The following is a 55,278-nucleotide window of genomic DNA, read 5'->3' on the forward strand; positions in this document are numbered from 1 at the left end:
TGGGTCCGACGACGTGGACCGGCAGTCCGGCCGCGCGCGCGTCGGCGGCGGTTCCGGGGCCGATGCAGGCCACGAGGGTGCGGGGGTCGAGCGGGGTCATCCGGCGGGCGATCTCGCGGGCGACGCTGCCGCTCGTCACGAGCACCGCGTCGGGCACCGCGTCGAGGGTGATCGGCTCGTCGCCGGTCCCCACGGTACGGTACGCGACCACGTCGTCCACGTCGATGCCGCGGGCCCGCAGTCCGTCGACGAGGGTCGGCGCGGCGATCTCGGACCGCGGGAAGAGCACGGCGCCGTCGGTGTCCGGCAGGGCCCCGACGAGGGCAGCGGCCGAGGCCTGCTCCGGCACGAGGTCGACGACCCAGCCCGCAGCACGCGCGGCACGGGCGGTCGGCTCGCCGACCACCGCAACGCGGACACCGGACGGGAGGCCCGCCACGCGTTCTGCGAGCACCGTCACGGCGGTCGCACTGGTCACCACCACCCACGCGTACCCGGCCAAGCGGGCGACGGCACGGTCGAGGGGGCCGTCGTCGAGCGGCGGCTCGGTCGCGATGAGCGGGACGATCCGCGGGTCGAGGCCGCGCTGCCGAGCCGCCGCCGCGACGCGCTCGCCCCACGCGCCACCCCGGGGGATGACGACGACGGGAGCGGGCGTGTCCGTGACGGGCTCTACTTCACCGAGTCGGCGAGGTCCGCCAGGTCGCCGGCACCGTTCTCGAGCAGCTCGGCGGCCACGCGGCCGCCGACCTCGAGTGCTTCGGCAAGGCGGTCCTGCGCGGATCCCTCGAGCACGGCCGCGTGCGACGCCGTGCGGTACTCGGCGCCGTCCGGGCTGTAGACGGTGGCGGAGACGAGCAGGAGCTCGGCGTCCACGACCGCGGTCGCGCCGATCGGGGCGGAGCAGCCGGCCTCGAGCTTCGCCAGGACCTCGCGCTCGGCCGACACCGTCAGGCGGGTCGGGGCGTGCTCGATCTTGCGCAGGGCGGCGAGCAGGTTCGTGTCGGTTTCACCGGCACGGGTCTCGATCGCCAGCGCGCCCTGTCCCGGAGCGCTCGGCCAGAAGCCGAGGTCGAGCAGTTCGGTGGCGGCCGACAGCCGGTCGATGCGGGTGAGCCCGGCGGCGGCGAGCACGACGGCGTCGAGGTCGTCGTCCACCCGGCCCAGGCGGGTGTCGATGTTGCCGCGGATGTCGATGACGTCCAGGTCGGGGCGCTTCGCCTTGAGCTGCGCGACGCGACGCGGTGAACCGGTGCCGACCTTCGCACCCTCGGGCAGGCTCTCGACGGTCGCGCCGTTCCGCGCGACGAGGACGTCGCGGGCATCGGCACGCTTCGGCACGGCAGCGATCGTCAGGCCCGGGTACGGCGCGGTAGGCAGGTCCTTGAGCGAGTGCACCAGGACGTCGACCTCGCCGGCGACCAGGGCCTCGCGCAGGGCGCTGGCGAACACACCGGTGCCGCCCAGCGACGCGAGCGATGCGCGGTTCGTGTCGCCCTCGCTCGTGACCGTGACGAGCTCGACCGGACGACCGGCCGCCGCTGCCAGGCGGTCGGCGACGTCCTGCGACTGCGCGACCGCGAGCCGGCTGGCGCGGGTGCCCAGCCGGATCGGGGTCGGAGCGTCGGTCACGGGGCGACGCCGGCGGCCGCGGGCTTGAAGCCGGCGCGGACGTTCTCGCAGCAGCCCGGGCGGCAGACGTCGTACCAGGGACCGATGTCGGTCAGGTGCGGACGCTCACTGGTCGGGGTGCCGTTGACGCGCTCGAGCACCAGGTCGACGAGTCCGGAGACGTAGGCCGGGTCGACACCGGGGGTCTGCGTGCGGACCGACCAGAAGCCGAGCTCCTGCGCGGTCTCGGTGGCTTCCTCGTCGAGGTCCCACATGACCTCCATGTGGTCGCTCACGAAGCCGAGCGGGACGATGAGCACGGCGCGGGTCGAGCCGCCCTTGAGCTCCTCGTTCATGTAGTCGTTGATGTCGGGCTCGAGCCACGGCTGCGTCGGGGGGCCGGAGCGCGACTGGTACACGAGCTTCCACGCGGGCTTGGACGTGCCCTGCAGGTGTGCGTGCTCGGGCTGCTCGAGCAGCTCCGCCCACGCCTGGTCGAGGACGACCTGCGCGACGGCGAGGTGCTGGGCCTCGTAGGCGCCGTGCTCGTCGAAGCCGCGGTAGTCCGGGCCGGACTTCGCGGCGTCGGTCGACGGGATCGAGTGGGTCGAGAACAGCACGTGCAGCTCGGTCGCGACGTCGAGCTGAGCATTCTCGGCGATGGCCTTCGCCATGCCGTCACGGACGCCGTCGACGAACGGGCGGACGAAGCCGGGGTGGTCGAAGAACTGCCGGATCTTGTCGATCTCGATGGTGCCGAGCAGACCGGTCTCGTCGAGCACGCGCGCGTAGTCCTCGCGGTACTGGCGGCAGCTCGAGAACGACGAGTAGGCGCTCGTGGCGATCGCGATGAGCTTGTTGTAGCCCTTGTCGGCGGCCTCGGTGAAGGCCTGCTCGAGGTAGGGCTCCCAGTTGCGGTTGCCCCAGAGCACCGGCATGTCGATGCCGCGCGATGCCAGCTCGGCCTCGAGTGCCGCCTTCAGTGCGCGGTTCTGCGCGTTGATCGGGCTCACGCCGCCGAAGTGGCGGTAGTGGTGCGCCACCTCCTCGAGACGCTCGTCCGGGATCCCGCGGCCGCGGGTGACGTTGCGCAGGAAGGGGATGACGTCGTCCTGGCCCTCGGGGCCACCGAAGCCGGCGAGCAGGATCGCGTCGTACGCGGTCGGGACCTCGACGTGCTCCGGACCGGAAGCGGCCGCCGGGGTGGCGGCGAGGACGGGCTGACCGTTCGTGATCAGGCTGGTGTCGGTCATGACAGCACCTCCGGGAGTTCGGCGGTCGTCACGCGACGACCCGTGAAGAAGGGGACCTCTTCGCGCACGTGCAGACGGGCCTCGGTGGCACGCAGGTCGCGCATGAGGTCGACGAGGTCGACGAGCTCGGGGCTCTCGAGCGGCAGGATCCACTCGTAGTCGCTCAGGGCGAAGGTGGCGATGGTGTTCGTGAGGACACGGCGGTACTTGGCGCCGGCGATCCCGTGGTCGCGCAGCATCTTCGAGCGCTCGTCCTCGGGCAACAGGTACCACTCGAAGGAGCGGACGAAGGGGTACACCGTGATCCACGCCTCGGGGTCCTTGCCGCGCAGGAAGGCGGGGGTGTGCCGTTTGTTGAACTCGGCTTCGCGGTGCATCGCCATGACGTGCCACACCGGCTCGGTGTCCTGGAACAGCCCGGTGCGGCGGATCTCGCGCAGCACGGCCTGGATGACCTGCGCGTCGTCGCCGTGCAGCCAGATCATGACGTCGGCGTCGGCACGGAAGCCGGAGACGTCGTAGAAGCCACGGACGGTCACCCCGCGCTCGGCAGCGGACGCGATGACGGCGTCGAGCTCGGCCACGGCGTCGTCACCGACGCGGTGGACCGGGCCGAGCGGCCTGCGGAACACGGCCCAGAGGGCGTACGCCGTCATGAGGTTGGGATCGATCCCCGTCGCGGGGTCGGTCTCGTGCGGAGAGGTGTGCGCAGTAGCAGGAGCGGGCGCGTCGGAACTCATGGATCCTTTGTCCTATCGGTTGCCAGGGTTGTGGCCGCCCCGCACCCGGTGGACCGCGCTCGGGCGGTCTACCGCCGTCGGAGCACCATCACGACGATACCCCCGACCACCGCTACTCCGGCTGCGAGCCCGGCCAGGTACGGGACCGGCTTCTCGTCGATGCCGCGCTTGACCTTCGACGCCGCGATGCCGATCTGCTTCGGCACGTTGAGCTTGTCCTCGATCGCGTCGAGGGTGTCGAACAGCTGGGCGCGGGTCGCGGCGACGCGGTCTGCGAGATCGTCGTGCGGATCGGTCACGGTTCCTCCGTCGGTGGTGCGGCTGTCGGGGCTCAGAACCGGCCGCCGACGTCCGGCTTGCGGCTGCCGTACTGGTTCGGCGGGGTGGGCTTCTTGCCCATCCCCTTCACCGCGTTGATGTCGTTCTTGACGCTGTCGATCGTGCGCTTCGGCGTGATCGGGAGGCCCTTCTGCAGGCGCTTCCAGCCGATCCACCCGAGGATGGCGGCGACGATCAGCATCACCACGGCGATCACGAGCGCTGCGAGCCAGGCCGGCATCACGGTCGCAAGGCCCATCACGGCGGCGGTCAAGAGCACGCCGATCGCGTAGAGCACGATGACGAGTGCGCCGACCAGCAGCCCCGCGGCGAGCCCGAAGATCTTGGCCTTCGTGAGCATCTCGGCCTTGAGCAGGTCGATCTCACCCTTGACCAGGCCCTTGACGAGCTTCGGGACGTCGCCCACCAGACCGAACAGCGAACGCGACTTGCGGTCGCGGGTGTCGGTCATGAGGTGGTGGTGTCCTTCTTCTGGCCGACCTTGCGGACGGCCTTCTTGGTCGTCTCACCGATGAACTCGGCGACGTCCGGGGTCTTGTCGGCGATGAAGTCCTCAGCGACGTGCACGCCCTTCTGGACGCCGTTGCTGTTCCAGACCTTGCCGCTGACGGTCTTGATCTGCTCGTACCGCGCCCGTCCGGCTCGCGATCCCAGGACGTACCCGAGTGCGGCGCCGGCGACGAACAGGAGCTTTCCGCGCATGTGCGATTCCTCCGTTGGTTCAGTGTGCGGTGGTCATGCGTCGAACGGAATACGTCCGACGGTCTCACCAACAGTAGCCCCAGGGCGCTCCGGGGTCCGCTCAGGAATCCAGGATCTGTCCAGCGGCGGTGCGGGCGGCCGCGATGATCCCGGCCAGGCCCCGACCGGTCGCGACCTCGCCGACACCGATGACGCCCGCTCCGAGGCCGGCAGCGGTCAGGTCCGGACCGTGCCAACGGACGCGCGCAGCGCCCACGACGTGCGTCGCCGTCAGGGGGACGCCGAGCAGCGTGGCCGCGTCGTGCAGCGCCCGGGTGCCGACGGGTCCGTCCGGGTCGACCGGGAGGCTCGTGGCCGCGTCGGCCGGACCGCTCGCGCCGTGCGCATCGGTCGCGACACCGGGCGTCGCGTAGCTCAGGCGCAGCACGTGGCGGCCCGCAGCCGCCTCGGCGAGCCACGGCCACTTCACCGTCGCGTGCGTCAGGGCCTTCGCCGACACGGCCTGCGCATCCGGGTGCACGAGCATCCCGGTCCCGCGGGGGGCAGCGTCGAGTTCGGGCTGGTCGACGACGAGCGTGACGAGCTCGATGCCGGTCCGGTCCGGCGCCTCGGTGCGCTCGGGATCGGGCACCGACGACAGGGTGTGCTGGGCGGGCAGGCGTTCGACCGTGCCGTCGGCGGAGACGACCTCGACCGCGTGCGCCTCGATCCGGGTCGCCCGGGTGTGCAACCGGACGTCGACGCGGTAGGTCTCCATGTCGGCGACGAGTTCGTCCACGAGCCGGACGATCCCGCCGCGGATCCCCTGCACCGGGGTACCGGCGGCAGCACGGGCCCGGAGTGCCAGGACCGCGCGGGCCAGCGAGCCCTCGCGGAGCAGTGCCGCGCGGAGGCCGGGAGCCACCCGCTCCGGGTCGAGCTGGTCCGGGTGGGTGGAGTGCACCCCGCCGGCGATCGGGACGACCAGGTCGTCGAGGACCCGTTCGCCCATGCGCCGCCGGACGAGTTCGCCCAGGGACTCCGCTTTGGCGCCGACGGGTCCGGGCAGCAGCGAGTCCATCTGTGCGCGGAGCCCGCCCTTCTGCCCGACGACGGCGAGCACGTCGGCGGCCATCGGGGTGCTCGGGATGCCGAGGAGCCCGGTCGCGGGGATCGGCGACGTCCGACCGTCACGGGTCATCAACCAGGCGCCGCGCGGGTCCGGGGCGACGACGTCGTTGCCGAGCCCGAGTTCGATCGCCAGGCGGCCGACGGCGTCGGTGCGGGTGGCGAACGAGTCCGCCGCCATGTCGAGGTCGAGGCCGCCGACCGTGTGCCGCCGGATCATGCCGCCCAGCACTCCGGACGACTCGACGAGCACGACGTCCGCGCCGCCCTTCGCCAGGTCACGAGCCGTGACGAGTCCGGCGATCCCGCCGCCGACCACGACGACGTCGGTCACGCGGCAGACCCGTCGGTCCCGTCACCGAGCGAGTGGACCAGCTCGACGACACGCGTCAGCACCGTCGGGTCGGTCTCCGGCGGCACACCGTGGCCGAGGTTCACGACGTGGGCGCGGGCGGCGCCACCGCGGCGGACGACCTCGCGCACGTGCGCTTCGAGGACCTCCCACGGGGCCGCGAGCATCGCCGGGTCGATGTTGCCCTGCACGCTGACGCCGGTGCCGACGCGGCGGACGGCCTCGTCGAGCGGGAGCCGCCAGTCGACCCCGACCGCGTCGACGCCGACCGTGTCGGTGCCGAGCGTGGTCATGTCGGCGAGGACCTCGCCGCTGCCGACGCCGAAGTGGATGCGCGGCACGCCCAGGTCGGTCACGTGGGACAGCGCCTGCGCCGAGTGCGGTGCGACGTACCGGACGTAGTCGGCGCGCGACAGGGACCCGACCCACGAGTCGAAGAGCTGTGCGGCCGAGGCCCCGGCGAGCACCTGGGCCCGGAGGAACGCCCCCGACACCCCGGCCGCCCAGGCCAGCAACCGCGACCAGGTCTCCGGCTCCGCGTGCATGAGGGTGCGTGCACGGATGTGGTCCTTCGACGGGCCGCCCTCGACCAGGTACGCGGCGAGCGTGAAGGGTGCGCCTGCGAATCCGATCAGCGGGGTGTCGCCGAGCTGCTCGACCGTGCGGGCCACCGCCTGCCGGATCGGTTCGAGGGCCGCCGGGTCCAGCGGCTCGAGGGCGTCGACGTCCGCCGCGGTGCGGATCGGTGAGCCGAGCACGGGGCCGCGACCGGGGACGATCTCGACGTCCACGCCCGCGAGCTTGATCGGCACGACGATGTCGCTGAAGAAGATGCCGGCGTCCACCCCGTGCCGGCGGACGGGCTGCAGCGTGATCTCCGACGCCATCTCGGGGTCGAGGCACGCGTCGAGCATGGCCGTGCCCACCCGGAGCTCGCGGTACTCGGGCAACGACCGACCGGCCTGCCGCATGAACCACACCGGCAGCGTCTCCGGACGGTCACCCCGCAGGGCCCGGACGAGGCGGGACCCACTCGTCCGCCCTGATGCCAGGGGGTGGGAGTCGGGGAGGGATGTGGTCGTCGCGTCGGTCACCGGATGATTGTCCCATCGAGCGCGTTACCATTGGCTACGTGCTCATCTGTCTCACGGCGTCGCATCGCAACGCCAGCTTCGACCTCTTGGAGCGACTGAGCATCGCTGCCCCGGCCGCAGCAGGCCACCTCGTCACGGATTCCGACGTCCTGGACGGCGCCGTCGTCCTCGCCACCTGCAACCGTTTCGAGGCCTACCTCGACATCGCCGGCGACGACCGCGACTCCGCCGTCGCCGCCACCGTGCAGGCCGTGGCCGCCGCGAGCGATCTGGACGCCACCGAACTGCGTGATTCGGTCAACGTGCTCGGCGGCAAGGACGTCGTGCAGCACCTGTTCGCCGTGTCGAGCGGACTCGAGTCCGTCGTCGTCGGCGAGACCGAGATCTCCGGGCAGGTCCGCCGGTCGCTGGAGGACGCCCGGAGCAACGGCACCACCACCTCGGACCTCGAGCGGCTGTTCCAAGAGGCGGCCCACACCTCGCGCGGCGTCAAGACCCGCACCCGGATCGGGGCCGCCGGTCGTTCGCTGGTGCGCCTCGGCCTGCAGCTCGCGTCGTCACGCGTCACCGACTGGGCGCACACCCGCGTGCTGCTGATCGGCACCGGGAGCTACGCGGCCACCACCATCGCGGCCCTGCGCGACCGCGGCGCCGTGCACATCCAGGTGTTCTCCCCCTCGGGCCGTGCCGCCTGGTTCGCCGCGAAGCACGACCTCGTCGCCGCACGTGACCTGCGCCACGCGATCGGCACCAGCGACGTCGTGATCACCTGCACGTCGAGCGAGGTCCCGGTCGTCGCACCGGACGACCTCGACGACGGCATCCGTCGCATCGTCATCGACCTCGGACTCCCCCGCAACGTCGACCCGGCCGCTGCCGGTGTGGACGGTGTCGAGCTGCTCGACCTCGAGACCATCAGCCTGCACGCCCCTATCTCCGAGCTGAACGCCGAGTCCGAGGCCCGCGCGATGGTCGACGACGCCGTGTCCCGCTTCCGGGCGCAGGCACTCGAGCAGTCGACCACCCCAGCCCTGGTCGCCTTCCGCAAGCACGTGTTCGACATCCTCGACGACGAGATCGACCGCGCGAAGCGCCGCGGTGACGCCGACGGCGAGTCCGCCGAGCACACCGAGCGGGCGCTCCGGCACCTGGTCGGCGTCCTGCTGCACCGCCCCTCGGTCCGGGCACGTGAGCTCGGCCGCGCCGGTCGTGGCGAGGAGTTCGTCGGGGCCATCGACGCCCTGTTCGGCGTGCGGCCCGAGCCCGAGGCGGAGCTGCCGGCGCCCGTCGTCCCGCTCGCCGATCGCACCGCCCTGGACCCGACCGTCTCGGAACGCGACGACCAGGCGGACGCGAGCTGAGCCTCCAGACAGGCTCGCAACCACCCACGCTGCGTGTCAGTGCGCTCCTGCTGATCCGTGATCGACGGGTGCTGATGGTGCGCGCGCGAGCGCGCGACGTGCTCTACCTGCCCGGCGGCAAGGCCGAGCCGCACGAGACCGACGTCGACGCCGTCATCCGTGAAGCCCACGAGGAGACCGGGTTGCGGGTCGCCGCCGAGGACGTCGACCCGTTCGGCGTCGTCCTCGAACCCGCCCACGGGCAGGCGCCCGGCACCATGGTCGCGATGACCCTGTTCCTGGTCCGACCGGGAGGCCCGTTGGACTCCGCCACGCCCGTCGCCTCGGCCGAGGTGGACGAGGTCGAGTGGGTCACCTCGGCGGACGCAGATCGCTGCCCGCCAGCGGGCGTGGAGACGCTCCGCCGCCTGGTGGCGGCGGAGCGCATCGACTAGTCGTCAGGCCTTGTCGGTGTCGGTGTACTCGCCGACCTCGCCGTTCTGGGCCGGCTCGGCCTCACCCGGGATGTCCGAGTCGACGTACTCGCCGTCGGGTCCGGTTCCGGTCGGACTTGTCTCCCCGGGGATGTCGCTCGAGACGAACTCCCCGATCGGCTCCGTCGACTCGACGTGCCCCTCGCCCGGGATCTCGCTGTCCGTGAAGGCACCTGCGCGGGTCTCGACCCCGTCCGCGCGGCCCTCGTCGCCACGTGCCTGTTCGTGCTTGCCCGTCATGTCCGACCTCCGCTGCTCGGGTTCCCTGCTCCGGAGTGTGCTCGCGGTCCCTGGACGCCGACCGAACCGCGATCTCCCGGTGGTGGTTGCCTGAGCACCATGCAACGCAGCAGCCGATCGAAGTTCCTGCTCGCCGTCACCGGGCTCGTCGCAGTCGGGGCGTTGGCGGGTTGCGCCTCGGGCGGGGAACCCTCCGCCACCGAGACGGTGACCGCACCCGCGCCGTCGCCGTCCGCGTCGTCGTCCTCGTCGGCGTCGTCGTCGTCCGCGACCCCGTCGTCCGGCGCTTCGGCATCGGCCGGTGCCGGTGCTGGGTCCTCCGGATCCGGGTCGTCGGGATCCGGGTCGGCCGCTGGCAGTCGCTGTACCGCGTCCTCGCTCGCCGCCAGCATCGAGCCGGGCAGCGGCGGTGCGGCCGGCAGCGTCATCGTGCACCTCGCCCTGCGGAACACCGGTTCGGCGACCTGCACGCTGCAGGGGTGGCCGGGCGTCTCGTTCGTCGGCGGTGGCAACGGCAGTCAGATCGGTGCCGCGGCGACGCAGGAGAAGAGCTCACCGCACCCGACCGTGACCCTGACCGCCGGGCAGACCGCCGTGGCCCCGCTCAAGATCGTCCAGGCCGGGAACTACTCGAAGGCCGACTGCTCGCCGAGGACCCCGGACGGCTTCCGCGTGTACCCGCCCGGATCCGAGCAGTCGCTGTTCGTGAAGGACACCGACTACCAGGCGTGCTCGTCCGCCGATGCGTCCGTGCTGTCCGTGCAGGCGCTCGTGCCGGAGGGTCAGGCGACGTCGTAGCGGACGGTCAGCGGGTGGTGACCACGAGTTTCCCGGAGCGAGCCCCGTCCTCCATGTCGCAGTGGGCCTGCACGATGTCCTCGAGCGGGTAGACCTTCGCGATCGGTACCGTCGTGGTCCCTGCTGCCACGGCGTCGAGGAAACCCTGCAACACCGGTGCCGGCAGGTCGCTGGCTGCACCGGAGTACGCGGTGAGTCGGACCCCGTTGGGGATCACGTCCATCGGGTAGAAGTCGGGGATGGTCCAGACATCGGAGAGCATCCCGGTGAAGGACACGGTGCCGTGGACGGCGGTGGCCCGCAACGTGTCGGGCAGGGTGTCGGTACCGATGAGCTCCACGGCACCGTCGACCCCGGCCGGCACGATCCGGCGGACCGCGTCGGCGATGCTGCCGGTGTCGATCACGACGTGGTCGGCGCCTGCGCGGTGCAGCCGCTCGGTACGGTCCGGGTTGCGGCTGGTGGCGATGACGGTCATGTTCTGCTGCTTCGCCAGGACGATGCACGCGAGCCCGACCGACGAGGTGCCGCCACGGACCAGGAGCGTGTCGCCCGGCTGCGCGTCCACACCAACCGTGAGGGAGCCGTGCGCGGTCTGCAGCATCTCGGGGACGGCACCGATCGTGGCCCAGTCGAGGGTGCTCGTGAACGGCACGACGCTGCTGGCCGGAACGAGGGTGTACTCGGCGTAGCCGCCGTCGTGGTCGCGGCCCATCCCTCCCATCAGGGCGGCGACCTGCGTTCCGACCGCGTACTCGCCGCCGGGTGCTGCCACCACGGTCCCCACCGCTTCGATCCCGGGCACCCGCGGGAAACTCCCGAAGTGCCCCATGCCCCGGCGGAAGTGCAGCTCGGATCGGTTCAGGCCGAAGGCCTCCACCCGGATCAGCACCAGGCCCGGAACGGGGATGGGTACCGGGACCTCACGCAGTCGCAGGACCTCGGGACCACCGGGCGCATCGATGACCACGGCGCGCATCGTCGCCGTCATCGCGCACCCTCCAGCGCGGCCTGCAGCCGCCCAAGGGCGGCAGTCGCGGAGGCGATCGCCTCGACGTCAGCGGCGGCGAGCACGGTGTCCAGCGCCGCCTCGAATCGCTCCTGCGCCACGGCGACGGCCTCCCGACCCCGGAGTGAGAGGGTGCTGCGCACGCTGCGGCGGTCACCCGGATCCGTCGCTCGTTCGACGAGACCGTCGGCGGCGAGTCGGTCGAGGAGACGACTGGCCGCTGCGATCGACGTGCCGACCCCGGTCGCGACGTCCTGCACACGCGCTCCCGTCGGCGCCGCGTCGACGACGCGCAGGACCTCCAAGCGGGCCAGGCTCAACACGCCCTCCCCGCGCATCCGCCGCTCCACCGTGTTCCACAGATCGGTCTCGTGCCGTACCAGGGCGGTGAAGTACGCGCGGGCACGAGATCCTCGCTCGTTCCCGGCTGTCTCGCTGCGGGAGGTCGGTTGCACGCTCATGCGGCGATCCTACCCTCGTTGCTTGCTATGTAAAGTAGTCGGCTCACGCACGCTCGCTCCGTCGACAGGACCACCATGACCACCGACACCCACACCGCCATGCAGCGATTCGTCGACTTCATCAACACCGGCGACGCGTCGATCGGCCGTCAGGTGATCTCACACGACGCGGAGTTCCTCACGCCGTTCTCGCCGGAGCCGTTTCGTGGCCTCGAGGGGTACCTGCAGATCCTGGCGATCATGCGGAGCGCGTTCTCGGACGTCCAGTGGCGCATCGAGCGGCTCGTCGTCGAGGGCGACGCCGTCGCAGCGCGGTTCGAGCTCCGGGGCACGCACGACGGCGACTTCCTCGGGACAGCCCCCACCGGGCTGCCGGTGGCCGTCCACGCGAGCAACTTCTACCGCTTCGCCGACGGCCTGATCGTCGACGAGGTCGGGCAGCCGGACTTGATGGGGCTGCTCGGTCAGATCGGGGCACTCCCGTTGTCCGTCGTCTGAACTCCACAGAACGCCGGCAGGATGGTCACCGTGGCCAGCACGATCAGGGACGAACGACCATGCACGGACGAGGTCGTGGCGCTGTACGACGCCGTCGGGTGGACCGCCTACACCGATGATCCCGCGGCCCTGACGGCTTCGATCGCCGGATCCCACTCGGTGCTGACCGCCCGCGACGCTGCCGGTCGGCTGCTCGGTCTCGTCCGCACGATCTCCGACGGGGTGACCGTCGTGTACGTGCAGGACGTGCTCGTCGTGCCGTCAGCGCATCGGCTCGGCATCGGCGGTGCGCTGCTCGATGCGGTGCTCCGTCGGTACGAGGGCATCCGGCAGACCGTCCTGCTGACCGACGCCGAACCGGGCCAGCGGGCCTTCTACGAGTCGCGCGGGTTCATCGAGGTGCACGACGTCGAGCCGCGGCCGCTGCGCTCGTTCGTGCTGCTCCGCTGAGCGGAACGACACCGCACCGACGTGGGACTGCGCCCGCCCGGATCAGCGGTGGGCCGGGGCGTGCACTGCCTCGAGCAGCTCGGTGCCCATGGTCCGCAACGCCTCGATGACCGCGAGGCGCCGCTGCAACGAGGCGTCGTCGAACGTCACCGTCACCGCGTAGCTGACCGACGACCCGGGCCCCCGCAGGATCCCGGCCTCGGCGCGGACGCCCGTGCTCGACCCGGTGACCGCGACGACCTGCAACCCGTGGTCGAGCGCACGGTGCGCCAGGGGGTCGAGGCCGAACGAGCCGGCGACCAGGTTCAGGTCACTCGCCAGCGACAGCCACCCGAGCACCCGGTTCGAGACCGCTTCGTCCACGACCTCACCGAGCGCAAGTCCACGCATCACCCACGCGAGCTCACCCGTCGGAGCCACCGAGGCATCCGGGGCGTCGTCCGGACCACGACGGTCGCGTACCCGGTCGATCAGCGCGGTCCGTTCGATGCCGAGCGACTCCGCACGCTCGCGGACGGCGTCGATGCCGACCGTCGACAGCAGTGCGTTCATCGCCCACGTGTCACCGGTGGCACCGACCAGGGTCGCCAGGTCGGGCACCTGCATCGTCGGCTCCTGCAGGAACTGCCACAGGCCGGCACCGGTCGCGGTGTCCCGCGCCATGCGCTGGAGGCGGTCGCCGTGCAGGCGGCCGTCCTCGAGCTGCGCCGCGACCTCGATCAGCAACAGCACGCGCCCGAGGCTCGCGACGGGCTGCACCAGGGTGTCGTCGACCGCGAGCAGGGCCTTGCCCGACGAGGTGTCGATCACCGAGGCGCTGACCCCGGCGCCGTCGAGGGCGAGCGCGCCGAGGGCCTCGGTCGTCGCGCCGAACCGGTCGTCCGGCCGACCGCTGTGCCGACCGCGGGCCCGACCGCCACCACCCGAGCGATCCTCCGGCCGCCGACGGCGTGACGACCGAGCCGCGTCCGGCTCCACCATCACCAGATCGCGACGCGCTCGGCGGGGTCGAGGAACATCGCGTCCTTCTCGGTCACGCCGAACGCGTCGTAGTAGCCGTCGATGTTGCGGACGACCTGGTTGCACCGGAACTCGTTCGGCGAGTGCGGGTCGATCGACAGCAGGCGCGCGGCCTCCTCCGGACGGATCGCCATCTGCCACGCCTGCGCCCAGCTCAGGAAGAACCGCTCGGCACCGGTCAGGCCGTCGACGACCGGGGGCTCCTGGCCGTCGAGCGACAGCAGGTACGCCTTCCACGCGATCGACAGGCCGCCGAGGTCGCCGATGTTCTCGCCGATCGTCAGGGCACCGTTGACGTGGCCGTCCGGCACCTCGGTCGGGATGAGCGCGTCGTACTGGGCGATGAGGGCCTTCGTGCGCTCCTCGAACGCCGTGCGGTCGGCCTCGGTCCACCAGTTCTCGAGCTTGCCGTCGCCGTCGTACTGCGAGCCCTGGTCGTCGAAGCCGTGCCCGATCTCGTGGCCGATGACGGCACCGATCGCACCGTAGTTGGCGGCGGCGTCGCGCTCCGCGTCGAAGAACGGGAACTGCAGGATCGCCGCGGGGAACACGATCTCGTTGAAACCGGGGTTGTAGTACGCGTTGATCGTCTGCGGGGTCATGAACCACTCGTCGCGGTCGATCGGCTTGCCGATCTTGCCGAGCTCGCGGTCGACCTGGAACGACGCGACGGCGCGGACGTTCGCGACGAGGTCGTCGGACACGACCGGCAGCGCCGAGTAGTCGCGCCACTTGACCGGGTAGCCGATCTTCGGCGTGAACTTGTCGAGCTTGTCGAGGGCACGGGCACGGGTCTCGTCGGTCATCCAGTCGAGCGCCGTGATGCTCTGCCGGTACGCCTCGACCAGGTTGGCGACGAGGTCGTCCATCGCAGCCTTCGAGGTCTCGTCGAAATGCTCCTGCACGTAGATCCGGCCGACGGCCTCACCCATCGCGCCCTCCACCAGGGAGACGCCGCGCTTCCAGCGCTCGCGCTGCTTCGGCGCCCCGGTGAGTGCGGTGCCGTAGAACGAGAAGTTCGTTGCCGAGAACGCGCTCGTCAGGTACGCGGCCGAGCCACGGATGACCTGCCAGCGCAGCCAGTCCTTCCAGACCTCGAGCGGCTGGTCGCGCAGCAGCTCGGCCAAGCCCGTGATGAACGACGGCTCGCGCACCACGACGGTCTCGAACGCGCCGGCCGGTGCGTCGATGGCCTGCCACCAGGTCTGCAGGTCGATGCCCTCGGCGAGCGCCGCGACCTCGGCCCACGGCAGCTTGTTGTAGGTCTTCTGGCTGTCGCGGGTGGTGACGTTGTCCCAGTGCTTCGACGCCAGGGCGGTCTCGAGCGCGATGACGTGCTCGGTGCGGTCGCCGCCGTCCTCGAACCCGGCGAGCGGGAACATCGCTGCGACGAACTCGCGGTACTTCGTCCGGATGTCGGCGAAGCGCTCTTCGCGGTAGTAGGACTCGTCGGGCAGGCCGAGACCGGACTGCTCGAGGAACACGACGTAGGACTCGGGGTCGCCCGGGTCGTTGTCGACGAAGAGCTGCAGGAAGCTCGGCAGGCCCAGGCGCTCGAAGCGTCCGACGGTGGCGATGAGCTCGGGCACGGACTCGATGGCCGTGATCTCGGCGAGGAGCGGCTCGATCGGTGCGGTGGCGAGCTCTTCGAGCCGTGCTTCGTCGGTGAAGGAGGAGAAGAGGTCACCGACCTTGCGTTCCTCGGTACCGGGGGCGGCCTGCTGCGAGCGCTCGATGATCTCGCGGACGGCGAGTTCGGCGGCCTCGGCCAGCACCGTGAAGGAGCCGTAGCGGGCCTTGTCGTCGGGGATCGGCGTCTCGGCGATCCAGGTGCCGTTCACGTGGCGGTACAGGTCGTCCTGGGGGCGCACCGCGGGGTCGAGTTCGTCAGTGTGGATGCCGGAGGCACGTGCGACGTCGGTCATGCGGTCCACGATAGCCACCGACGCCATGCAGCAGGTCGGTGTCCGTCGTCACCTGCGCACGGCTGCCGGTACGGTCATCGCATGGGACTTCCGTGGAAGCTGCACGGAGACGGCAAGACCGTCTCCGCGACGACGATCGTGGCACCCGACGAACGGCTGACCTGGCCCCGGACGATCGGCCTCGGGGTGCAGCACGTGGTCGCCATGTTCGGCGCCACCTTCCTGGTGCCGCTGCTCACCGGCTTCCCGCCGTCGACGACCCTGCTCTTCAGCGGCATCGGCACGATCCTGTTCCTGCTCATCACGGGCAACCGGCTGCCGAGCTACCTCGGGTCGTCGTTCGCGTTCATCGCGCCCATCGGCGCCGCCACGAAGATCGGCGGCATCCCGCTCGCCCTGTCGGGCATCATCGTCGTCGGTGCACTCCTGGCGATCGTCGGGCTCGTCGTGCACCTGGTCGGCGCCGGCTGGATCGACCGCCTGATGCCGCCGGTGGTGTCCGGTGCGATCGTCGCCCTGATCGGCTTCAACCTGGCTCCGGCGGCGAAGAACAACTTCACGGCGGCCCCGGTCGTCGCGGTCATCACCCTCGCCGCGATCATCCTGGTCACCGTCCTGTTCAAGGGACTGATCGGGCGACTGTCGATCGTCATCGGCGTCCTGGTCGGCTACGTCGCTGCACTGATCGGCGGTCAGGTCGACTACTCGAAGGTCGGCGACGCCGCCTGGATCGGCCTGCCGACGTTCACCGCTCCCGCGTTCGACCCGTCGCAGCTCGCGATCTACCTGGCGTTCGTGCCGGTCGTGCTGGCGCTCGTCGCCGAGAACGTCGGCCACGTGAAGGGCGTCGGACAGCTCACCGGCCGTGATCTCACGCCCCTCACCGGTCGCGCGCTCTTCGCCGACGGCGTCTCCACGGTGCTGGCCGGCGTCGGCGGCGGCTCCGCCACCACCACCTACGGCGAGAACATCGGCGTGATGGCCGCCACCCGCGTCTTCTCCACCGCCGCGTACTGGGTCGCTGCGATCGCGGCCGTCCTGCTCGGCCTCTCCCCGAAGATCGGTGCGGTCATCTCCTCCGTCCCCGCCGGCGTGCTCGGCGGTGCGACCACCGCCCTCTACGGCCTGATCGGTGTCATCGGCATCCGGATCTGGGTCGAGAACCGGGTCGACTTCTCGAAGCCGAAGAACCAGCTGACGGCCGGCATCGCGCTCATCATCGGCATCGCGGACTTCACGTTCGCGTTCGGCCAGGCGAGCTTCGGCGGCATCATCCTCGGCACCATCGCCGCGATCGTCGTCTACCACCTGATGGACCTGATCGGGCGGGCGCGCGGCACCGACGAAGCGACGCCCGCTGCCTCAGAGGAAGCGCACGCCGCCACCGGCGGCGTCCCCGCCGAACCGCGCGTCGACTGACGCAGGACGGCGGCTGGACGAAACCCGTCGCCTGAACACGTGGGACCACCGGACGGGAGGCCCGTAGCGGCGCCGCCACGGGCCTCCCGTCCGTCACGTGGTGCGTTGCGGACCGGGACGCCCCCCAGTTGGTCGCTCCGGTCCGCACACACTCCTCGCCCGGTTCAGCGGGGCGCGCTGGGCGACGGGGTCGCGGTCTGCACGGACTCCTGCTCGTCGATGTACCGCTGATCGAGCGGGACCTCATCGGCGACCCGCGCCGTCCACTGCCCGACGACGGTCGTGCCGTCGGACTCGTACACATCGCCGCCGTCCGGCTCGCTCCACAGAACCCAGCCCTTGCGGCCGTTGTCCGCCCTCCCTGGGACCAGATCCGGGTGACCCGACGCGTTCGGGACCCCGTAGGTCTGGCCCTTGTCGTTGACCGCCCAGTCCGACGTAACCGCGGTGGCGTACTGCAGCGTCGCCGTCCACCTCGTCCCCGCTGACGCTTCGATGCTGAACGTCGTCGTGCCTCGCTCCGGGAGCCGGCCGTCGACGACGCGCATCGTCCCCTCGTCCCGACAACTCAGGCCGGATGTGCCCCCTCCGACGGTGGGGACCTGGACCATGCCGACGTCGTTGCGGCACGTGACGTCGACGATCACGGCCCCAGCTGTGTCGGGAGCCTGCCCGATGTCGATCAATGCGGGACCGGTGCGCGTCGCAGTGGTCGTGCGCCCGACTGCTGCCGTCGTCGTGGTCCCCGGGAGCCCGGCGACGACCAGGGCGGCGGCGCTCGTCGTCACCGTGATCGCTGCGACGGAGACGATCGAGACGCCGATGCGTGCACGTCGTTGCTGTCGCTGCAGAGCGCTCCGTCGTGTCCCGATGGCGGCCAGCTCCGAGCGGACCGCCGCGGCAGCGTCGGGGTTCATGTCGATGCTCATCAGTAGGTGCCTTCCGGGGCGTTGCGGACACTGGGACGGAGATCGTGCAGGTCGCGTTGCAGGCGCTGCCGCATCCGGTGCAGCCGCACGCGTGCCGCGGGTGGTTTGAGACCGACCGCCTGCGCCGCCTGCCAGACCGGCATCTCCTCGACCCCGGTGAGCACCAGCAGCGCGGCGTCCTGCGGCGCGAGCCCCCGGATCGTCGTCCTGAGGCGTTCGCGGGCCTCGAGGTCTTCGGCGTCCGTGGCTGGAGCCTGGGGATCGTCCCGAGGGAGCGCTTCGAGGAGCCTCCGGTACCGCGCCGCTGCGCGTCGATGGTTCTGGGTCAGGTTGACCGTCGTGACCAGCAACCACGGAGCGACGGAACCCGCCACGAGGGTGACGCTCTTGCGCTTGCGCCAGAGCTCGTAGAACGCCGCCGCTGTGATGTCCTCGGCGTCGTGCGAGTGCTCCGTCAGGCTCAACGCCCGTCGGTAGATGCGCGGTCGGTGCCGGTCGAACAGCGCGGCGAACGCAGCCCCGTCATCACGGACCGCTCGCGTCCACAGCGGGCCGTCGTCCTGTTCGTCCTTCACACTCTGGAGTGTCCGGTCATGGCTCCAGCGTTACAGACAGCTGCGGAGCGGCGCAGCCGACGACGAGCGCCGGCGTCGGTCACGCGGCCACCGCGACGGCAACGATCTGACCCGGGACGGCGCGCTGGACGCCGTGCGGCCGATCGCAGCGGCAGTCGACGTCCCGTTCACCGCCGACATCGAGGACTCCCTCCGGCCGGTGGCGGAACAGGAGGACCGCATTCGCGCAGCCCGCCAGGCTGCGGATGACGCCGGCATCCCACTCTTCGTCAACGCTCGGTCGACACCCACCTGCTGGGCGTGCCCCGGAGCGACGTCTGGGTGAAGGAGACGCTCTCCCGTGCGAACGCCTACGCCAGGGCCGGCGCCAGTGGCGTCTTCGTGCTCGGAGCGCTGTCGGCCGCCACGATCTCGATGCTCGTGGACACGATCGAGCTGCCCCTCAACGTCGCGTTCGGGCACGGGACCCTGTCGGTCGGTGACCTCGCACGGGCGGGGGCGAGCCGGGTCAGCGCTGGATCGGCCATCGCCGAAGCCGCGTACAGCGTCGCCAGCGACTGGGCTGCACAGATGATCGGCACGCCGGGTGCTGTCGTCTCGGCACCACCGACGCTCGGCTGGGCCGCGATCAACGAGGTCGTCCGCGACTGATCCCCGGAGCCGGCGCCGAGGGCGTGAAACTCGCAGGTTCCGTCCGCCGGGTCCTCCTCGAGGAGGAGGTTCGCCGACCCCACATCTCGTGTCCGGGGAGGACGCGGTGGTGTGGTCACGCTCCCTACCGTGGTCTCGTCGGGATGCACCCGACGTGGTGGAGGGTGATGATGACGATGACGAACACGCCGGCAACTGTGGATCGCCGTGGGGTGGTGTGCTTCACGTTGGCGGGAGCGCTCACGATCGCAGTGGTCGTGTGGCCGGCAGCGATCGCCGGTTGGGCCTCGGGGACGCACCTGTCCGTCGCGGCGCTTCCCGGAGCCGTGGCCTCGGGGTTCGCGCAGTGGGTGGGGTCCGGGCGGACGTCGAGTTCGCCGTTGGCCGCCGCGGTGTCGTACTGGACCGTGTTCCACGTCGTGAAGGCGATCGTCGCGGTCGCCCTGCTGGTCGTCTTGGTCCCGGTCGGGCAACGTGTCTGGACCGCGTTCGCACGGGCGCGATCGCGGGGGCGTCGCGTCGGGCTGTTCCTGGTCGGCGTCCTGGGTGCTCCGATCGCCCCGGTCGTGCTGCTGGTCGTGATGGCGAACGTGCAGGGTGCGGTGGCGCCGCTGTCATCGGTGCTGAACTTCCTGCCGATGGACGGCACCTCGGTGCTGCAGGTCCGCGGTGAGCTCGCGTCCGGGACGATGACCCCGCCGTTGGCCGCACTCATCGATGACTTCCGCCGCTACCACGCAGCGCTCGTCGTGACCGCGGTCGCTGCGATCATCGTGGTCGTCGCCGGGACGGTGGCGATCTGGGTGCAGCGTGCCCGCACTCCGAAGTCCGATCGGCATCTCCGCCGGGTGCTCGCCGGCGGCGGGATCCTGCTCCCCGGGATGCTGCTGTTCCTCGGGATCGTGCTCCTGGCGAACCTGTCGACCGTCTCGGACACGGCACCCGCCCTGGCCGCGTTCTTCGACGGCAGCGGGATGTGAGGGTCCTGGGTCACGACAGCACGGTGCGGCAGTGGTGGCGGGCGCACCCGATCGTGGCGGATGCCGTCATCGCCGGTGCTCTCGCCGTCGCGGTGGCACCGCAGCTGGTCTTCCACGCCCGGGCCGGTGACCCGCTGCTCGTGGCGTACGTCACGCTGTCGCTGACGATGATCGCGCCGCTGACCGTGCGTCGACGATGGCCCGTGGCCGTCTTCTTCGGCATCAGCGTCGTCGCTGCCGTGCAGTGGTCGATCGGGGTGCAGCTCGCTGCGGACGTGAGCGTGCTGGTGGCGCTGGCGACGGTCGCCGCCCACCGCCCGGTGCGGGACACCGCGGTCGCGGTCGGGATCGCCGAGGTGGGCGCGGTGGCCGCGTCCGTCACGTGGCCGCACGGGCTCCACGTCACCGAGATGCTGACCGTCCTCACCGTGTTCGTCCTCGCGGCGACCGCGTGCGGTGCGTCGGTCCGCAACCACCGCCGCGTGGTCGCGGTCCTGCAGGAGCAGAGCGCTCGGGCACAGCGTGAACGTGAGCAGCAGACTCTGCTCGCGGTCGCCGACGAGCGCACCCGGATCGCGCGGGACATGCACGACGTCATCGCCCACGGCCTCGCCGTGATCGTCACCCTCGCGGCAGCCAGTACCGGCAGGGCGGCTCGGCAACCGGAGCGCGTGGACGAGGCCGTCGGGTTGATCGAACGCACCGCCCGCACGGCTCTTGCCGACACCCGTCACGCGGTCGGGACGATCCGAGCGAGCGATGGACTGCTGCCCACGCCGAGCATCGACGGGGTACCCGCGCTGCTCGACCTCGTCACCGCAGCCGGCCTGCGCGCCACACTGCAGACCGACGGCGCCGTCGACCGAGTTCCGGCAGCGATCGGGGTCGCCGTGTACCGGGTGACCCAGGAGGCCATCACGAACACCCTCAAGCACGCGAGCGCGACCACGTTCACCGTGAACATCACGGCCTCGCGAGACGAGCTCGTCCTCAGCATCGAAGACGACGGCACCGGAGGCGCGCACGAGACCCGAGCCGGAGGCTCCGGACTGCTCGGGATGGAAGAACGCGTCACCCAGCTCGGCGGAATCCTCGAGGCGGGACCCGATGGCACCCGTGGATGGCGGATCGCTGCTTCGATCCCCCTCGCCATCCGGCCCGGAGGAGCACGAGCATGACCATCCGCGTGCTCCTCGTCGACGACCAGGCCCTCATCCGGATGGGGTTCCAGCTCATCCTCGACGACACAGAGGACTTCACGGTCGTCGGCGAGGCCCCGGACGGTCGGAGCGCCATCCGTCAGGCGAACGCACTTCGCCCGGACGTGATCCTCCTCGACATCCGGATGCCCGGCATGGACGGTCTCGAAGCCACCGGACGACTCCTCGCCGACGACCCCGACGCGAAGATCCTGATCCTGACCACCTTCGACCTCGACGAGTACGCCTACCGGGCGCTCCGTGCCGGTGCCAGCGGATTCCTGTTGAAGGACGCGCCGGTCGCCGAGCTCCTCGCGGGCGTCCGCGCCGTCGCTGCCGGCCATGCCGTGACCGCGCCCCGCATCACACGGCTCCTGCTCGATCGCTTCGCACCGCAACTCCCCACCGGGCCGCTGCAGGCACCGGACGGGCGCGCACTCCCGAACCTCACCCAGCGGGAGAACGAGGTGCTCCTCCTCGTCGCGAAGGGCCAGTCGAACGCCGAGATCGCCGCAGCGCTCGGCATCGGCGAGGTCACCGTCAAGACCCACGTCGCCGGAGTCCTCACCAAGCTCGGCCTCCGCAACCGCATCGCCGCAGCGATCTACGCCCACGAACACCACCTCACCTGATCGACAGCGAGGCGGGCACGGTCTGACACACTCAGTCGGGTGATCGCGCTCGTCTCTGCTCCGACGAATCTCGGCCTGCGGCCACCAGAGCCAGGCGCGGTGCCCGGCACGGCGAAAGCACCCGAGGCGCTCCGCGAAGCCGGCCTCCACCGCCGGTTCGCGGAGCAGGGAGCTGCTGATGCCGGCGTGGTCGTTCCCGGCCGTTACGTCGACGATGACGCAACCCGTGCTCCCGGTGTCGTTCGCAACGAACGCGCCGTGATCGACCACGCGCGGCGGCTCGCCGACCGCATCGACACGGTGCTCGCCTCCGGAGCCGCACCGTTGGTCATCGGCGGAGACTGCAGCGTGCTGCTCGGCGCTGGCCTCGCGATGAAACGACGGGACGGCGTCGGATTGGTGCACGTCGACGGCCACACCGACTTCCGGAACCCGGGCAACAGCGACGCGTGCGCGAGCGTGGCCGGGGAGGACCTCGCCGCCGCCGTCGGGCACCACTGGCCGGCGCTGGCCGACATCGACGGTGCCGGCCCGTACTTCGATGCTGCACGAACTGCTCACGTCGGCTGTCGCGACGACGACGCCGAGCTCGCGGAGGTCCGCTCTGTGCTCGGCGCAGTCGTCCCGACCTCGGAGTGGCGCGCCCGTGGCACTGCCACAGTCGTCAAGGCCCTGCGGACGACGGCGGGTGCGGCGGGCTACTGGTTGCAGGTCGACGTCGACGTGCTCGACGCAGCGGTGATGCCCGCCGTCGACAGTCCCGACCCGGGCGGCTGCACGCCACACGAGCTGATCGAGCTGCTCCGCGCGCTCGCTCCCCGTGCCGTCGGCGCATCGATCACCGTCTACGATCCGGATCTCGACCCGGACGGCACGCATGCCCGACTCCTGACAGAGGTCCTCACGGCCAGCCTCGGCGGCCTCGGCGGTGAGCTGCAGGAGCCGCGACCTGGAGCGGATCGGTGATCAGGACGCCTGCTCAGCCGAGGCCGAGGCAGAACGCCATGACGGCTTGCTGTACCGGGAGGAGTCCGGCCTTGAAGTCGTGCCCGACGAATGCGGCGTGTTCGACAGCGTCGACACTGACCTCACGGCCGCGCAGGAACGGCGGACACGGGTTGAAGCGGACTCCCGGCGGCGCGAGGTCGAGGAGGGCCGCCGTGATCCGATACTGCTCGAGCGCGTCAGCGTGCGCACCGGGACCGTCAGTGAGGACCACGTCCGCAGACCGAACAGCTGCCTCGAGGTCGTCGGTCCACGCAGCCCCCGGGGTTGCGAGTTCGGCCGGGCAACACTGAATGAGGTCGAGGTGCAAGACGCGAGCGGCTTCCTGCCACGCCCGGGCGATGTTGCCGTCCGCGCCCACGAAGAGGAAGCGCATCGCGGTGATGTCGCCCCGCTGCTGCAAGGCGTGAAGGTCGGACAGCGCCTCGCACGGATGGTTGTCGTCCGTCATCGCGTTCACGACCGGCAACGCGTGAGCCGCAGCCAAGGCCTGGACCACGGCGAGGTCGTGGTGGCGCACCACGACGATGTCGACCCAGTTCTCGAGGTAGCGAGCGACATCTGACAGCGCCTCCGGCTTGTCGAGTGTCGTGTCCGGGAACACGATCGGTTCGAGCCCCATGAGCGAAGCGCCCCGCTCGAACGTGGCCCTGGTGCGCAGACTCGTCGGCGGGAAGAACATGACCGCCGCGCCATCCGTCACGGGCCCCCGGCCCGCACGGAATGCGTCAGCCAGGTCGAAGACCGCGTCAACGTCAGATGCAGACCAGTCATCGAGCTTGACGAGAGAACGCATCCGAGCAGCGTAGGGGCCGGGACACCGAGCCATCCAGCAGGACCGGCCAAGTCGACGATGGCGACCATCACCGGGTGTGCGAACGACGCCCGTGCCCCATCCCCGCCAGAATGGCCCGGTGCCCCGAACGACGACAGCCGCAGTCACTGCCGAACGGCGCGCGGTCGACCGTGACATCGTGCGGCTGGCGGTGCCGGCGCTCGGAGCGCTCGTGGTCGAGCCGCTGTTCCTGCTCACCGACACCGCGCTCGTCGGGCACCTCGGCGCGACGCCCCTGGCGGCCGTCGGACTCGCGAGTGCCGTGCTGTCGACCGTGACCGGGCTGCTGGTGTTCCTGGCGTACTCGACGACGCCGGCGGTGGCCCGTGCGCTCGGCGGTGGGGACCGTCGCGGCGCCGTCCACGCCGGCATCGACGGGATGTGGCTCGCGCTTGCGCTGGGGGTGGTGCTCGCGCTGGTCGGGTGGCCGCTCGCCGGTCCGCTCGTCGACCTGTTCGGCGCCTCGGCCGAGGTGTCGGCGGCCGCGACCGCGTACCTGACGGTGTCGCTCATCGGGCTGCCCGGGATCCTGGTCGTCACTGCCTCGACCGGGCTGCTGCGCGGGCTGCAGGACACGAAGACCCCGCTCGTCGTCGCGACCGTCGGGTTCGTCGCGAACGGGCTGTTGAACGCCGTCCTGATCTACGGCGCGGGCTGGGGCGTCGAGGGGTCCGCCGCCGGCACCGTCATCGTGCAGTGGGCGATGGCCATCGTCTACGTCCGGATCGCGGTGCGGGCCGCGCGGTCGTCGGGAGCACCGCTGCGGCCCGGCGCCTCGGGCGTCGTCCGGGCGTTGCGGTCGGGGGCATGGCTGTTCCTACGGACCGCGTCGCTGCGGATCGCGATGCTCGCGACCGTCGGGGCCGCTGCCGGGCTCGGGACCGCGGGACTCGCGACGACGCAGGTCGGGCTGACGGTGTTCTCGACGCTGGCGTTCGCGCTCGACGCCCTGGCGATCGCTGGGCAGGCGCTCGTCGGGCACGGCCTCGGGGCGCGGGATCCTGCGCGGGTACGGCTGGTGACGCGGCGGCTCGTGCTGCTCGGGATCGTCGGCGGTGCGCTGCTCGGCGTGGTGACCCTGGCTGTCAGTGGTGTGCTCGGGCCGGTGTTCTCCGACTCGTCTGCTGTGCGGGACGCGCTGCCGCTCGTGTTGGTGCTCATCGCCGTCGGGATGCCCGTGGCCGGGTACGTCTTCGTGCTCGACGGAGTGCTGATCGGGGCCGGGGACGCGCGGTACCTGGCGATCGCGGGCGGCGTGAACCTGGTCGTGTACCTGCCGCTGCTGTGGTGGGTCGGTGGGACGCTCGCCGGCTTGTGGGCAGCGTTCGCCCTCGGGTACATCGGGGTGCGGGCGGTGACGCTCGGGGTGCGGGCGCATCGGCGTGGATGGGTGGAACAGGCGTTGGCGCGGTGAGCGGCTCTTCTGGTCCTGGTGCTGGTGCTGGGGCTTCGCCTGTCGCGTCGTCGTCTTCGGTGGCATCGTCGGCTGTGCTCGCCACGGTCGGGATCGGGGTGCAGGGCGTCGCGAAGCTGCTCGTGACCGTCGTCGTCGGGCGGGTGTTCGGCACCGAGACCCTCGGGCAGACCACGGCGCTGCTGTCACTGTCGGTGTTCGTCGCGCTGCTCTGGCCGAACGCCGCGGGCAATACCGCCTCTCGGTACCTGGCGATCGCGTTGCGGGGTCGGCGGTCGGACGCCGCGGTGAACCGGCTGCTCGGGCTGTCGATGCTGGTGTCGACCGTGGTGCTCGCAGCGGTCACCGTGCCGGTCGCGGTCGCCTGGGGCAACGGCCCCGGCATGGTGCTCGGTGGTGTCGGGGTCGTCGTCGGCTACGGGTTGTACTGCTACGCCCGCGGCGCGCAGCTCGGCTACGGCCGGGCGCCGCGGGTTGCACTCTGGGACTCGGTGACGAGCGTGCTGGCGCTCGGGTTGCTCGTGGTGGCGTGCGTCACCCGCCTCGAGCCGTTCGTGCTGCTGCCGCTCGCCATCGGCTACACGGTGTTCGCGATCGCGTGCTGGCCGCGGGGGAACGGTTTCGGGTCTGCTGCTCGCGAACCCGCCGCCGGGGTGCTCGGGTTCGCGGCGTGGAACGTGCTGGCGGTGGTGACGTCGAACGGGTTGCTGCAGTTGACGATGATCTCGGCGCAGGTGACGTCGTCGGCGCACGACGCCGGGGTCTACGCGGCGGCGTTCACCCTGGCGACGCCGGCGTCGATGCTCGGGCAGGCGTTGGGCCAGGTGCTCGTGCCGGCGTTCGCGCACCGGACGGATGGTGGGTCGTTGCGCTCGCGTGGAGCGCTCGTGCTCGTCGTCGGGTTCGCTGCTGCGTCCGCGGTCGTGTTCGGGCTGGTCGCGCTGCTCGCCGGGTGGTTCCTGCCGATCGTCTACCCCGCCGAGGGCGCTGCCGCCGTGGCGGACCTGCGCTACCTGATGGTCGCGGTGTGGGTGTTCACCGTCGGGCTCGTGCCCGCGGCGCTGTTGCTCGCGTCGGGGCGGTCGCGGCAGGTGGCGCTGGCGTCGGTCGCGGGCTTCGTCGTCGGGGCAGTGCTCATGGCGGTGCTCGGGCCCGTCGCGGGGGTCGCGGGTGGGACGACGGGCTTCTTGGTGGGGAGTGCGGTGAACCTGGTCGCGGTGGTGGGGCTCGGAGTGCGGGCAGCCGGCGCGAACTCGTCTATTCGCCGTGGACCGGCAGCCAACCGCCGGACCGGGTGACTGGCTACGGTCCTGCGCCCCGACTAAGGCGGAGTCATGCCAAACCGTCTCGCGAACGGTAAGATCGCGTCGAGGTCAGGAATGCCCTAATCCCTGAAAGCCAATCTTGCCGGTGTAGCGGTAAGTGCTCTGCTCGGCGCACTGAAAATCGTTCGCGAACAGCCGGTCGTGCGTCAACTGGAACGCATAACAGCAGGACTTTAGGACACTCTTGGCGACGCCGATGGACCCATCCACTTGGAGTGGCTTCCTAGGGGTCTCTCGCGCCGCCTGAACTACCAGTACAAAGCACCGCGGCAGCGGGTCACACTCTTCATGAGCTGACTTGACGACAAGCCTTATCGAGCCCGGTTGAGGGCCATGGATTGATTATGGCGCCCTGGTGCTAGTGAGCGTCGGGTCCCTTCAATCTGTGAGCCGCGGATAGCCCGCCGAACTCAACGCCGAGTCCGTTGGATCTTCCGCCACGACTCGGATGCCAGCCGATCACCCTATGTCGAGCCACTCGTACCCCTGGCCGAGTGCCATCGTCGATGCGACCCTGCCGCACAGCTGACCGCAACGCTCGATGTGCCGCAGTCGACACACGCGCATGACGCCGATACCCAGCTCTATTTCAGATTGACCGGGGCGCCCTCTAGCTCTGTGGCCGTCAAACGAGATGACGTCCATCCGCTGAGTTCTCTGTCGACGTTTGGCGCACCTCGAACCAAAGCAGTGCGCCAATCGAGAGCCCCCATTTTCTGAAGGCGCCCAACCACCACAATTGGATGCACGCCTTGATTCTCCGCAATTTGCTCGACCCAGCCAGATCGAATACGCAGTGGAGGCTCAGGCAATTCTTTGGGCAGGATCCACTCCGACGCAAGTCGGTCAGCTTCTTCTTCGACCCCTAGCGTGTACTTTTTGTCGCTAGGATCGTCGAGGATCAGACCACCCGCATCGAGGTGGCCGAGTACAATATGAGCCACCTCGTGCAGGAGTGTGAACAACACCTTGTCTAGCCGCTTCCCACGACCAGATAATGCAATCGCCGGCTGACCAGACTCCAACGAGAAGGAGCACCCGTCGATTTTACTACCAGGGAAAGCTTCGACGTAAACAAGAGCCACGCCGCAGTGCGCAAAAAGCTCAGGGAGGCCACTAAACGCATCTACCTGACGAAGCTCTTGCGACAGTCGCAGGCCTAGGGACTCGAGCGCCTCCTGCGAATACTTGGCCACCATTTGCTCAGCAGCCAAGAACCGAGCACAGGCAGTCCAGGCAAGCTGATTAGCACTAAGTTCCTCTGAGGGGTTGGAGCGGCGAGCAGCAATTTGCTGTATCGGCTGATCATCGAGGCTTTCCATACCGTACAGATTCCGAAGTTCATCTGCCTGATCGTGAATATTGTCCGCATTTATGAAACCACGACGGACAAGAACAGACAGCGGCGCAAGCTCCTTCAAGCGAGCCCGCACTCGCACATCATCAAGCTTCTCCCGAGTCACCTCATCTTGGCCTTGACGCCAAAGGTAGTAAGCATCCTGCAGATTAAGCCACATTTCGGCAGAAGTATTAAGGGCAGCACCGATTTGCGCGGCAGACTCCCGTGTGATCTCCTTCTTCCCCGAGATAATCTCCGAGACGAACTGTGCGGGACGCCCTAGGATCTCCGCAAATTCAGCCTGGGTCCAACCGCGCTCCTGAAGTTCGTCGGCGAGGTATTCGCCCGCCGGGAACGCCTCTACTCGAGCGGTAGCGGCCATCTCTCAAATCTCCCTTCAGTGATAGTCAACCAGTTCGAGCAAGATCGCCGTACGACCATCCCCGTCAGTTGCGAAATTGAGTACCAGCCGGTATTGGCCGTTGAGTCGAATCGATGAGGTACCAGCCCGATCCCCCTCGAGTTTTTCGAGGCGCAGCGACTTCATGCGCCGCAGGTCACGCTCGTCCCGCGCCGCATCGAGCAGCTGCACCTTCTTGCGATACGCACGAACAACGTCACGGCTCCATCGTTTGGGCTGGAAGTCCGGATCCTCCGCCAGCCGACGAAGGTCGTCGTCCTCGAAAACAACCCGCACGACCACCCCTCCACCTGGCTTGACTACGCGACACAGTACAGGAACCCAACATCCCACTTGACATCACGCCATCACCCCATGCATGATTCATCGTAGCGAGTATGGGCGAGCGAGGCAAGGAGAACCCGGCGTGACGAAGCAAGAGCCACCTCGGAACGAGAAGGTGTACGCCCGTTCCACGAACTCCCACCCTGCTGGCCCCACTCCACCCCCTGCTCCCGCGAGCGAGATCTGGGACTTGATTGACAGGCTGATGAGCGATGAGCCCGAGGCCGCGCCCAAGAAGGCGGTCCCGGACCCCAAGCGGCGGCGGGGAGAGGCACGACGTCGACAGCGGCGAACGCGTTGGCGTCGCGCGCTCGACCTAGCCGGTACCGTCGTCTGGCTCTTCGTTGGAGTGAAGCTCTTCATCGGCGACCTTGACCGAGTGCTCCTCGCCGTGGTCGCCCCGCAGGCCATTGGGGTCCTCGACTTCCGTTGGCTGCTCGTACTTGTCTTGATCGCGCTGCTCATGCTGTTGTTCAACTGGAGGAGGCTGGGTCTCAGCACCGCGTACGTGGCCGGATTCCCGCTCGTGATTCTTCTGTGGAAAATCCCGAAGTTTCTAGTAAAAAGGCGGAGTCCTCTCTTCATTGTCGGCATCGCGGGCATCGTAGTAAGCATCTCATCAAGGGCCCGTCCTTTCACAATCGCTCTCGCCATCGCTTGTGTTTCGGGTGCAATGATCTCGTCATCCGAGATGCCATGGGCAGCCGTTGGCGTTGGCGCCATGGCTGTCGCTTTGCTCTGGTGGCTCACCATCACGGCAATCGACTTGCTGCGCTCCACTGCATTCATTCGTTCCCAGAAGAAACTCATCGACGGCATTTTCAAGAGCAAGCTCATCGAGCGAATTTCGACGTTTGCTCTGCCGAACCGTGTGACGATCAAGTCATGGAGCGTTGACGACGCAAAGAAATTCCGTGACGGCGCAGGCTACGCCGTGCTGGCAACCCGTGCACTTCAGTTCTGGGCCGCTTGCCTGGACCAGTATCGCCGCGGGCCTTCCGTCGTAATTTTGAGTATAATTGCGGTAGTGGGATTGACGGCTCAGGTCATGCTGGCCTTCACCTTCATCAACTTCGGGGTCTACATTGCGTCCCCGTCTGGGTTTTCGGCTACCGCGCCGCCGAACTGGTGGACGTTCGCTTACTACACCGCTGCGGGCACCTACTTCGGCGAGATCAGCGCCCTCGCTCCTGTCGGGGCGCTGGCGATTGCCGCAAAGCTCGCGAACGGCGTCCTAGGCTTGATCGTCATCGGCACAGTCATCATTTCCATTTGCCTGAATTATCGGAGTGTCCGAGCGGAAACGGACGCTGTCGGCGCCGCTCGGTCCCTCAACGAGAAGGCCGATGAAATCGCAGACATCTCAAGTAGGCAGTTGGAGATGACCTTCGAGGAGATTGAAGCCCGGCTCCGCGCGACGAGTTGGGGGCTGCTAGGAATCACACGTTGGCTGGCCACCTACGCTGACAAGACGAAGGCGGAGCACGTAGAGGGCAGATAACGGCCGTCGGATGCTTCATCTGAGACTCATCGACAGGGAACAGGCGTCGCTACCCCCTCTCCGTGCCCGTGCGACGCGGGTGCTGGTACCGATGTTCTTGGATACGCCTCATCAGCGCGGTGCCCGCGCTCGAAGGGGTGTCGTTTTCGGGTCCGCCACGGCGCTTTAGCCGCGGAAGCGCGCGAGGGGCCGGAGCCCATGCCGCACGTGGCAGGTGCGGTGCTTGCGTTAGTCGGCACTTGGAGGCGGCGGCGGCCCCGTCGTGTCCCCCACCCGCAACTCCGAGATGAACGACGCCGACTGCGGCTCCGCCCCCTCGAGCATGGCCAGCGCAGCACGAGCGGCAGCTTGGCCCTTCTGCACGAAGGGCTGCACCAGGGTGGTCAGGTGCCGGATCGGGGTCCGGTGCAACAGGCTGTCGTCCACCGTGATGCCGTCGAACCCGACGACGCTGACGTCCTCGGGCACCCGCAGCCCGGCGTCGAGGGCAGCCGAGATCACCCCGACGGCGATCAGGTCACTCTGCGCGATGACCGCGGTCGGCCGTGGCCCGTCCGCGGCGAACAGCTCGACACCGGCCAGACGTCCTTCTTCCACCGAGCTGCCAGCAGTCTCGACCGCCACGGCGGAGGGGTAGACCTCGCGCACACCGCGGAGCCGTTCGAGCGTGGTGAACGCGATGCCCGAGGCGAACCGGTCGTCGTCGATCGGCCCCCGCCGACGAGCAGCGTCGAGCGGCAGCGTCACCACCGTGACGTCGGCATGCCCGAGGTCCTGCAGGTACACAGCAGCACGGCGCGAGGCATCCCGGTTGTCGAGCTGGACGGGCACGGCACCCTCGATCTCGTCCGCCTCGATCGCGACGACGGGGATCTGTCGACGCCGCAGCACCGCCACGGCCGGGTCGATCCGGACGTTGCACCCCACGAGCACGACGGCGTCCATCGGGGCATCCACCAGCGGGCCGGCACCCTGTTCGTCGTCGAGCGGACTCCGGACCAGCAAGAGCGAAGCCCCCGCAGCCCCGGCCACCTCGGCGATGCCGTCGAGCGTCAGGACGTTCACCGGATCGCGGAAGGCGTCGCTCAAGCGTTCGTCCATCACGACACCGATGACGCCGGAACGGCCTCGGCGGAGCGAACGCGCACGGGGGTCGGGGCCGCCGTAGCCGAGCTCGGCGGCGGCGGCGAGCACGCGTGCCTTGGCGTCCTCGGACACCGGGCCGCTGCCGCTGAACGCGAGCGACGCCGTCGACGGCGCGACACCGGCGGCACGGGCGACCGCGGCCAGCGTCGGGCGCGACCGACGGGTGACTCCGCCGCGGGAAGGCGACGCGCCGAGTGCTGTTGCCGGTTCGTCCATCGCCGGTTATCGTAGCGGGAACAAGCGGTCGAATCGATTCGATAGCGGCCGACACCGAACAGAACACGCACCGCGACCCGCACGACGACCACCAGCAACGAAGCACGATGGGACCACCATGACGACGCCGTCCACCCGCACCGTTCCGACCACCAGGGCCTGGATCATCGCGGTGTTCGTGGTGTTCACCCTGTCCGGGCTCGACATCGCGACGTGGCTCGGCCGGATCCCGAGCGTCCGCGACTCATTGGGCGCGAGCACGTTCGAGATGGGTCTGCTCGTCCTGGGCATGGCCGTCGGTTCCATCGGTGGCCTGACCTTCGCCGGCCACATCGTCGCCAAGCTCGGCGCACGGCGCGGGATCCAGATCGCCGCCGCCTGCCTGGCGCTCGGCATGGTCTTCGCCGGCATCGCCGTCACACTCGGGTGGGGCTTCGCCGCCATCTGGATCGCCCTGATCGCCTTCGGGTTCGGCAACGGCCTGTGCGACGTGTCGATGAACGTGTCCGGTGCCGCAGCCGAGAAGGCCGGCGGGCGCACGATCATGCCGCTGTTCCACGCAGCATTCAGCCTCGGCACGCTGGCCGGCGCCGGGCTCGGTGCCCTCGCCGAGCGGCTCGAGATCCCGGTCTCCGTGCACTTCATCGTGCTGGTCGTCATCACGAGCGCCGTGATGCTCGTCGCCGTCACGAAGTTCCAGGACGAGCACCGCTTCGCCGAGCAGGTCTCCACCGACACCAGCCCGGTCGCGACGCCGCTCACCCGCATGCAGGTCTGGGCACAGCCGTCCACGATCTTGATCGGCGTGATCGTGCTCGGCATGGCCCTGGCCGAGGGCTCCGCGAACGACTGGCTGCCGCTCGCGATGATCGACGGCCACGGGCTCGACAACGCTGCCGGCGCCGGGGTGCTCACGGTGTTCCTCGCCGCGATGACCGTCGGCCGCGTCGCCGGCAGCCCCCTCATCGACAAGTTCGGGCGCGTCCCGATCCTGCGCATCAGCGCCGCCGTCGCGGTGGTCGGCCTCGGCATGCTCATCTTCATCGACAACGTGCCGCTCGCGATCGTCGGCGTCGTGCTCTGGGGCCTCGGTGCCAGCCTCGGCTTCCCGATGGGCATGTCGGCCGCCGCCGACGACCCCCGCACCGCCGCCGCGAAGGTCAGTGCCGTCGCGACCATCGGGTACGTGGCGTTCCTGGCCGGGCCGCCCCTCATCGGGTTCCTCGGCGAGCACGTCGGACTGCTCGGTGCGCTCCTGGTCGTCTTCGTGTTCATCATCGCGGCGGGACTCGCGTCGGGTGCCGCCCGTGAGACCGGCGCCGCCGCCAGGCCGACCCGCGGGGGCGGCGACGGACACGGCGGGGGCGAGCCGCGCCTCCCGGCCGACAGCGCTGACCACGCCGACAACGCTGACAACGCGACGAGCGCTGCCAACGCAACCAGCGCTGCCGACGCGACGAGCGCGCCGTCCGGGTCGGGACGCGACGCCCGTTAGGCTTCCCGGGTGCGTCTCGTCATCGCCCGCTGCTCCGTCGACTACGCCGGACGGCTCTCCGCCCACCTGCCGCTCGCGACCCGTCTGCTCATGCTCAAGGCGGACGGCTCGCTGCTCGTGCACTCCGACGGTGGCAGCTACAAGCCGCTGAACTGGATGAGCCCGCCGTGCTCGATCGAGATGAGCGAGCCCGACGAGGAGCAGGCCGTCGGTGGCATCACCGAGGTCTGGACGGTGACGCAGAAGAAGACCCAGGACCGCCTCATCGTGTCCATCCACGAGGTCATCGCGGACCAGACCCACGACCTCGGCGTCGACCCGGGCCTGGTGAAGGACGGGGTCGAGGCGCACCTGCAGCAGCTCCTCGCGGAGCAGATCGAACTGCTCGGCGACGGCCACACGCTGGTCCGCCGCGAGTACATGACCGCCATCGGGCCGGTCGACATCCTGGCGCGCGACGACGCCGGCGCGAGCGTCGCGGTCGAGATGAAGCGCAACGCCAACATCGACGCGGTCGAGCAGCTCACGCGCTACCTCGAGCTCATGAACCGCGATCCGCACCTGCGGCCGGTGCAGGGCGTGCTCGCGGCGCAGACGGTGGCGCCGCAGGCGCGCACCCTCGCCGAGGACCGCGGCATCCGCGTTCTCGTGCTCGACTACGACGCGATGCGCGGCATCGAGGGCGGGCACACCCGCCTGTTCTGAGCGCGGTCGCGGCGCAGCGCGTTGATGCGTTGCCCGCCGCCCGACCGGGAGGCCCGGCGCACGTCCGACCCGTCGCCCACGGCACCCGGGTGGTCCCGTCGACCGCCGCAGGTAGGGTGGGCAGGACATGACCAGCCCGTTCTCCGCCATCCTGTTCGACCTCGACGGCACCATCAGCGACTCCGCGCCGGGCATCCTCGAGAGCCTGACGCACACCTTCCGCACCGTCGGCGTCCCGGTGCCCGACCACGACACCCTGATGTCGTTCGTCGGCCCGCCGATCATGGACACGTTCCGGGTCGCGATGGGCATGGACGAGGCGCAGGCGGAGCACACCCTCGCTGTGTACCGCGAGCACTACTTCTCGCACGGCGCCCTCGACTCGACGATGTTCCCCGGCATCGACGTCGTGCTCCGCACCCTGCACGACGCCGGGCTGCCGATCTCGACCGCGACGAGCAAGCCCGAGACGCCGGCGACGTACATCCTCGAGCACTACGGGCTCACCGGCGACATCGACATCATCACGGGCGCCAGCGACGACGAGGTCCGGTCGAGCAAGGCCGACGTCGTCGAAGAAGCCCTGCGCCGCCTCGACGCCCGCGGGTTCGACATCAGCCGTCCGGTGCTCATCGGCGACCGGGTGCACGACATCGAGGGCGCCACGGTGCACGGTGTCCCGGTGGTCTTCGCCGAGTGGGGGTACGGCTCCCCCGCCGAGGCTGAGGGCACCATCGCCACGGCCGCCACCCCGCTCGACCTGCTCCCGATCCTGCTGCCGTGACGGGCGGGACCGACGCGACGAGCGGGACCGACGCGACGAGCGGTCGCGGCCGGATCGGCGCGACGCGGCAGGGGCTGCGTGCCGCCGCGTGGGTGCTGCCCGCCGCCATCGTCCTCATCGCACTGAACTTCCGCGGGCCGATCGTCGCGACGGCCCCGGTCATCGGCGACGTCCGGCTCGACCTCGGCCTGACGTCCACGATCGCCGGGCTGCTGACGACGATCCCCGTGCTCTGCTTCGCCCTGGCGACGCCGTTCGCCAGCTGGGTCATCGCGAAGGCCGACCCCGAGCGTGCGGTGTCCCTGTCGCTCGTCATCGTGCTCGCCGGCACCGTGGTCCGTTCGATGCCGTCGTCGGCCGCACTGCTCATCGGCACCGCGGTGATCGGCATCGGCATCACGATCGGCAACGTGGTGATCCCCGTCGTCATCCGGCGGGACACCTCGCCGGAACGCGTCGGCCTGGTCACCGGCGTCTACACGTCGGCGCTCAACGTCGGGTCGATGATCACGTCGCTCGCGACCGCTCCCCTGGCGGCGCTGTGGGGCTGGCCCATCGCCATCGCCGTGTGGGCGGTCTTCGCGGTCATCGCCGGGTTCGCCTGGACGTACGCGGTGGGTGCCCGGGCCGCGTGGCGCCGCCCGGTGCGCTCGGACGACGACGAACCCCTGCCGATCACCGGGCCGATCGACCAGGTGCTCGACACCGGGGCGATCCGGACGATCCGCGCCGACCGGGCCGCGGCGGCCGCCGCTGCCACCGCCGCCGAGCCGGTCCGCCCCGCTCGACGACTCATCACGTGGGGGCTCACGCTGGCCTTCGGCGGCCAGGCGTTCTCGTACTACGCCCTGACCGCCTGGATCCCGACCCTGCTGCACGACGAGATCGGCTTCTCGAAGGCGTCGTCCGGGGCGAGCTCGTCGGTGTTCCAGATCCTGGCCGTGGTCGGTGCGCTCGGGGTCCCGCTGCTCGCGGCGAAGTGGCGGCCGGCGGCGATCATCGCGCTCGTCGGGACGCTGTGGTTGGCGATGCCGCTCGGGCTGCTGTTCGCCCCGCAGCTCTGGCTGCTGTGGTCGGTGCTCGGCGGCGCGGCCCAGGGCGGCGGCATCACCGTGATCTTCATCGTGATCGTGCGGATCGTGTCGAGCGACGCCGATGCCCGTCGGATGTCCGCGTTCGTGCAGGGCGGCGGGTACCTGATCGGTTCGGCCGGACCGCTCGTCGCCGGGGCGCTGCACGGTGCGACCGGCGACTGGACGGCACCGCTGCTCGTCGTGCTCGTGTCGGTCCTGACGCTCGGGGTCGTCGGCACGATCGCCGCGCGCCGCGTGTCCTGAGCGGCGGGGGCCGCGCTGCGCTTCCTCGCGCTGCGCTGCGCTACCGCGCGGCGAGCACCTCGCGCAGGGACATCGGACGCTGGCCCGTGATGCGTTCGACGTCGCCGGACACGTGCGCAAGCGCCCCCTCGGCGATCGCCGTGTAGGTGCTCACCCACGCATCGGCCTGCCACGGCGCGGGGTTCCACTGCGCCCGAGACGCGTACGCCTCGTCCAACGTCTCCGGGTGGTAGGTCACCGTGCGGCCGCGCACCTCGGACACCACCGCAGCGGCTTCGGCGAGTGTGATCGCCGCGGGCCCGGTCAGCTCGTAGGTGCTGTCCACGTGCGCACCCGGGTCCCGCAACACGGCCGTCGCGACCCGTGCGACGTCCGCACGTGCGACCGCCGCCATGGCGCCGTCGCCTGCCGGCCCGCGGATCACGCCGTCCTCGCCGACCAGGTCCTCGACGAAGTCCAGGTAGAAGCTGTCCCGCAGGAACGTGTACGCCGTGTCGGTCGCGCGGATCGCCTGCTCGGTCGCCCAGTGGTCGCGCCCGAGGGTGAAGGTCGCGTCCTCGGCCGCGCCGAGGAACGACGTGTAGACGACGTGTCGCACGCCGGCTTCGGCAGCTGCTGCGACGAAGGTGCGGTGCTGGTCGAGCCGGTCCTCGGCCTCGGCCGCCGACACCATCAGGAGCACGTCGACCCCCTCGAGCGCCGCGCGGCTGGCGTCGGCGTCGGCGAACGTCGCGACCGCGACCTCGGCGCCCTGCAACTCCGGGGCGCGCGCTGCGTCGCGCACGATCATCCGGAACGGAACGCCGTCCGCGGCGAGCGCGCGCGCGACGGTGCCCCCGATGTTGCCGGTCGCTCCGGTGATGGCGATGGTCATGGTCGCTCCTTCGTTCGGTGTCACGTCGTTCTGATGGTCACGTCCGAACCGTCCTGGAGGCACGGATCACCGTGGGCGCGACCCTCGCCGCGTTCACGCCGTCGACCTCCACCGCCCACGCGCGCGCCGCGTCGTGGTCGCGTCCGTGACGCATGTGCCGACCGACCAGGCGGTCGACCCGCACCCCGTCGTCGACGGCGCAGAACCAGGTCTCGGTGAACAGGTCGCCGAGCGCTGCCCACGGTTCGGCGTCGTCGAGCAGGTAGTTCCCCTCGGACACCACGAGCCGGGCGGTCGGCGGGACGGCGATGCTGCCGGCGACGGGCTCGTCGATGCGGCGGTCGAAGTCCGGCGCCCACACGGTGGTGTCGGCAGCGACGAGTCGTCGGACCAGGGCGACGTAGCCGTCGGCGTCGAAGGTGTCGACTGCGCCCTTGCGGTCGTGCCGGCCGAGGGCGTCGAGCGCGGCGTTCGACAGGTGGAAGCCGTCCATCGGCACCTGCACCGCCGTGCCGGCCCCGAGTCGCTCGTCGACGGCGGCGACCACGCGGCGGGCCAGGGTCGACTTGCCGGCACCGGGAGCACCCGCGATGCCGAGCACTGCCCGTGGCCCCGCCGAGGCCAGCTCGACCGCACGCTCGACGGCGTCGTCGACGCTGCTGTCCGGGTGGCTCACGGCCCCATCCTGGCAGAGCGCGCCGACACCGGGTCGGGGTGGTTCACTGGCGGCATGGTCGATGCGACGAAGGCGTTCAGCGGGTTCTCGGTGCGGGACGTCCCGGAGGCGAAGGCGTTCTACCAGGACGTCCTGGGGGTCGAGGTCACCGAGGACCACGGCATGCTCTTCCTGCAGCTCGGCGACGGCCACGGTGTCCTCGTCTACCCGAAGGGCCCTGCGCACGAACCGGCTGCCTTCACGGTGCTGAACTTCCCGGTGCCGGACGTCGACGCCGCGGTGGACGAGCTCACCGAGAAGGGCGTCGCGTTCCTGCAGTACGAGGGGATGACCGACGAGAAGGGCGTGAACCGCAAGGGCGGCCCGCTCATCGCCTGGTTCACCGACCCGTCGGGCAACGTCCTGAGCGTCCTCGCCGAGTAGCGAGTCGCGTCAGCGGGTGAGCGCGCCCGCCCACGCCAGTGCGACGGGCACGAGCAGCCCGTGCCGGTGGTGCGGGAGTTCGGCGATGGGCAGCCAGCGCGACTCGTCCGTCGACCCGTCGACCTCGTCGCGCAGTGCGCCCCCGACGACCGTCGCGCGGAACACGACCTGCACGGCCTTCATCGGGCGCCCGTTGGCGTGGATCCGGCGCTCGGCGGGGACGACGTGGTGCCGGACGCCGAGCAGGGCGCCGACCTCGGACTCGTACCCGGTCTCCTCGCGGACCTCGCGCACGACGGCCTGCTCGACGGTCTCGTCGAACTCGACGCCGCCGCCCGGCAACGTCCACGTGCCGGCTTCGGGGAAGCGCAGCTTCGCCAGGAGCACCCGGTCACCGTCCGTGATCACGCCGTACGCGGCGAGCCGGGTGTCGTAGTCGGTGTACTCCATGGGCCGACCATGCCAGGTGGGCGAGCCGACGCACGCAAGCCGCGCCGTGCCTCCTGTCCGTGCTCCCGCTCGGAGTCCTCAGGCGTCGACGCGCGCTGCCGCCCAACCGACTCGCATCCGCGCGACGGCGCGGTCGAAGCCGCTCAGCGGCTCGGCGTCGTCGCGGACCATCGCCTGCAGCTGCAGCCCCTCGAACAGTGCCATGAGCTGCTCGGCTGCGTGCCGGGGCGAGGCGCCGCGCGGTTCACGGACCAGGGCGAGGGTGAGGTCCTCGAACGCCCGGGTGTACTGGGTGCGGAACCACCCGGCTGCGGGGTGGCCGGGGTTCGACGCGGCGCTGAGCACGGCGATCCGGAGCCGGACGAGGGCCGGGTCCGTGATGCCGGCCTCGAGCCGGGCGCGCAGGTACGCGACGGCACCGTCTCGTTCGGCGACGGGCCACAGCGCGAGTCGGCTGCCGTTGTTCCACCGGTCGATGACGGCGACGACGAGGAGTTCCCACATCGGGAACGCTCGGCCGACCTCGGCGACCGGCACCCCGGCGTGCTCGGCGACCTCGTCCGGTCCGACCCGATGGAAGTCCGTCGCGCGGTACGCCTCGATCGCACCGGACACGATGCGTGCACGGAGATCGGCGTCGGGCGTGGGCATGCTGACGATTGTCCGGTCCCGGGGGAGACCACGCGACCGCCAGTTCAGGGGGCGCGGAGACGGTCAGTGCCGATCGAAGGTCAGCGTCTCGTCGTCCGGGGCGGTGACGGCACCGGTCCGGGCGAACTCGGCCCAGATCGCACGGAAGGCCCGGCCGCGCCGCTCGACCTCGGGCCAGTCGCGCTCGGGGACGAAGCGGGTGCCTGCCCAGGCCTCGCGGCCGCCGAGCAGCAGCGGCAGGTCGCTCATGTGGACGGCGCCGGTCGGCACGGTGGTCACGCCACGGAGGAGCCGGTAGGACGTCGCCCGCCCACCGGCTCGACGGTGCCGCGCCGTGAAGCGTCGGACGTCGCGGCCGTAGATGACGTCGGAGAGCGGACGGACCACCCACCAGCGGAGCGCCGGGCGCAGGATCCGCGACCGGGCGACCCGCGACAGACCGCGGACCAACGGCACGTACATGCCGGTCTCGTCCGTCGCGGAACCGATCAGGACGTCGACGTCGGGAGCGACCCGGCTCCAGGCCGCGTCGAGGTCGCGTTCTGGGGGCAACGGGGCGAACCCGTACTGGGTGCCGAACGGCATCCCGCCCGCGAGTCCGTACGGCGCGGCTGCACGGGTCCCGAGGGCCTGCCGTTCGAGCAGGTCGTCGAGCGGAGTGTCGGCGTGCACGGCACCGACGGCCCGGATCATCGCGCGGTTCATCCGGGACCGACCGCGGGACAACCCGAGCGGTGCGCTCTGGATGATCGCTCGGCGGAACAGCCCGGCCGCGCCGTCGCTGATCATCAGGTGGGCTGTTGCGTCGCCGCCGGCGGACTGCCCGAACACCGTGACGAGGTCGGGGTCGCCACCGAACGCGGCGATGTTCGCCTGCACCCAGCGGAGCGACTCGAGCAGGTCGAACAGCCCCAGGTTCGCCGGGATCGACGCCCCGTCGCCCAGGAACCCGAGGACTCCGAGCCGGAAGGTCACCGAGACCACGACCACGCGCTGCTCGGTCACGAGGTCGCGGGCGTCGTAGATCGGTAGGTCGCCGCCGCCGATGACGTACGAGCCGCCGTGGATCCAGACCATGACGGGCAGGCGCTCGTCGGGTGCCACGTCGGCGGGCAGGGTGATCGACAGGCGCTGGCAGTGCTCGTCGATGGTGATGTCCTCGACCGGGTCGAGCAGCTGGTCGACGAACTGGGCGTGCGGCTGCGGTGCCACGGGCGACGGGGTCGACGCGTGCAGTTCACTCGTGAAGGGCGGCATCGGCTCCGGCCGCGCGAACCGGTCGGCCCGTGCGTACGGGACCCCGAGCACGCGCACCACGGTGCCGTCGACCGTCCCGACGATCCGGCCGGCCGGGGTGTCGAACGGGGCAGGCGTCGCGTCGAGCATGGGCTCCACGCTACCGAGGGTCGCTGACCCGCTCGTGGGTCGGCTCGGCGACCGGACGCAGCGATCCGGATGCGGCGAAGGCGGCCACGAAGAGCACGGCGATCAACCAGAGTGCGCTGAGCGCGCCGACCTGCTCGGCGATCGCGCCGATGACGGGCGGGCCGGCGAAGTTCGCGAAGTACCCGATCGACGCGACGACGCTGACCCGGGCAGCCGGGTTCGGGCCGCTCTGCGCCGCTGCCGACATGCCGAGGGGGAACCCCATCGAGACGCCGACCGCCCAGAGGACCACGCCGATGAGCGTGAGCCACCAGGTCGTGCCGACGATGAACAGGACGGCGCCGAGGATGCCGAGCGCGGTCGTCCAGCGGACCGTCCGGACCCGTCCGAGTCGATCGACGACGGGGCCGGCGAAGACGCGCGTCGCGGCCTCGGACACCGCGAACACGGTGAAGAAGAGCGCGCCGACCGTCGCCGTCTGGCCGTGTCCGTCGGTGGCCGCGAGGGCGAGCCAGTTGTTCGCCGACCCCTCGCCGAGTTCGACGCCGAGCATCACGACGCCGATCAGCAGGAGTCGGACGTCCGCCCAGCCACGCGCCCACTGCCGCAGGCGCTGCCGCGGGGTGAGCGTCGTGTCGTGCTCCTCGGCGCGCGTGCCGTCCGGGATCGCGCGCATCGCGATCACGCCGACCACCAGGATGACGACGGCCTCACCGATCAACTGGGCCGAGGGGGTGATGCCCAGCCACGCGCAGAGGGCGGCGATCCCGGCGCCGAGGGCCGCGCCTCCCGACCAGGCGGCGTGCATCAACGGGAGCAGCGTGCGACCGGCGAGCGCCTCGATCGCCGTGCCCTCGACGTTCGCCATGACGTCGAGCGCGCCGATCCCGGCACCCGCGATGACGAACCCGACGCTCGCGAGCGGCACGGAGTGCAGCGCGGCGGCGACGCCGATGAGCGCCAGTGCGGCGGGGACCAGGACGGCGACCGCCGTCAGGGCACGTCGGCCGCCCAGGCGCCGGAGCAGCGGGGCGGCGCTGAGCAGGCCCCCGATCGAGCCGATCGTGACACCGCCGAGCATGAGGCCGATGGTGCCGATGTCGACACCGAGTTCGACGCGGAGCTCCGGGAGCCGTGGACCCCAACCCGCCAGGCTGATCCCGCCGATGGCGAACGCGACGATGATCGCGTTCCGCCACCCGGCGAGCTGGCTGCGGTCCACGTCGACCCCGGAGGTGTGCATCCGGCTATCGAACCCGCTTGATGGGGATCACCACAAGGGCACCGATGATGGCGATCGCGCCGGCGGCCCAGCACATGAGCGTGTAGTTGTCGGCGGCGTCGCCCGACCCGATCTTCAGGAAGAACAGTGCGACGGCCGGAGCGAGCGACTGCGGCAGCGCGTTCGCGATGTTGATGACCCCGAGGTCCTTGCCGGGGCGGTCGGCGTTCGGCAGCACGTCGACGACGAGCGCGGTGTCGATGGCCGAGTAGATGCCGTACGCGAAGCCCATGATGACCTCGGCCACGTAGAAGCCGTTCACGGTGTCGGCGTGCGCGAGCACGACCAGGCCGACGGCGAACATCGCCGTCGAACCGCCGACGAAGACCTTGCGACGGCCGATCTTGTCGGATGCCCAGCCGGACAGTGCCGCGCTGACCAGGAGCGCGATCGTGTAGAGCAGCACACCGAAGGCGACCGCCGCGGTGGCCTCCTTCGCGTCCTCGATGCCGAGGTGCTTCTCCATGTAGAGCAGTCGGTAGGTCGTGAACATGAAGGTGGCGAAGATGATCAGGAAGCGCGACCACCAGGCGAATGCGAAGTCCGGGTTCTTGATCGGGTTCGTCCAGAACGAGGCGATGAGGTTCAGGAACGTGAACTTCTTCAGCTTGTACGTCGGCAGGTCGTCACGGGCGACCACGGCGTACACCGCGACGAGGATGATCGCCAGGATGCCGGGCGCGATGAACAGCACGGGCAGGTTCGCGACGAAGAACACCGACAGGTAGGTGCCGGCGAGCACGGCGATGTTCTGCGCGAGGGCGATGATGCTCGACGAGCGGCCGCGCTGCAGCTGGGGGACGTTGTCGGCGAAGCTCGCGAGCAGGGTGGCCAGCGTCGCGTTGGCGGCGAGCTGGGCGAGGAGCCAGGCCAACGTCAGGTTCAGGACGTCGGGCGAGTAGGCGATCCAGGCGAGGGCGATCGCGAAGACGACGACACCGCTCAGCAGCCAGGGCCGACGACGACCCCAGCGGGTGCGGGTGCGGTCGGACAGCGCGCCGGCGAGGGGGTTCATGATGAGCGCACCGAACGCGCCGATCGGCAGCACCGAGCCGATGACGTTCGCCGCGTCGTCACCGACCAGGGCCTGCGCCTTGAGCTGCATGCTGACGTAGACCGGTGCCATGAGTGCGACGAAGAGGCCGAACTGCCCGAGGAACAGGGCGATCTGGTAGCCGACGCCCACCTTCACGGTGCTGATCGGCTGTGTGATGCCCTCTTCGGGGTGCAACAGTGCCGGGCTGCCGGGTTCGGGTGTGCTCATGACGCCTCCTTGAGTCGATGCTGGTGACCAAAACCATCCTCTGCACGGTTTTGACTGGCTGAGCATACATCGACAGGTGTCGTTCATGTACCGACGTGCGACACGAGAGGACGCAAAAACTACACACCGGGTGGTTTTTGGGGTAGCGTCGTCATCGATCTCGCCGTGGAGCATCGCTCCTCGACGGACTGCGACACCCGGTGCTGTGCCACCTGGGTGCCGCGACACCCAGACAGGACCGAAGGAGCCTTGAGCAATGCCCACCACTTCTGTGCAGCTGTACTCGCTGCGAGACGCCATCGCCGAAGACCTCGACAAGGCCATCGCCCGCGTCGCCGAGATCGGGTACGAGAACGTCGAGCCCTACGCGTTCGTCGAGCGTGCCGCGGACCTCGAGCGCGCCTTCGCCGCGACCGGCCTCAAGGCACCGTCCGGCCACGTCGCCGTGATCGACGCCGAGGACACCGCCCCGATCTGGGACGCCGCCGAGCGCCTCGGGATCCAGACGGTCATCGACCCGTTCATCCCGACCGACCGCTGGCAGACCGCCGACGACGTCGCGAAGATCGCCGAGCGCGTCAACGTCCTGACCGCCGAGGCAGCCTCGCGCGGCCTGAAGTTCGGCTACCACAACCACCAGTGGGAGTTCACGAACAAGGTCGACGGCCGCACGGTCTACGACCACTTCGTGTCGCAGATCAGCCCGGAGACGGTGCTCGAGCTCGACACCTTCTGGGCGACCGTCGGCGGCGCCGACGCCCCCGCCGTGCTGCGGGCACTCGGCAACCGCGTCGTCGCCATCCACGTCAAGGACGGCAAGGTCGACGGCGACATCCTCACCGCGCTGCCCTCGTCGGAGAGCGCGCTCGTCGTGCCCGAGGCGCTGCAGCGTGCGTTCGAGAACCAGACCCCCGCGGGCCAGGGCGACGTGAACGTGGCGGGCATCCTCGCCGCGGCGCCGCAGGCCATCCGCGTCGTCGAGTTCGACGCCTACTCGGGCGACGTCTTCCAGGGCATCACCGAGTCCCTCGCATGGCTGAAGGACAACGACAAGTGAGCCGCATCGGAGTCGGCATCATCGGTGCGGGGAACATCTCGGACCAGTACCTGACGAACCTGACCCAGTTCGCCGACGTCGAGGTCCTGATGGTCGCCGACCTCATCCTCGAGCGCGCCGCGTCGCAGGCCGAGAAGTACGGTGTCCCCGCGTCCGGCACGGTCGAGGAGCTCCTCGCCCGCGACGACATCCAGATCGTGGTGAACATCACGATCCCCGCCGAGCACGCCAAGGTCGGCCAGCAGATCATCGCTGCCGGCAAGCACACCTGGAGCGAGAAGCCCGTCGCGACCAACGCGGAGGACGCGCAGGCGCTCCTCGCCGCGGCCGAGGCTGCCGGTGTCCGCTACGCCACCGCGCCCGACACCGTCCTCGGTGCCGGCATCCAGACCGCCATCCGCGCCATCGCCCGCGGCGACATCGGCACGCCGCTCACCGCGACGACGATGTTCCACGTGCCCGGACCGGACCAGTGGCACCCGGACCCCGAGTTCCTGTACGCCCAGGGCGCCGGTCCGCTGTTCGACATCGGGCCGTACTACGTCACGACGCTCCTGCACGCCTTCGGCGCCGCCTCGCGTGTTCAGGCCGTGTCGTCGAAGTCCCGCGAGACGCGCGTGATCGGTTCCGGCCCCCGCGCCGGCACCGAGTTCGCCGTCGAGGTGCCCACGCACCACGCAGCGCTCATCTCGTTCGAGGGTGGCCAGTCGGCGCAGACGACCCTGTCGTTCCAGCACGCGCTGCCCCGCAACGGCTTCGTCGAGATCAACGGCTCCGAGGGCACCATCGTGCTGCCGGACCCGAACGTCTTCGACGGTGACAGCACGCTGTGGACGCTCGGCAAGGACGAGCCGACCACGCTGACGCACAAGGGCTCCACCTGGGGTCGCGGCACGGGTGTCGTCGAGCTGGCCCGCGCGATCGCCGAGGGCCGCCCGGAGCGCGCCTCCGGTGCCGTCGCCTCGCACGCGCTGGACGTCATGCTCGGCATCCGCGACGCCGCCGAGTCGGGTCAGTCCGTCGAGATCACCTCGTCGATCGACCCGATCCAGCCGCTCCCCGAGGACTTCGACCCCGCCGCCGCGGTCCTCGCCGAGGCCGCGAACGCGTAGTCACGTCGTGCGTCGCGCACCGCGCCGCACCTGGTGAGCAGGAATGGTCGGGTCCCGAACGGGGACCCGACCATTTCTGCTCACGAAGCGCACGCGCACGCGCCACGCAAGCGCAAGCGCGCCGCGAAACGCACGCGCCGCGCTCACTCCGGCGGCGCTGGCACGATCTGCTCGAGCAACCGCAGCACCTTCTCGCCGTCGACCGCCTCGGGGTCGAGCAACCACTGCACCTGCAGCCCGTCGGACGCCGCGATGCTCAAGCTCGCGAGGTCGACCGGGTCCAGGTCTCCGCGGATCCGTCCCGCCGCCTGGTCCGCCTCGATCAGCGCGGCGAGGTCGGCCCGGAGCCGCGTGAACCGTTCCCGCATGAAGTCACGGGTCGCCGGGTGGCCCTCCTGCACGGCGTCGGCCGCGAGCGTCGTGTAGAGCTGCACCAGGCCCGGCACCGCACGGTTGCGCGAGGCACTGTCGCGCATGTCCCCGATCGCCGACTCCAACCGGTCGGGCGCCCCCTGCTCGCGCACCTCGTGCTCGCGGTAGACGGCGAGCAGCAGTTCATCGCGGTTGGGGAAGTAGTGGCGGAGCGCCGCGTGGGTGATCCCGAGGGCTTCGGCCACGGACCGCAACGACGATGCGTCGACGCCCTGTTCCGCGACCATGCGGATCATCTCGTCGAGGATCTGGGTCCGGCGCTCGGCTCCCTTGCGGTACCCGCCGCGTCGCGGCGGGGCCGCGTCGTCGTCGGCGGGGTGCGTCATGCACCCAACTTACCGCTGGAAGGTTTTAGCGCCACCCCTGGACTGGAGGCCCGTGGCGAGGCCGCACCGCGCCTCCCGCCCTCACGCGGTCGCGACGACTGCCCCGGGTCACGTCCGTCTGGTCGCGTCGGCCCCGGCCGTCGACCGCGATCGTGTCAGTCGTACTCGTCCACCGGCACGGGCAGCCCCTCGGTGAGGGCATCGCTGATCTTCGTCAGCGACTCCGCGAGGACGGCGTTGTCGGCGTCGGACAGGTGGTCGAGGACCCCGACGACGGCTTCGTGGAAGCGGGCGTACGAGGCATCGATCTTCTCGGCGGCGAGGTCGGTGGGTTCGAGGACCTGTGCCCGTCGGTCGGTGGGGTGCGCGGTGCGGACGAGGAGTTCCTTGTCGACGAGCGCGTCCACGAGCTTCGTGATCGAGGCGTTCGACACGGTGAGCATGACGGCGAGGTCCTTCGGGCCCATGGTGCGACCGTCGCGGTGCGCCTGGAGCATGTACCGGATCGCCAGCGACTCGTTCTTGCTCAACCCGCTCTCGATGCGGGCGGACTCGATCTGCTGCTCCTCGGCGTGCTGGAGGCGCAGCAGCGCGTCGACGGCGGTCTTCGCGGCCTCGGATCGGGGTTCGCGGGTGTAGAGGTGGGCGTGCTCTCGACGGACGACGGTCAACGGCATGCGATCATGCGCTCCTTGCTGCTCGCTACGCGGCGGGGACGGTGAAGAAGTCGGCGTACGCCGGCTCGGCGCGCCCGGCGAGGAGCGACGGGTCCTCGATGCGGCGCTCGACGTAGGCGTCGATCACTGCCGGGTCGGTCAGACCGATGCGGGTGTGGCTGCCACCGATCCGTGCCGCCCGAGGCATCCCGGAGTACGTGCTGTGCATGTCTGATCCCGCCCTTCTGCGGCCGTTCGTCCCCTGCGGACGCTCGAACTCTTTCACGACGTGAACGTTTTCCGCAACGAACGGTTCGCAGAATGTACGTTTCGCGCGCGGAACCGATCGCTTCGCGCACCAGTGCGCGTCAGGGGCATGCGACTGAAGGCGCTCCGATACGCTGCACATCAGATGCCACTCTCGCCGAGGGGGTGCATCCGGGCAAAGTTGAAGCCCACCACCGCAGCCACGGTGGTGGGCTTCGATCAGCTCTCCGAGTGGAAAGCCAGGGAAACAAGTCTTCCCGAGCTGAGCGCTCGGGAGCAAGCGTACGCGGGCACGCTCTCGTACGCATCCCTGGCTCTCCGCTCGTTCGTGTCGGCCGGCTGACACCGAGAGGAGGACTCGATGTCGAAGGACAACGAGTCCGACCGCAGGCGTCAGGTTCCGTGGTTGGGGATCGCGAGTTTGCTCGTGACCGTGGCGCGGTTCTTGTACGACCTGGAACGGAAGGGCTAGGTGCTCGAGGCATCCCGCGGCGGCTTCACCGTCGCGGGATGCCTTCCGGCCCTTCAGACCATCGCTGCGGCCATGACCGCCACCGCGATCCCCATCGCGAGCGTCTCGACGACGGGAAGCGCCCGGGCCCGACGCCGGATGCCGTCCCGCACCATGTGGGCGGTGAGCCACAGGTAGCCGGTGGTCAGGCCACCGAGGACGACCTGCCACGTGACGGCGACCGCGCCGCCGTGTCCGTGCATGCCGACACCCGTCATGCCGGTCATGCCGGGGTCGTGCGCCATGCCGACGCCCAGCGCGCCCATCACCAGCAGACCGAGCGCCGCGTGCAGTCGCCCGAACCGGCCGTGCGCCGAGGCGCCCCGGATCCCCGGAGCCGACCCGGGCCTCCCGTCCGAACCGGACGCACCGGGTGCACCGGACGCACCGGGTGCACCGGACGCGCTCTGCACCCGGTGCACCGCCGCGACGACCACGGCGAGCAGCGCGAGCACCACGAACCAGAGCACCCCGGGCAGCACGCGTGGTCCGAATGCCCCGTCCACCATCGCGGCCACCATCACGACCGCTGCCACCACGTCGACCGCACGGCCGGGGCGCCATGCCCCGACCGTGCAGCAGGCCCCGGCGGACGCCGGCACGATCGCGGCGAGCCCGAGCAGGTCGGTCACGTCAGTGTCCGTGCCCGTGGTCGTGTGCGACGGCGTCGTGCGCCGCCTCGACGCCTCCGGACGCTCGGTGCGAGCAGTGCGACGCCGCGGTCGCCCCGATGGCCGCCGGCACGTTGAGCGCCGGGTTCCGCGGGAAGAACCCGTACGGCTTGAGCGTGAACTTGGCGTAGTCGACCGGCATGACGGGCCAGTCCTCGGGCCGCGGGAAGTGCGTCGGGCCGAAGGTGTGCCAGAGCACGATGTCCTCGCCGTCGAGCGGTCGGTCCCCCTCGACGTACCGGGCGACCCCGTCACCGCCGGGGTTCTGGTGCACGAAGTCGCCGGCAGCGAAGCGCTCCGCCGGGTCGTACTGCGTGACGTACAGGTGCTTGCGGGCGAACTCGGCGCGGGCGGCGACCGACGACGAGTCGTCGGCGAGCAGCACGGGGGCGTCCTGCGGGTACAGCACGTAACCGGTGGGGCGGTCGAGGTGGTTGCGCTCCTCGGTGTTCGAGACGAACCACGTGCGGGCCTTCGACGCGTCGGCGAGACGACCCGACGACGACTCCGACGCGATCCGGGTCACCGACTTCGTGAACGCGTTGCCGTGCTCGTTGCCCGGCCCGACCGGCACCCGCACGGCGTCGACCTCGTCCACCGCGTTCGACAGCCCGTCGACCATCATGTCCAGCCGCGCCGAGAACAGGTGCTGGTGGTACGGGGCACCGAGGCCGGGGGCCACCTCGGAGGCGTACGGGTAGTCGTCGCCGGACGCCGAGCGCCCCGGGTACGAGCTGGTGAAGAGCACGCCGGTGAGCTTCGCCTCGCACTCGATCGTGCCGTCCAGGTACAGGTACCAGTAGAAGCCGTAGTCGTAGTTGCCGACGGTGGTGAAGAACGAGATCACCAGGCGGCGGGACCGACGGACCTCCTGCGAGCCGGTGTAGATGTCGCCGTGCTTCCAGAGCGTGCCGAAGTCCTCCTCGTGCATGCAGATGCCGTTGCGGATGGTCTGCGGGTTGCCGAGCTCGTCTGCCAGCACGGCGTCGAAGTACTGGATCTCGCCGACGCAGTCGCAGCCGAGCTCGAGCGAGTTCGTGAACCGACCGAACAGGTACTCGCCGGTGTCGAAGTAGTTCTGCCAGAACCGCACCGGGGACGGGTCGCCGTAGGGCACGAGCATCTCGTCGATCGACGCCCGGTACACGATCGGACGCAGCCGCTCGCCGTCCTGCCACGAGAGCTGGCGGAGCACGAGTCCCTCGCGGGCGTCGAAGCCGACCTGGAACCGCCAGTTCGCCCACTCCACGAACTCGCCGTCGACGTGGAACGACGGCCCCTCCGGCTGGGTGATGACGATCGGTTTGAGGTCGAGCGGTTCGCACTGCATCGCCGGGTCGTCGAAGTTCCCCGAGGTGGTCGGCACGGGCATGTCCGCCACGTCCACGATCCGCGTGACGGCACGGTTCGCGGCGTCGACGTACGCCGACAATCCGTCGACGGGGTGCGCCCACACGTGGTCGGCCGGGTGGTCCTGCTTGAAGGCGAGCACACGCAGGATGCGCCGGCCCTGCTCCTCCGGGTAGTCGTAGTACCCGGCGGACAGCGGCACGCACTTGACCTCGTCGGCGGACAGGCCGCGCTTCGCCAGGGCGGCGACCCAGCGCTCGTCCGCGTTCGCGATCTCGCCGACGGCGTCGAACTCCTCGATCAGCACGGGCAGCTGGCCGCGGGACCCGTCGAGCACGTCGGTCCGCAGCACTGCGCCGGTGGTGATCGACACGACGCGGTCGGTGGAGCGACCGGTCGCCATGTCGAGCAGCATCACCCGGGCCGTGCGGTCCGGCAGGGGGCCGTCGCCGGCCTGCCACGCCAGGACCTCCTGCTTGTGCGGCTCCTCGAGGCCGACGTAGGCGAACCGGGTGGTGTCGGTCCAGTCCGGCTGCGCCGTGACGAGGTCGCGGACGGCGGTGAACTCGTCGGGCGTCAGGCTGCCGAGCGGGTGCGTGGTGGTGGTCACTGTGGTCGGGTCGGTGATCGTCATGTGCGTGGTGCTCCTTGCGCGTTGCGTCGTGCGTGGGGTCGGGTCGGTTCGGCCGGGAGGCGCGTGGTGCGCCCGGCGGGTCAGCTCTCGGTGGCGAGACGGTCGAGCATCTGCTCGTAGCGGCTCCGACTGCGGCGTCGCAGCACCACCGCCTGCACCACGCCGATGACGGGGACGACCACGACCAGGCCGGTGAGCACGATGCTCACGACGCCGAAGACGCTGGCGCCGGAGGCGTCGACGTCGCCGACGAGCGTCGGGAAGTTCACCCAGATCAGGACGGCGGCGGCGACGAGCCCGAGGAACCCGAGGACGGGCGCGACGACGGTGTTCCAGACCCGCCGGTCACCGGGGTTGCGGCGGAAGTACACGATGACGGCGAGGCTCGTCGCGGCCATCAGGATCGCGACGCCCAGGGTGGCGACGCCGGCGAACCAGCTGAACACCTGCAGCACCGGGTCGAGGCCGAGCACCGCGAACAGCACCATCAGCACGGCGGCGGTGACGGTCTGCACGAGGCTCGAGGTGTGCGGAGACGCGTGCTTCCGGTGCACGTCGCCGAGCCGGCCGGGCAGCAGCGACGCGTTCGCCATCGAGTGCTGGTACCGGGTGATCACGTTGTGGAACGACAGGACGCAGGCGAACATGCTCGTCAGCAGCAGCACGTTGAGCACGGCTTCCCCCGCGCTGCCGATGTACTGCGCGGCGGTGGTGAGGATGAGCGATCCGGGGTCCTTCGCGACCTCGGCGAGGATGCCGCCGGGGCCCCAGGCCATCACGAGCCCCCACGACGCGAGCGTGTAGAAGACGCCGATGCCGATCACGGCCGTGTACGTCGCACGCGGGATGGTCCGCTCCGGGTCCTTCGCCTCGTCGCGGAAGATCGCGGTGGCCTCGAACCCGATGAACGCGGCGATGGCGAACATCAGCCCGACGCCGGGCGACCCGGACATGATCTGCGTCGGCTCGAACGGTGCGAGGGACAGGCCGTCGGCCCCGCCGCGGAACACGATCGCCGCGACCAGGACGAGCACGATGCCGACCTCGCCGACGAGCATCACGCCGAGCACCTTGCTCGACAGGTCGATGTGCCGGTAGCCGAGCATCCCGACCAGCGCCACGACGACGAGCGACCAGACGTACCAGGGGATGTCCGGTCCGCCGAGGCCCGTGACGGTGACGCCGAGCAGGTACCCGATGTAGCCGTGCACGCTGACCTGGATGGTCGTGTACGTCAGGAGGGCCAGCGTGGCGGCTCCCGCGCCGGCCGGACGACCGAGCCCGTGTCCGACGAACGTGAAGAACGCACCGGGCCGCGGCACGTGCCGGGTCATCGCCGCCAGGCCCACCGAGAAGAGCAGCAGCACGACGGCCGACGCGGCGTACAGCGACGGGAACCCGACGCCGTTGCCGAGCAGCATGCCGAGCGGGGCGGCTCCACCGACGACGGTGAGCGGGGCGGCGGCCGCGACGACCATGAACACGATCGCGGTGACGCCGAGCGAGCCGCGCATGGTCCGCTGCGGCGCGGGTGCGGCTCCGAGTGACGCGGGGTCCTTCGTGATGCTGGACATCGTGGCCTTCCGGTTCGGGTGGGACGGGGTGGGTGGGGATCGCAGGTGGTGGTGCTGGGTGTGACCACGGTCCCGTGCCGCCGTTGCGGTGCCGTTCCACCGGCGTGAAGCCCTGTCGCCGCCGAATGGGACGCGCTCGTCGGAGGCGTCTCGTTTGCGTGAGACGCCGCCGAAACACCACCGAGACACGGCCGCAACGGCGCAGCTCTACGGTTGCCGCATGACCGCGCTCGACCGAGCCATCGCCGACCCGCCCCGGGTGCCCGGCGTCGGCACGCGCTCCCCCGTCGACGGGTTGTCGCGGCGGAGCATCGGCCCGGTCGACGTCCTCGCCCAGTCGGTGTCGGCCGTGGCACCGTCCGCCGCCGCGACGACGATCCCGGTCCTCGTCGCGACGGTCGCCGGCCAGGGGGCCACGTGGTCGCTGCTGGCTGCGATGGCGCTGTCGTTCCTGGTCGGGCGGACGGTGAACCAGTTCGTCCGACGCGTCGCCGGCACCGGGTCGCTCTACACCTACGTCTCGCTCGGGCTCGGCCCGGTCGCCGGGGTCGTCGCGGGCGCAGCACTCCTGCTCGGGTACGGCTTCATCGCGATGTTCTCGCTCACCGGCAGCGGCTACTACCTCGACTACCTGCTGTCCCGCTTCGTTCCGGCCGCCGGCGACGACGCCTTGGTCACGATCGTCGTCGTGCTGGTGATGGGCGCGGCCGTCTTCGCGGTGATCGCGCTCGGGGTCCGCTTGTCGACCCGGCTGACCCTGCTCGTGGAGTCGCTGTCGGTCGCGGTCATCGTGGTCCTGATCGTCGCACTGGTCGCGCGCCTGCACCCGGCAGACGCCTCCGCCGTCGCCCTCGGGCCGACGCAGCCGGCGTCGTTCGCGGTCGGCACCGCCCTCGCCGTGACCGCGTTCGTCGGGTTCGAGAGCGCGTCGGTGCTCGGTGTGGAGGCCCGGCGCCCGTTCCAGGCGATCCCCCGCGCGATCTCGTGGACCGTCCTGGTCGCCGGGGTGCTCTACGTGGTCAGCGCTGCGGCCCAGCAGATGGGGTTCGCCGCCGTGGGCGCCGACCTGGCGTCGAGCGCCTCACCCGTCAACGAGCTGGCGAACGCCTTCGGCATGCAGTGGATCGGGTGGGCGCTCGACCTCGGGATCGCGGCGTCGTTCGCGGCGTGCGCGATCGCCTCGACCACGGCGCTCGTGCGGGTCCTGTTCGCGATGGGCCGCGAAGGGGTCCTGCCCCGGGTGCTCGGTCGGGCGTCGCCTCGCTTCCGGACCCCGTTCGTGGCCGGCGCGGTCGCGTGCGGCGTGCTCACGGTGCTTCCGGTCCTCGGCCTGGCGAGCGGGATCCCGACGTGGACGCTGATGGAGGCCGAGCTCGTCGTCGCCGCCCTCGGGTACATCGCGGCGTACGCCCTGACGTGCTTCGCGGCCCCGGTGTTCCTGCGGCGCATCGGCGAGCTGACGGCGGGGGTCGCGGTCGTCGCCGTCACGACCGGGGTCCTGCTCACCGCCGTCCTGCTCACCTACCTCGGGGTCGAGGCCGCGTCGTCCCGCTGGCCGGCCGTCGCCCTCGCCGTCGGGACGGTCGCCGCGGTGGTGGTCGCGTTCCTGGTGGCCACGCGTCGGCGACCCTGGCGGCGGGGTCGGAGCCGCGCCGTGTACGACGTGCCGGTCGAGGCGGACCTGCTGGGGGCCTCCCGTCCGTCCGCCGGAACCGGCCACCAGGCGGAGGTGCGGTGAGCGAACCCGGACTCCGCGCACGGCAGCCGAAGGCGATCCAGAACGCCCTCGCGGTGCTGGAGGCCGCCGCGCACGCGGGACCGGGCGTCACCGCCCAGCAGATCTCGGAGGCCCTCGGGATGCCGCGGGCCACGACCTACCGGCTCATCACGCTGCTCGTCGAGGACGAGTACCTCGTCCGGTTGCCGGACCTGCGCGGCTTCGCCCTCGGCCACAAGGTCGCCGACCTGGCCGGGGTGTCGCCCGCTCCGGCACTCGCACCGCTGCCCCGGGCCGTGCGGTCGGTGCTCGCCGACGTCCGCTCCGCCGTCCGAGCGGGCGTGCACCTGGCGCGCTACGACGCCGCCGGTGTGCGCGACATCGACGTCGACCCGGACTTCCCGCTGCTCGACGAAGCCGCGCTGCGGGCGACACCCGGGTCGAGTGCGATGGGGCGGCTGCACGCCGAAGGCGGCCTCGGACCGGTGCACCAGGTCGGCGCGTTCACGGCGGGGTTCGGGTGCCTGGCGCTCCCGGTCCGCGGCGAGCGCGGCGAGCTCGTGGCGGGGCTGACCCTGTCGGCGCCTGCGGCCCGGGTGTCGTCGCCGGGCGATGCGCTCGTGCACCTGCGCCGGGCGGTGACGCGGCTCGAGCCGCTGCTCGGGTGACCGGCTCGCGGACAGCGGTGCGGTCCCGGCATAGCGTGGGCGCGTGGACCTCGAACTCAAGAACCGTGTCGCACTCGTCGTCGGAGGCAAGGGGTACATCGGTGCCGCAGTCGCCGACCGCCTCCAGGCCGAGGGGGCGACCGTCGTCGTCGCGTCCCGCACGGCCGAGGACTCCGACAGCGGCGTGTCGATCGACACCGCCTCGCAGGAGTCGGTGGACGCGGGCATCGCCACCGTCCTCGAGCGGCACGGGCGCATCGACGTGCTCGTCGTGACCGCTGCCCCGAGCGCGAGCACCCTCGACCCGGCCCGGAAGTCCGACCCGGAGCAGGTCCTCGACGCGATCGACGGCAAGGCCCTCGGGTTCCTCCGGGTCGCGAACGCCGTGCTCCCCGCCCAGCGCGAGGCCGGGTTCGGCCGGGTGGTCGTGGTGAGCGGGCAGAACGCCTACTTCTCCGGCAACATCACGGCGTCACTCCGGAACACGGCGGTGAGCGTCATCGCGAAGAACCTGGCCGACGACGTGGCGGGCACCGGGGTGACGGTGAACGTCGTCAACCCCGGGACCGTGACGGACACCCCGTCCGCCGAGGTCCGTCCAGGGGGCCCCGGCGACTCGACACCGCAGCAGATCGCGAACCTCATCGCGTTCCTGTCGTCGCCGCTCAACGCGGTGTCCGGCGAGTCCGTCTCGATCGCGCACCGCCAGCGGGGCTCCGTCGTGGTCTGATCCCGAGGACCGAGTGCTCGCCCTCGCTTCACCCGCAGGGACGATGCGCTTCGCCCCTGCGCCCGATGCCCCGGCGGCTCCGGGCCGCGAGTCTGGTGACATGGAGTCCTCGACGAAACACACGATCGCCACGCTGCTGCTCTGCGCCGCGATCGTCGCCACCACCGTCATCGCCCTCGCCGCCATGACCCCGGGCGCGTGACGTCGGTCCGCGCTGCCCGGCGTGGGCGGCATGCGATGATCGAGCCGTGACGGACCGGCGCACGTTCATCCGGCCGCTCGCCACCCGTTCGATCGTCGTCGACGTGGCGTGGGCGGTCCTGGCGGCGTTGGTCTTCCTGCTGCCGCTCGAGGTCGAGCTCGAGCACGCGAGCTTCTTCGCGGTGCTCGCCGCCGCCGGCGCGATCGCCCTCCGTCGGGTCTCCCCGTCGGCGGCGATGGTCATGGTGGTCGTCCTCGGGATCATCCAGGTCGGCGGCGGCGAGCGCCCGTCGCTCGTCGACCTCGCCATCTTCGTCGTCATCGGCACCGCGGCGGTCGTCGGGACCCGGACCGAGGTCATCCTCTCCGGGGTGCTCGCGCTCGTCGCGGGCGTCGGCGCGACGTTCTACCTCGCCGTCACCGGCTTCCGGTACCTGGTGCTGCTCAACGGCCCCCGCGACCAGGCGTTCCTCGCGATGGCCGCACCGGTCGCCGCCCTCCTCGGGGTGTGGGCGGGCGGGGTCGCCGTCCGGGCCTTCCGGTCGCGCGACCGCGAATCCGTCCGTCGAGCCGATGCCGAGGCTGCCGCGTCGCGCGCCGAGGCCGTCGCCACCGAGGCCGAGGCGACCGCCACCCGTGCCATCGACGTCGCGGAGTCCGAGCGCATCCGCGCGGACATCGCCCGTGACGTGCACGACGTC

58 protein-coding genes (1 of these 58 only partly in view) are annotated in these 55,278 nt (G+C 70.6%); 25 read left to right on the forward strand and 33 right to left on the reverse strand.

The features are described 5' to 3' along the window. The 9 genes from OGL88_RS00005 to hemE form a co-directional block, all read right to left on the reverse strand. Window positions 1-784: uroporphyrinogen-III synthase (locus tag OGL88_RS00005; protein ID WP_308202595.1), on the reverse strand; the 784-nt coding region annotated here is incomplete at its 3' end. After that, complete coding sequence (hemC, locus tag OGL88_RS00010; protein WP_194647159.1) at window positions 673-1,632, reverse strand: hydroxymethylbilane synthase; 960 nt, start codon at window positions 1,630-1,632, stop codon at window positions 673-675. The genes OGL88_RS00005 and hemC, both read right to left, overlap by 112 nt. After that, window positions 1,629-2,864, reverse strand: a complete 1,236-nt coding sequence (locus OGL88_RS00015; protein WP_263055085.1) for a ferrochelatase — start codon at window positions 2,862-2,864, stop codon at window positions 1,629-1,631. The genes hemC and OGL88_RS00015 overlap by 4 nt, the downstream gene beginning before the upstream one ends. Then, a complete protein-coding gene (gene hemQ, locus OGL88_RS00020) occupies window positions 2,861-3,604 on the reverse strand; it encodes a hydrogen peroxide-dependent heme synthase (RefSeq protein WP_228509865.1) in 744 nt (247 codons plus the stop codon). Before hemQ ends, OGL88_RS00015 begins: the two co-directional genes overlap by 4 nt. 68 nt (window positions 3,605-3,672) lie before the next feature. Continuing rightward, entirely contained in the window at window positions 3,673-3,903 is a 231-nt protein-coding gene (locus OGL88_RS00025) for a DUF3618 domain-containing protein (protein WP_111083767.1), read from the reverse strand. Between the two features lie 32 nt (window positions 3,904-3,935). Then, window positions 3,936-4,394: a phage holin family protein gene (locus tag OGL88_RS00030; protein WP_263055086.1), complete on the reverse strand. Its 459-nt coding sequence runs from the start codon at window positions 4,392-4,394 to the stop codon at window positions 3,936-3,938. Further along, window positions 4,391-4,645 carry a hypothetical protein gene (locus tag OGL88_RS00035; RefSeq protein WP_017887727.1) on the reverse strand — a complete coding sequence of 85 codons (255 nt, stop codon included), beginning with the start codon at window positions 4,643-4,645 and terminating at the stop codon, window positions 4,391-4,393. The genes OGL88_RS00030 and OGL88_RS00035 overlap by 4 nt, the downstream gene beginning before the upstream one ends. A gap of 100 nt (window positions 4,646-4,745) precedes the next feature. After that, complete coding sequence (locus OGL88_RS00040) at window positions 4,746-6,086, reverse strand: protoporphyrinogen/coproporphyrinogen oxidase (RefSeq protein WP_308202594.1); 1,341 nt, start codon at window positions 6,084-6,086, stop codon at window positions 4,746-4,748. Then, window positions 6,083-7,198 carry a uroporphyrinogen decarboxylase gene (hemE, locus tag OGL88_RS00045; protein WP_263055087.1) on the reverse strand — a complete coding sequence of 372 codons (1,116 nt, stop codon included), beginning with the start codon at window positions 7,196-7,198 and terminating at the stop codon, window positions 6,083-6,085. The genes OGL88_RS00040 and hemE overlap by 4 nt, the downstream gene beginning before the upstream one ends. Before the next feature lie 38 nt (window positions 7,199-7,236). On the opposite strand from hemE, the gene OGL88_RS00050 reads away from it, so the two are divergent. Both OGL88_RS00050 and OGL88_RS00055 read left to right on the forward strand, forming a co-directional pair. Continuing rightward, the gene (locus OGL88_RS00050; RefSeq protein ID WP_263089303.1) at window positions 7,237-8,559 is read left to right on the forward strand and encodes a glutamyl-tRNA reductase; all 1,323 of its coding nucleotides are present in this window, start codon (window positions 7,237-7,239) and stop codon (window positions 8,557-8,559) included. A gap of 29 nt (window positions 8,560-8,588) precedes the next feature. Then, window positions 8,589-8,993 (forward strand): NUDIX hydrolase, encoded by a 405-nt coding sequence (locus OGL88_RS00055; RefSeq protein WP_263055128.1) that lies wholly within the window; start codon window positions 8,589-8,591, stop codon window positions 8,991-8,993. A gap of 3 nt (window positions 8,994-8,996) precedes the next feature. Here the strand turns inward: OGL88_RS00055 and OGL88_RS00060 are convergent, their stop codons facing one another. After that, a complete protein-coding gene (locus tag OGL88_RS00060) occupies window positions 8,997-9,272 on the reverse strand; it encodes a hypothetical protein (protein WP_263055089.1) in 276 nt (91 codons plus the stop codon). Between the two features lie 99 nt (window positions 9,273-9,371). On the opposite strand from OGL88_RS00060, the gene OGL88_RS00065 reads away from it, so the two are divergent. Continuing rightward, window positions 9,372-10,070, forward strand: a complete 699-nt coding sequence (locus OGL88_RS00065; RefSeq protein ID WP_263089304.1) for a DUF4232 domain-containing protein — start codon at window positions 9,372-9,374, stop codon at window positions 10,068-10,070. Window positions 10,071-10,077: 7 nt separating this feature from the next. On the opposite strand, the gene OGL88_RS00070 is transcribed toward OGL88_RS00065, so the two are convergent. Both OGL88_RS00070 and OGL88_RS00075 read right to left on the reverse strand, forming a co-directional pair. Beyond that, window positions 10,078-11,061 (reverse strand): zinc-binding alcohol dehydrogenase family protein, encoded by a 984-nt coding sequence (locus tag OGL88_RS00070; RefSeq protein ID WP_263055090.1) that lies wholly within the window; start codon window positions 11,059-11,061, stop codon window positions 10,078-10,080. Beyond that, entirely contained in the window at window positions 11,058-11,540 is a 483-nt protein-coding gene (locus OGL88_RS00075) for a MarR family winged helix-turn-helix transcriptional regulator (RefSeq protein WP_263055091.1), read from the reverse strand. The genes OGL88_RS00070 and OGL88_RS00075 overlap by 4 nt, the downstream gene beginning before the upstream one ends. A gap of 75 nt (window positions 11,541-11,615) precedes the next feature. Between OGL88_RS00075 and OGL88_RS00080 the strand changes: the two genes are divergently transcribed. Both OGL88_RS00080 and OGL88_RS00085 read left to right on the forward strand, forming a co-directional pair. Next, window positions 11,616-12,038 (forward strand): ester cyclase, encoded by a 423-nt coding sequence (locus OGL88_RS00080; protein WP_263055092.1) that lies wholly within the window; start codon window positions 11,616-11,618, stop codon window positions 12,036-12,038. Between the two features lie 21 nt (window positions 12,039-12,059). After that, entirely contained in the window at window positions 12,060-12,488 is a 429-nt protein-coding gene (locus tag OGL88_RS00085; RefSeq protein WP_263089305.1) for a GNAT family N-acetyltransferase, read from the forward strand. A gap of 42 nt (window positions 12,489-12,530) precedes the next feature. On the opposite strand, the gene OGL88_RS00090 is transcribed toward OGL88_RS00085, so the two are convergent. Together OGL88_RS00090 and OGL88_RS00095 are read right to left on the reverse strand one after the other, a co-directional pair. Further along, window positions 12,531-13,469, reverse strand: a complete 939-nt coding sequence (locus OGL88_RS00090; RefSeq protein WP_263055094.1) for a serine hydrolase — start codon at window positions 13,467-13,469, stop codon at window positions 12,531-12,533. Continuing rightward, window positions 13,469-15,433, reverse strand: a complete 1,965-nt coding sequence (locus tag OGL88_RS00095; protein WP_263055095.1) for a M13 family metallopeptidase — start codon at window positions 15,431-15,433, stop codon at window positions 13,469-13,471. The genes OGL88_RS00090 and OGL88_RS00095 overlap by 1 nt, the downstream gene beginning before the upstream one ends. An 81-nt stretch (window positions 15,434-15,514) precedes the next feature. Here OGL88_RS00095 and OGL88_RS00100 point away from each other — a divergent pair, with 81 nt between their 5' ends. After that, window positions 15,515-16,852: a uracil-xanthine permease family protein gene (locus tag OGL88_RS00100; RefSeq protein WP_263055096.1), complete on the forward strand. Its 1,338-nt coding sequence runs from the start codon at window positions 15,515-15,517 to the stop codon at window positions 16,850-16,852. Window positions 16,853-17,016: 164 nt separating this feature from the next. On the opposite strand, the gene OGL88_RS00105 is transcribed toward OGL88_RS00100, so the two are convergent. Together OGL88_RS00105 and OGL88_RS00110 are read right to left on the reverse strand one after the other, a co-directional pair. Beyond that, window positions 17,017-17,781 (reverse strand): hypothetical protein, encoded by a 765-nt coding sequence (locus OGL88_RS00105; RefSeq protein ID WP_263055097.1) that lies wholly within the window; start codon window positions 17,779-17,781, stop codon window positions 17,017-17,019. After that, a complete protein-coding gene (locus OGL88_RS00110; protein WP_263055098.1) occupies window positions 17,781-18,356 on the reverse strand; it encodes an RNA polymerase sigma factor in 576 nt (191 codons plus the stop codon). Before OGL88_RS00110 ends, OGL88_RS00105 begins: the two co-directional genes overlap by 1 nt. 300 nt (window positions 18,357-18,656) lie before the next feature. Between OGL88_RS00110 and OGL88_RS00115 the strand changes: the two genes are divergently transcribed. From OGL88_RS00115 to OGL88_RS00135, 5 genes are all read left to right on the forward strand, one after another. Then, on the forward strand, window positions 18,657-19,007 hold the full coding sequence (locus tag OGL88_RS00115) for an isocitrate lyase/phosphoenolpyruvate mutase family protein (RefSeq protein WP_263055099.1): 351 nt from the start codon (window positions 18,657-18,659) through the stop codon (window positions 19,005-19,007). Window positions 19,008-19,183: 176 nt separating this feature from the next. Then, window positions 19,184-19,987 carry a hypothetical protein gene (locus OGL88_RS00120; RefSeq protein WP_263089306.1) on the forward strand — a complete coding sequence of 268 codons (804 nt, stop codon included), beginning with the start codon at window positions 19,184-19,186 and terminating at the stop codon, window positions 19,985-19,987. 23 nt (window positions 19,988-20,010) lie between these two features. Next, window positions 20,011-21,165 carry a sensor histidine kinase gene (locus OGL88_RS00125; RefSeq protein ID WP_263089307.1) on the forward strand — a complete coding sequence of 385 codons (1,155 nt, stop codon included), beginning with the start codon at window positions 20,011-20,013 and terminating at the stop codon, window positions 21,163-21,165. Continuing rightward, a complete protein-coding gene (locus OGL88_RS00130; RefSeq protein WP_263055102.1) occupies window positions 21,162-21,818 on the forward strand; it encodes a response regulator in 657 nt (218 codons plus the stop codon). The genes OGL88_RS00125 and OGL88_RS00130 overlap by 4 nt, the downstream gene beginning before the upstream one ends. A gap of 99 nt (window positions 21,819-21,917) precedes the next feature. After that, window positions 21,918-22,784: an arginase family protein gene (locus OGL88_RS00135; RefSeq protein WP_263089308.1), complete on the forward strand. Its 867-nt coding sequence runs from the start codon at window positions 21,918-21,920 to the stop codon at window positions 22,782-22,784. Between the two features lie 13 nt (window positions 22,785-22,797). On the opposite strand, the gene OGL88_RS00140 is transcribed toward OGL88_RS00135, so the two are convergent. Then, window positions 22,798-23,619, reverse strand: coding sequence for an ornithine carbamoyltransferase (locus OGL88_RS00140; protein ID WP_263055104.1), 822 nt, complete (start codon window positions 23,617-23,619; stop codon window positions 22,798-22,800). Window positions 23,620-23,737: 118 nt separating this feature from the next. On the opposite strand from OGL88_RS00140, the gene OGL88_RS00145 reads away from it, so the two are divergent. Continuing rightward, window positions 23,738-25,072 carry an MATE family efflux transporter gene (locus OGL88_RS00145; RefSeq protein ID WP_263055105.1) on the forward strand — a complete coding sequence of 445 codons (1,335 nt, stop codon included), beginning with the start codon at window positions 23,738-23,740 and terminating at the stop codon, window positions 25,070-25,072. A gap of 74 nt (window positions 25,073-25,146) precedes the next feature. Then, complete coding sequence (locus OGL88_RS00150; RefSeq protein ID WP_263055106.1) at window positions 25,147-26,370, forward strand: lipopolysaccharide biosynthesis protein; 1,224 nt, start codon at window positions 25,147-25,149, stop codon at window positions 26,368-26,370. 611 nt (window positions 26,371-26,981) lie between these two features. Here the strand turns inward: OGL88_RS00150 and OGL88_RS00155 are convergent. Both OGL88_RS00155 and OGL88_RS00160 read right to left on the reverse strand, forming a co-directional pair. Beyond that, the gene (locus tag OGL88_RS00155) at window positions 26,982-28,118 is read right to left on the reverse strand and encodes a HigA family addiction module antitoxin (RefSeq protein ID WP_263055107.1); all 1,137 of its coding nucleotides are present in this window, start codon (window positions 28,116-28,118) and stop codon (window positions 26,982-26,984) included. A gap of 15 nt (window positions 28,119-28,133) precedes the next feature. Beyond that, on the reverse strand, window positions 28,134-28,439 hold the full coding sequence (locus OGL88_RS00160; protein WP_263055108.1) for a type II toxin-antitoxin system RelE/ParE family toxin: 306 nt from the start codon (window positions 28,437-28,439) through the stop codon (window positions 28,134-28,136). Between the two features lie 124 nt (window positions 28,440-28,563). Here OGL88_RS00160 and OGL88_RS00165 point away from each other — a divergent pair, with 124 nt between their 5' ends. Then, complete coding sequence (locus tag OGL88_RS00165) at window positions 28,564-29,982, forward strand: hypothetical protein (protein ID WP_263055109.1); 1,419 nt, start codon at window positions 28,564-28,566, stop codon at window positions 29,980-29,982. A gap of 228 nt (window positions 29,983-30,210) precedes the next feature. Here OGL88_RS00165 and OGL88_RS00170 read toward each other — a convergent pair whose 3' ends face one another. Then, window positions 30,211-31,344 (reverse strand): LacI family DNA-binding transcriptional regulator, encoded by a 1,134-nt coding sequence (locus tag OGL88_RS00170; protein ID WP_263055110.1) that lies wholly within the window; start codon window positions 31,342-31,344, stop codon window positions 30,211-30,213. Between the two features lie 118 nt (window positions 31,345-31,462). On the opposite strand from OGL88_RS00170, the gene OGL88_RS00175 reads away from it, so the two are divergent. The 4 genes from OGL88_RS00175 (at window position 31,463) to OGL88_RS00190 (ending at window position 35,665) form a co-directional block, all read left to right on the forward strand. Further along, the gene (locus OGL88_RS00175) at window positions 31,463-32,839 is read left to right on the forward strand and encodes an MFS transporter (protein ID WP_263055111.1); all 1,377 of its coding nucleotides are present in this window, start codon (window positions 31,463-31,465) and stop codon (window positions 32,837-32,839) included. A 9-nt stretch (window positions 32,840-32,848) separates the two neighbouring features. Continuing rightward, the gene (nucS, locus tag OGL88_RS00180; protein ID WP_123311144.1) at window positions 32,849-33,544 is read left to right on the forward strand and encodes an endonuclease NucS; all 696 of its coding nucleotides are present in this window, start codon (window positions 32,849-32,851) and stop codon (window positions 33,542-33,544) included. Between the two features lie 127 nt (window positions 33,545-33,671). After that, window positions 33,672-34,328 (forward strand): HAD hydrolase-like protein, encoded by a 657-nt coding sequence (locus OGL88_RS00185; protein ID WP_263055112.1) that lies wholly within the window; start codon window positions 33,672-33,674, stop codon window positions 34,326-34,328. Continuing rightward, the gene (locus OGL88_RS00190; RefSeq protein WP_263055113.1) at window positions 34,325-35,665 is read left to right on the forward strand and encodes an MFS transporter; all 1,341 of its coding nucleotides are present in this window, start codon (window positions 34,325-34,327) and stop codon (window positions 35,663-35,665) included. Before OGL88_RS00185 ends, OGL88_RS00190 begins: the two co-directional genes overlap by 4 nt. A 40-nt stretch (window positions 35,666-35,705) precedes the next feature. Here the strand turns inward: OGL88_RS00190 and OGL88_RS00195 are convergent, their stop codons facing one another. Together OGL88_RS00195 and OGL88_RS00200 are read right to left on the reverse strand one after the other, a co-directional pair. Beyond that, window positions 35,706-36,539, reverse strand: a complete 834-nt coding sequence (locus OGL88_RS00195) for an SDR family oxidoreductase (protein ID WP_263055114.1) — start codon at window positions 36,537-36,539, stop codon at window positions 35,706-35,708. 37 nt (window positions 36,540-36,576) lie between these two features. Then, window positions 36,577-37,215, reverse strand: a complete 639-nt coding sequence (locus OGL88_RS00200; protein WP_131878042.1) for a nucleoside/nucleotide kinase family protein — start codon at window positions 37,213-37,215, stop codon at window positions 36,577-36,579. Between the two features lie 54 nt (window positions 37,216-37,269). Between OGL88_RS00200 and OGL88_RS00205 the strand changes: the two genes are divergently transcribed. Further along, on the forward strand, window positions 37,270-37,638 hold the full coding sequence (locus OGL88_RS00205; RefSeq protein WP_240347509.1) for a VOC family protein: 369 nt from the start codon (window positions 37,270-37,272) through the stop codon (window positions 37,636-37,638). Between the two features lie 9 nt (window positions 37,639-37,647). On the opposite strand, the gene OGL88_RS00210 is transcribed toward OGL88_RS00205, so the two are convergent. From OGL88_RS00210 to OGL88_RS00230, 5 genes are all read right to left on the reverse strand, one after another. Further along, entirely contained in the window at window positions 37,648-38,088 is a 441-nt protein-coding gene (locus OGL88_RS00210) for an NUDIX hydrolase (RefSeq protein ID WP_123311152.1), read from the reverse strand. Between the two features lie 78 nt (window positions 38,089-38,166). Continuing rightward, a complete protein-coding gene (locus tag OGL88_RS00215) occupies window positions 38,167-38,739 on the reverse strand; it encodes a TetR/AcrR family transcriptional regulator (RefSeq protein ID WP_263055115.1) in 573 nt (190 codons plus the stop codon). 63 nt (window positions 38,740-38,802) lie between these two features. Continuing rightward, a complete protein-coding gene (locus tag OGL88_RS00220) occupies window positions 38,803-40,125 on the reverse strand; it encodes a carboxylesterase family protein (protein ID WP_263055116.1) in 1,323 nt (440 codons plus the stop codon). Between the two features lie 10 nt (window positions 40,126-40,135). Next, window positions 40,136-41,368 (reverse strand): MFS transporter, encoded by a 1,233-nt coding sequence (locus OGL88_RS00225; protein ID WP_263055117.1) that lies wholly within the window; start codon window positions 41,366-41,368, stop codon window positions 40,136-40,138. A 4-nt stretch (window positions 41,369-41,372) separates the two neighbouring features. Beyond that, window positions 41,373-42,671: an MFS transporter gene (locus OGL88_RS00230; protein ID WP_263055118.1), complete on the reverse strand. Its 1,299-nt coding sequence runs from the start codon at window positions 42,669-42,671 to the stop codon at window positions 41,373-41,375. 256 nt (window positions 42,672-42,927) lie between these two features. Here OGL88_RS00230 and OGL88_RS00235 point away from each other — a divergent pair, with 256 nt between their 5' ends. Continuing rightward, entirely contained in the window at window positions 42,928-43,728 is an 801-nt protein-coding gene (locus OGL88_RS00235; RefSeq protein WP_263055119.1) for a sugar phosphate isomerase/epimerase family protein, read from the forward strand. Then, on the forward strand, window positions 43,704-44,840 hold the full coding sequence (locus OGL88_RS00240) for a Gfo/Idh/MocA family protein (protein ID WP_263089309.1): 1,137 nt from the start codon (window positions 43,704-43,706) through the stop codon (window positions 44,838-44,840). Before OGL88_RS00235 ends, OGL88_RS00240 begins: the two co-directional genes overlap by 25 nt. 143 nt (window positions 44,841-44,983) lie before the next feature. On the opposite strand, the gene OGL88_RS00245 is transcribed toward OGL88_RS00240, so the two are convergent. From OGL88_RS00245 to OGL88_RS00270, 6 genes are all read right to left on the reverse strand, one after another. Then, on the reverse strand, window positions 44,984-45,598 hold the full coding sequence (locus OGL88_RS00245; RefSeq protein WP_263055121.1) for a TetR/AcrR family transcriptional regulator: 615 nt from the start codon (window positions 45,596-45,598) through the stop codon (window positions 44,984-44,986). A 155-nt stretch (window positions 45,599-45,753) separates the two neighbouring features. Beyond that, complete coding sequence (locus OGL88_RS00250; RefSeq protein ID WP_263055122.1) at window positions 45,754-46,275, reverse strand: MarR family winged helix-turn-helix transcriptional regulator; 522 nt, start codon at window positions 46,273-46,275, stop codon at window positions 45,754-45,756. Between the two features lie 25 nt (window positions 46,276-46,300). Continuing rightward, entirely contained in the window at window positions 46,301-46,483 is a 183-nt protein-coding gene (locus tag OGL88_RS00255; RefSeq protein WP_123292879.1) for a hypothetical protein, read from the reverse strand. 563 nt (window positions 46,484-47,046) lie between these two features. Then, window positions 47,047-47,664 carry a hypothetical protein gene (locus OGL88_RS00260; RefSeq protein WP_263055123.1) on the reverse strand — a complete coding sequence of 206 codons (618 nt, stop codon included), beginning with the start codon at window positions 47,662-47,664 and terminating at the stop codon, window positions 47,047-47,049. Between the two features lies 1 nt (window position 47,665). Then, the gene (locus OGL88_RS00265; protein ID WP_263055124.1) at window positions 47,666-49,687 is read right to left on the reverse strand and encodes a primary-amine oxidase; all 2,022 of its coding nucleotides are present in this window, start codon (window positions 49,685-49,687) and stop codon (window positions 47,666-47,668) included. Window positions 49,688-49,767: 80 nt separating this feature from the next. Further along, window positions 49,768-51,261, reverse strand: a complete 1,494-nt coding sequence (locus OGL88_RS00270; protein WP_263089310.1) for an APC family permease — start codon at window positions 51,259-51,261, stop codon at window positions 49,768-49,770. 220 nt (window positions 51,262-51,481) lie between these two features. Here OGL88_RS00270 and OGL88_RS00275 point away from each other — a divergent pair, with 220 nt between their 5' ends. The 4 genes from OGL88_RS00275 to OGL88_RS17945 all read left to right on the forward strand — a co-directional run. Beyond that, complete coding sequence (locus OGL88_RS00275; protein ID WP_123292883.1) at window positions 51,482-52,999, forward strand: APC family permease; 1,518 nt, start codon at window positions 51,482-51,484, stop codon at window positions 52,997-52,999. Beyond that, a complete protein-coding gene (locus OGL88_RS00280) occupies window positions 52,996-53,646 on the forward strand; it encodes a helix-turn-helix domain-containing protein (RefSeq protein ID WP_235035995.1) in 651 nt (216 codons plus the stop codon). Before OGL88_RS00275 ends, OGL88_RS00280 begins: the two co-directional genes overlap by 4 nt. Window positions 53,647-53,689: 43 nt before the next feature. Beyond that, the gene (locus tag OGL88_RS00285; protein WP_263054902.1) at window positions 53,690-54,376 is read left to right on the forward strand and encodes an SDR family NAD(P)-dependent oxidoreductase; all 687 of its coding nucleotides are present in this window, start codon (window positions 53,690-53,692) and stop codon (window positions 54,374-54,376) included. Between the two features lie 248 nt (window positions 54,377-54,624). Further along, window positions 54,625-55,278, forward strand: the 5' portion of a protein-coding gene (locus tag OGL88_RS17945) for a sensor histidine kinase (RefSeq protein ID WP_263054903.1). The gene runs 558 nt beyond the window's last position; 654 of the gene's 1,212 nt are visible here — the first part of the coding sequence; it begins with the start codon at window positions 54,625-54,627; its stop codon lies off the right edge, out of view.

Source organism: Curtobacterium sp. RIT-PI-V (assembly GCF_025642935.1).
GTDB lineage: Bacteria > Actinomycetota > Actinomycetes > Actinomycetales > Microbacteriaceae > Curtobacterium.

What these genes read in the sequence shown, in the direction of transcription:
- OGL88_RS00090 (WP_263055094.1), bottom strand. Translation starts at nt 13,469, where the DNA reads ATGGTGGAGCCGGACGCGGCTCGGTCGTCACGCCGTCGGCGGCCGGAG.
- OGL88_RS00035 (WP_017887727.1), bottom strand. Translation starts at nt 4,645, where the DNA reads ATGCGCGGAAAGCTCCTGTTCGTCGCCGGCGCCGCACTCGGGTACGTC.
- OGL88_RS00195 (WP_263055114.1), bottom strand. Translation starts at nt 36,539, where the DNA reads ATGACCATCGCCATCACCGGAGCGACCGGCAACATCGGGGGCACCGTC.
- OGL88_RS00230 (WP_263055118.1), bottom strand. Translation starts at nt 42,671, where the DNA reads ATGAGCACACCCGAACCCGGCAGCCCGGCACTGTTGCACCCCGAAGAG.
- OGL88_RS00100 (WP_263055096.1), top strand. Translation starts at nt 15,515, where the DNA reads ATGGGACTTCCGTGGAAGCTGCACGGAGACGGCAAGACCGTCTCCGCG.
- OGL88_RS00265 (WP_263055124.1), bottom strand. Translation starts at nt 49,687, where the DNA reads ATGACGATCACCGACCCGACCACAGTGACCACCACCACGCACCCGCTC.
- OGL88_RS00130 (WP_263055102.1), top strand. Translation starts at nt 21,162, where the DNA reads ATGACCATCCGCGTGCTCCTCGTCGACGACCAGGCCCTCATCCGGATG.
- OGL88_RS00255 (WP_123292879.1), bottom strand. Translation starts at nt 46,483, where the DNA reads ATGCACAGCACGTACTCCGGGATGCCTCGGGCGGCACGGATCGGTGGC.
- OGL88_RS00075 (WP_263055091.1), bottom strand. Translation starts at nt 11,540, where the DNA reads ATGAGCGTGCAACCGACCTCCCGCAGCGAGACAGCCGGGAACGAGCGA.
- OGL88_RS00250 (WP_263055122.1), bottom strand. Translation starts at nt 46,275, where the DNA reads ATGCCGTTGACCGTCGTCCGTCGAGAGCACGCCCACCTCTACACCCGC.
- OGL88_RS00120 (WP_263089306.1), top strand. Translation starts at nt 19,184, where the DNA reads ATGACGAACACGCCGGCAACTGTGGATCGCCGTGGGGTGGTGTGCTTC.
- OGL88_RS00140 (WP_263055104.1), bottom strand. Translation starts at nt 23,619, where the DNA reads ATGCGTTCTCTCGTCAAGCTCGATGACTGGTCTGCATCTGACGTTGAC.
- OGL88_RS00175 (WP_263055111.1), top strand. Translation starts at nt 31,463, where the DNA reads ATGACGACGCCGTCCACCCGCACCGTTCCGACCACCAGGGCCTGGATC.
- OGL88_RS00240 (WP_263089309.1), top strand. Translation starts at nt 43,704, where the DNA reads ATGGCTGAAGGACAACGACAAGTGAGCCGCATCGGAGTCGGCATCATC.
- hemQ (WP_228509865.1), bottom strand. Translation starts at nt 3,604, where the DNA reads ATGAGTTCCGACGCGCCCGCTCCTGCTACTGCGCACACCTCTCCGCAC.
- OGL88_RS00210 (WP_123311152.1), bottom strand. Translation starts at nt 38,088, where the DNA reads ATGGAGTACACCGACTACGACACCCGGCTCGCCGCGTACGGCGTGATC.
- OGL88_RS00170 (WP_263055110.1), bottom strand. Translation starts at nt 31,344, where the DNA reads ATGGACGAACCGGCAACAGCACTCGGCGCGTCGCCTTCCCGCGGCGGA.
- OGL88_RS00155 (WP_263055107.1), bottom strand. Translation starts at nt 28,118, where the DNA reads ATGGCCGCTACCGCTCGAGTAGAGGCGTTCCCGGCGGGCGAATACCTC.
- OGL88_RS00080 (WP_263055092.1), top strand. Translation starts at nt 11,616, where the DNA reads ATGACCACCGACACCCACACCGCCATGCAGCGATTCGTCGACTTCATC.
- OGL88_RS00225 (WP_263055117.1), bottom strand. Translation starts at nt 41,368, where the DNA reads ATGCACACCTCCGGGGTCGACGTGGACCGCAGCCAGCTCGCCGGGTGG.
- OGL88_RS00060 (WP_263055089.1), bottom strand. Translation starts at nt 9,272, where the DNA reads ATGACGGGCAAGCACGAACAGGCACGTGGCGACGAGGGCCGCGCGGAC.
- OGL88_RS00095 (WP_263055095.1), bottom strand. Translation starts at nt 15,433, where the DNA reads ATGACCGACGTCGCACGTGCCTCCGGCATCCACACTGACGAACTCGAC.
- OGL88_RS00215 (WP_263055115.1), bottom strand. Translation starts at nt 38,739, where the DNA reads ATGCCCACGCCCGACGCCGATCTCCGTGCACGCATCGTGTCCGGTGCG.
- OGL88_RS00220 (WP_263055116.1), bottom strand. Translation starts at nt 40,125, where the DNA reads ATGCTCGACGCGACGCCTGCCCCGTTCGACACCCCGGCCGGCCGGATC.
- OGL88_RS00030 (WP_263055086.1), bottom strand. Translation starts at nt 4,394, where the DNA reads ATGACCGACACCCGCGACCGCAAGTCGCGTTCGCTGTTCGGTCTGGTG.
- OGL88_RS00205 (WP_240347509.1), top strand. Translation starts at nt 37,270, where the DNA reads ATGGTCGATGCGACGAAGGCGTTCAGCGGGTTCTCGGTGCGGGACGTC.
- OGL88_RS00270 (WP_263089310.1), bottom strand. Translation starts at nt 51,261, where the DNA reads ATGTCCAGCATCACGAAGGACCCCGCGTCACTCGGAGCCGCACCCGCG.
- OGL88_RS00275 (WP_123292883.1), top strand. Translation starts at nt 51,482, where the DNA reads ATGACCGCGCTCGACCGAGCCATCGCCGACCCGCCCCGGGTGCCCGGC.
- OGL88_RS00245 (WP_263055121.1), bottom strand. Translation starts at nt 45,598, where the DNA reads ATGACGCACCCCGCCGACGACGACGCGGCCCCGCCGCGACGCGGCGGG.
- OGL88_RS00235 (WP_263055119.1), top strand. Translation starts at nt 42,928, where the DNA reads ATGCCCACCACTTCTGTGCAGCTGTACTCGCTGCGAGACGCCATCGCC.
- OGL88_RS00070 (WP_263055090.1), bottom strand. Translation starts at nt 11,061, where the DNA reads ATGACGGCGACGATGCGCGCCGTGGTCATCGATGCGCCCGGTGGTCCC.
- OGL88_RS00015 (WP_263055085.1), bottom strand. Translation starts at nt 2,864, where the DNA reads ATGACCGACACCAGCCTGATCACGAACGGTCAGCCCGTCCTCGCCGCC.
- OGL88_RS00105 (WP_263055097.1), bottom strand. Translation starts at nt 17,781, where the DNA reads ATGAGCATCGACATGAACCCCGACGCTGCCGCGGCGGTCCGCTCGGAG.
- OGL88_RS00065 (WP_263089304.1), top strand. Translation starts at nt 9,372, where the DNA reads ATGCAACGCAGCAGCCGATCGAAGTTCCTGCTCGCCGTCACCGGGCTC.
- OGL88_RS00185 (WP_263055112.1), top strand. Translation starts at nt 33,672, where the DNA reads ATGACCAGCCCGTTCTCCGCCATCCTGTTCGACCTCGACGGCACCATC.
- OGL88_RS00085 (WP_263089305.1), top strand. Translation starts at nt 12,060, where the DNA reads ATGGTCACCGTGGCCAGCACGATCAGGGACGAACGACCATGCACGGAC.